General features: G+C 62.0%; 55 protein-coding genes and 1 tRNA gene (1 of these 56 only partly in view). 23 read left to right on the forward strand and 33 right to left on the reverse strand.

The window, feature by feature from the left end; genetic code table 11:
• Positions 1–247 precede the first annotated feature (247 nt).
• The gene (locus VFB05_RS03700; RefSeq protein WP_325008918.1) at positions 248–1,579 is read right to left on the reverse strand and encodes an MFS transporter; all 1,332 of its coding nucleotides are present in this window, start codon (positions 1,577–1,579) and stop codon (positions 248–250) included.
• A gap of 56 nt (positions 1,580–1,635) precedes the next feature.
• On the reverse strand, positions 1,636–2,358 hold the full coding sequence (locus VFB05_RS03705) for an ROK family protein (protein ID WP_325009158.1): 723 nt from the start codon (positions 2,356–2,358) through the stop codon (positions 1,636–1,638).
• Between the two features lie 196 nt (positions 2,359–2,554).
• On the opposite strand from VFB05_RS03705, the gene cutA reads away from it, so the two are divergent.
• Together cutA and VFB05_RS03715 are read left to right on the forward strand one after the other, a co-directional pair.
• Entirely contained in the window at positions 2,555–2,848 is a 294-nt protein-coding gene (gene cutA, locus VFB05_RS03710) for a divalent-cation tolerance protein CutA (RefSeq protein ID WP_325008920.1), read from the forward strand.
• 67 nt (positions 2,849–2,915) lie between these two features.
• Positions 2,916–3,851 (forward strand): 3-keto-5-aminohexanoate cleavage protein, encoded by a 936-nt coding sequence (locus tag VFB05_RS03715; RefSeq protein ID WP_325008922.1) that lies wholly within the window; start codon positions 2,916–2,918, stop codon positions 3,849–3,851.
• Between the two features lie 29 nt (positions 3,852–3,880).
• On the opposite strand, the gene VFB05_RS03720 is transcribed toward VFB05_RS03715, so the two are convergent.
• The 17 genes from VFB05_RS03720 to VFB05_RS03800 all read right to left on the reverse strand — a co-directional run bounded on the left by VFB05_RS03720 (position 3,881) and on the right by VFB05_RS03800 (position 22,432).
• On the reverse strand, positions 3,881–5,122 hold the full coding sequence (locus tag VFB05_RS03720; protein WP_325008924.1) for an aromatic ring-hydroxylating dioxygenase subunit alpha: 1,242 nt from the start codon (positions 5,120–5,122) through the stop codon (positions 3,881–3,883).
• A gap of 153 nt (positions 5,123–5,275) precedes the next feature.
• Positions 5,276–6,001, reverse strand: a complete 726-nt coding sequence (locus tag VFB05_RS03725) for a GntR family transcriptional regulator (RefSeq protein WP_325008926.1) — start codon at positions 5,999–6,001, stop codon at positions 5,276–5,278.
• Between the two features lie 262 nt (positions 6,002–6,263).
• Positions 6,264–7,532, reverse strand: coding sequence for a class I SAM-dependent methyltransferase (locus VFB05_RS03730; protein ID WP_325008928.1), 1,269 nt, complete (start codon positions 7,530–7,532; stop codon positions 6,264–6,266).
• A 22-nt stretch (positions 7,533–7,554) separates the two neighbouring features.
• Positions 7,555–8,532 (reverse strand): NAD-dependent epimerase/dehydratase family protein, encoded by a 978-nt coding sequence (locus VFB05_RS03735; protein WP_325008931.1) that lies wholly within the window; start codon positions 8,530–8,532, stop codon positions 7,555–7,557.
• Positions 8,529–9,614, reverse strand: a complete 1,086-nt coding sequence (locus VFB05_RS03740) for a Gfo/Idh/MocA family oxidoreductase (RefSeq protein WP_325008934.1) — start codon at positions 9,612–9,614, stop codon at positions 8,529–8,531. Before VFB05_RS03740 ends, VFB05_RS03735 begins: the two co-directional genes overlap by 4 nt.
• Positions 9,615–9,634: 20 nt before the next feature.
• Complete coding sequence (locus tag VFB05_RS03745; RefSeq protein ID WP_325008936.1) at positions 9,635–10,180, reverse strand: NUDIX hydrolase; 546 nt, start codon at positions 10,178–10,180, stop codon at positions 9,635–9,637.
• Between the two features lie 3 nt (positions 10,181–10,183).
• Positions 10,184–10,942 carry a glycosyltransferase gene (locus VFB05_RS03750; RefSeq protein WP_325008938.1) on the reverse strand — a complete coding sequence of 253 codons (759 nt, stop codon included), beginning with the start codon at positions 10,940–10,942 and terminating at the stop codon, positions 10,184–10,186.
• Positions 10,943–11,006: 64 nt separating this feature from the next.
• Positions 11,007–12,245 carry a nucleotide sugar dehydrogenase gene (locus tag VFB05_RS03755; RefSeq protein WP_325008940.1) on the reverse strand — a complete coding sequence of 413 codons (1,239 nt, stop codon included), beginning with the start codon at positions 12,243–12,245 and terminating at the stop codon, positions 11,007–11,009.
• Positions 12,242–12,976 (reverse strand): class I SAM-dependent methyltransferase, encoded by a 735-nt coding sequence (locus VFB05_RS03760; RefSeq protein WP_325008943.1) that lies wholly within the window; start codon positions 12,974–12,976, stop codon positions 12,242–12,244. Before VFB05_RS03760 ends, VFB05_RS03755 begins: the two co-directional genes overlap by 4 nt.
• Before the next feature lie 64 nt (positions 12,977–13,040).
• A complete protein-coding gene (locus tag VFB05_RS03765; protein ID WP_325008945.1) occupies positions 13,041–14,879 on the reverse strand; it encodes a hypothetical protein in 1,839 nt (612 codons plus the stop codon).
• Positions 14,880–15,256: 377 nt separating this feature from the next.
• Complete coding sequence (locus VFB05_RS03770; RefSeq protein ID WP_325008947.1) at positions 15,257–15,709, reverse strand: carbon monoxide dehydrogenase subunit G; 453 nt, start codon at positions 15,707–15,709, stop codon at positions 15,257–15,259.
• 4 nt (positions 15,710–15,713) lie between these two features.
• The gene (locus VFB05_RS03775; protein ID WP_325008949.1) at positions 15,714–16,553 is read right to left on the reverse strand and encodes an XdhC family protein; all 840 of its coding nucleotides are present in this window, start codon (positions 16,551–16,553) and stop codon (positions 15,714–15,716) included.
• A 1-nt stretch (position 16,554) separates the two neighbouring features.
• Positions 16,555–17,766, reverse strand: coding sequence for a VWA domain-containing protein (locus VFB05_RS03780; RefSeq protein ID WP_325008951.1), 1,212 nt, complete (start codon positions 17,764–17,766; stop codon positions 16,555–16,557).
• Positions 17,763–18,635: a MoxR family ATPase gene (locus VFB05_RS03785; protein ID WP_325008954.1), complete on the reverse strand. Its 873-nt coding sequence runs from the start codon at positions 18,633–18,635 to the stop codon at positions 17,763–17,765. Before VFB05_RS03785 ends, VFB05_RS03780 begins: the two co-directional genes overlap by 4 nt.
• Positions 18,635–21,058, reverse strand: coding sequence for an aerobic carbon-monoxide dehydrogenase large subunit (locus VFB05_RS03790; protein WP_325008957.1), 2,424 nt, complete (start codon positions 21,056–21,058; stop codon positions 18,635–18,637). The genes VFB05_RS03785 and VFB05_RS03790 overlap by 1 nt, the downstream gene beginning before the upstream one ends.
• Positions 21,055–21,555, reverse strand: a complete 501-nt coding sequence (locus VFB05_RS03795) for a (2Fe-2S)-binding protein (RefSeq protein ID WP_325008959.1) — start codon at positions 21,553–21,555, stop codon at positions 21,055–21,057. Before VFB05_RS03795 ends, VFB05_RS03790 begins: the two co-directional genes overlap by 4 nt.
• A 13-nt stretch (positions 21,556–21,568) precedes the next feature.
• Positions 21,569–22,432 carry a xanthine dehydrogenase family protein subunit M gene (locus VFB05_RS03800; RefSeq protein ID WP_325008961.1) on the reverse strand — a complete coding sequence of 288 codons (864 nt, stop codon included), beginning with the start codon at positions 22,430–22,432 and terminating at the stop codon, positions 21,569–21,571.
• Positions 22,433–22,713: 281 nt separating this feature from the next.
• Here VFB05_RS03800 and VFB05_RS03805 point away from each other — a divergent pair, with 281 nt between their 5' ends.
• Positions 22,714–23,826 carry a mandelate racemase/muconate lactonizing enzyme family protein gene (locus tag VFB05_RS03805; protein WP_325008963.1) on the forward strand — a complete coding sequence of 371 codons (1,113 nt, stop codon included), beginning with the start codon at positions 22,714–22,716 and terminating at the stop codon, positions 23,824–23,826.
• A gap of 173 nt (positions 23,827–23,999) precedes the next feature.
• Here the strand turns inward: VFB05_RS03805 and VFB05_RS03810 are convergent, their stop codons facing one another.
• Together VFB05_RS03810 and VFB05_RS03815 are read right to left on the reverse strand one after the other, a co-directional pair.
• Positions 24,000–25,184, reverse strand: a complete 1,185-nt coding sequence (locus tag VFB05_RS03810) for an MHYT domain-containing protein (protein WP_325009160.1) — start codon at positions 25,182–25,184, stop codon at positions 24,000–24,002.
• A gap of 307 nt (positions 25,185–25,491) precedes the next feature.
• Positions 25,492–25,566, reverse strand: a tRNA-Gln gene (locus VFB05_RS03815).
• A gap of 280 nt (positions 25,567–25,846) precedes the next feature.
• Between VFB05_RS03815 and VFB05_RS03820 the strand changes: the two genes are divergently transcribed.
• A complete protein-coding gene (locus VFB05_RS03820; RefSeq protein WP_325008965.1) occupies positions 25,847–27,625 on the forward strand; it encodes an acyl-CoA dehydrogenase in 1,779 nt (592 codons plus the stop codon).
• Here VFB05_RS03820 and VFB05_RS03825 read toward each other — a convergent pair.
• Positions 27,614–27,925 (reverse strand): copper-binding protein, encoded by a 312-nt coding sequence (locus VFB05_RS03825; protein ID WP_325008967.1) that lies wholly within the window; start codon positions 27,923–27,925, stop codon positions 27,614–27,616. The genes VFB05_RS03820 and VFB05_RS03825 overlap by 12 nt on opposite strands.
• 126 nt (positions 27,926–28,051) lie before the next feature.
• Positions 28,052–29,032: a hypothetical protein gene (locus VFB05_RS03830; RefSeq protein WP_325008969.1), complete on the reverse strand. Its 981-nt coding sequence runs from the start codon at positions 29,030–29,032 to the stop codon at positions 28,052–28,054.
• Between the two features lie 191 nt (positions 29,033–29,223).
• On the opposite strand from VFB05_RS03830, the gene VFB05_RS03835 reads away from it, so the two are divergent.
• From VFB05_RS03835 to VFB05_RS03870, 8 genes are all read left to right on the forward strand, one after another.
• A complete protein-coding gene (locus VFB05_RS03835) occupies positions 29,224–29,985 on the forward strand; it encodes a crotonase/enoyl-CoA hydratase family protein (RefSeq protein ID WP_325008971.1) in 762 nt (253 codons plus the stop codon).
• Positions 29,986–30,041: 56 nt separating this feature from the next.
• Positions 30,042–31,700: a bifunctional metallophosphatase/5'-nucleotidase gene (locus VFB05_RS03840; protein WP_414643143.1), complete on the forward strand. Its 1,659-nt coding sequence runs from the start codon at positions 30,042–30,044 to the stop codon at positions 31,698–31,700.
• An 84-nt stretch (positions 31,701–31,784) separates the two neighbouring features.
• A complete protein-coding gene (locus VFB05_RS03845) occupies positions 31,785–32,720 on the forward strand; it encodes a histone deacetylase family protein (RefSeq protein WP_325008973.1) in 936 nt (311 codons plus the stop codon).
• Between the two features lie 47 nt (positions 32,721–32,767).
• Positions 32,768–33,019, forward strand: coding sequence for an exodeoxyribonuclease VII small subunit (locus VFB05_RS03850; protein ID WP_325008975.1), 252 nt, complete (start codon positions 32,768–32,770; stop codon positions 33,017–33,019).
• A gap of 484 nt (positions 33,020–33,503) precedes the next feature.
• Positions 33,504–35,429, forward strand: a complete 1,926-nt coding sequence (gene dxs, locus VFB05_RS03855; RefSeq protein WP_325008977.1) for a 1-deoxy-D-xylulose-5-phosphate synthase — start codon at positions 33,504–33,506, stop codon at positions 35,427–35,429.
• A 74-nt stretch (positions 35,430–35,503) separates the two neighbouring features.
• Complete coding sequence (locus tag VFB05_RS03860; RefSeq protein ID WP_325009164.1) at positions 35,504–36,064, forward strand: nucleoside 2-deoxyribosyltransferase; 561 nt, start codon at positions 35,504–35,506, stop codon at positions 36,062–36,064.
• Positions 36,065–36,083: 19 nt separating this feature from the next.
• Positions 36,084–36,818 carry a TlyA family RNA methyltransferase gene (locus VFB05_RS03865; RefSeq protein WP_325008979.1) on the forward strand — a complete coding sequence of 245 codons (735 nt, stop codon included), beginning with the start codon at positions 36,084–36,086 and terminating at the stop codon, positions 36,816–36,818.
• Entirely contained in the window at positions 36,811–38,052 is a 1,242-nt protein-coding gene (locus VFB05_RS03870; protein ID WP_325008981.1) for a class I SAM-dependent RNA methyltransferase, read from the forward strand. The genes VFB05_RS03865 and VFB05_RS03870 overlap by 8 nt, the downstream gene beginning before the upstream one ends.
• Before the next feature lie 15 nt (positions 38,053–38,067).
• Here VFB05_RS03870 and VFB05_RS03875 read toward each other — a convergent pair whose 3' ends face one another.
• Positions 38,068–38,916: a DUF1194 domain-containing protein gene (locus VFB05_RS03875; protein WP_325008983.1), complete on the reverse strand. Its 849-nt coding sequence runs from the start codon at positions 38,914–38,916 to the stop codon at positions 38,068–38,070.
• A 576-nt stretch (positions 38,917–39,492) separates the two neighbouring features.
• Between VFB05_RS03875 and VFB05_RS03880 the strand changes: the two genes are divergently transcribed.
• From VFB05_RS03880 to VFB05_RS03890, 3 genes are all read left to right on the forward strand, one after another.
• Positions 39,493–39,993, forward strand: a complete 501-nt coding sequence (locus VFB05_RS03880; RefSeq protein WP_325008985.1) for a c-type cytochrome — start codon at positions 39,493–39,495, stop codon at positions 39,991–39,993.
• 55 nt (positions 39,994–40,048) lie between these two features.
• Positions 40,049–40,354, forward strand: coding sequence for an ATP-dependent Clp protease adapter ClpS (gene clpS / locus VFB05_RS03885; RefSeq protein ID WP_325008987.1), 306 nt, complete (start codon positions 40,049–40,051; stop codon positions 40,352–40,354).
• 220 nt (positions 40,355–40,574) lie between these two features.
• Positions 40,575–40,847, forward strand: coding sequence for a hypothetical protein (locus tag VFB05_RS03890; protein WP_325008989.1), 273 nt, complete (start codon positions 40,575–40,577; stop codon positions 40,845–40,847).
• 3 nt (positions 40,848–40,850) lie between these two features.
• Here the strand turns inward: VFB05_RS03890 and VFB05_RS03895 are convergent, their stop codons facing one another.
• Entirely contained in the window at positions 40,851–42,038 is a 1,188-nt protein-coding gene (locus tag VFB05_RS03895) for an adenylate/guanylate cyclase domain-containing protein (protein ID WP_325008992.1), read from the reverse strand.
• 146 nt (positions 42,039–42,184) lie between these two features.
• Here VFB05_RS03895 and VFB05_RS03900 point away from each other — a divergent pair, with 146 nt between their 5' ends.
• Positions 42,185–42,634: a nuclear transport factor 2 family protein gene (locus VFB05_RS03900; RefSeq protein WP_325008994.1), complete on the forward strand. Its 450-nt coding sequence runs from the start codon at positions 42,185–42,187 to the stop codon at positions 42,632–42,634.
• 61 nt (positions 42,635–42,695) lie between these two features.
• On the opposite strand, the gene aroC is transcribed toward VFB05_RS03900, so the two are convergent.
• Together aroC and VFB05_RS03910 are read right to left on the reverse strand one after the other, a co-directional pair.
• Positions 42,696–43,784 (reverse strand): chorismate synthase, encoded by a 1,089-nt coding sequence (gene aroC / locus VFB05_RS03905; protein WP_325008996.1) that lies wholly within the window; start codon positions 43,782–43,784, stop codon positions 42,696–42,698.
• A gap of 221 nt (positions 43,785–44,005) precedes the next feature.
• Positions 44,006–44,599, reverse strand: coding sequence for a histidine phosphatase family protein (locus VFB05_RS03910; protein WP_325008998.1), 594 nt, complete (start codon positions 44,597–44,599; stop codon positions 44,006–44,008).
• Positions 44,600–44,865: 266 nt separating this feature from the next.
• On the opposite strand from VFB05_RS03910, the gene VFB05_RS03915 reads away from it, so the two are divergent.
• Both VFB05_RS03915 and VFB05_RS03920 read left to right on the forward strand, forming a co-directional pair.
• Complete coding sequence (locus tag VFB05_RS03915; RefSeq protein ID WP_325009000.1) at positions 44,866–45,354, forward strand: sigma-70 family RNA polymerase sigma factor; 489 nt, start codon at positions 44,866–44,868, stop codon at positions 45,352–45,354.
• Positions 45,355–45,485: 131 nt separating this feature from the next.
• A complete protein-coding gene (locus VFB05_RS03920; protein ID WP_325009003.1) occupies positions 45,486–46,253 on the forward strand; it encodes an anti-sigma factor in 768 nt (255 codons plus the stop codon).
• A 209-nt stretch (positions 46,254–46,462) separates the two neighbouring features.
• Here the strand turns inward: VFB05_RS03920 and VFB05_RS03925 are convergent, their stop codons facing one another.
• Positions 46,463–47,428 carry a DnaJ C-terminal domain-containing protein gene (locus tag VFB05_RS03925; RefSeq protein ID WP_325009005.1) on the reverse strand — a complete coding sequence of 322 codons (966 nt, stop codon included), beginning with the start codon at positions 47,426–47,428 and terminating at the stop codon, positions 46,463–46,465.
• A gap of 205 nt (positions 47,429–47,633) precedes the next feature.
• Entirely contained in the window at positions 47,634–48,056 is a 423-nt protein-coding gene (locus tag VFB05_RS03930) for an RT0821/Lpp0805 family surface protein (RefSeq protein WP_414643144.1), read from the reverse strand.
• A gap of 99 nt (positions 48,057–48,155) precedes the next feature.
• Here VFB05_RS03930 and pdxH point away from each other — a divergent pair, with 99 nt between their 5' ends.
• Both pdxH and VFB05_RS03940 read left to right on the forward strand, forming a co-directional pair.
• Positions 48,156–48,797 (forward strand): pyridoxamine 5'-phosphate oxidase, encoded by a 642-nt coding sequence (gene pdxH / locus VFB05_RS03935; protein WP_325009007.1) that lies wholly within the window; start codon positions 48,156–48,158, stop codon positions 48,795–48,797.
• 20 nt (positions 48,798–48,817) lie between these two features.
• Positions 48,818–49,573: an SDR family oxidoreductase gene (locus VFB05_RS03940; protein WP_325009009.1), complete on the forward strand. Its 756-nt coding sequence runs from the start codon at positions 48,818–48,820 to the stop codon at positions 49,571–49,573.
• 69 nt (positions 49,574–49,642) lie between these two features.
• On the opposite strand, the gene VFB05_RS03945 is transcribed toward VFB05_RS03940, so the two are convergent.
• Complete coding sequence (locus tag VFB05_RS03945; RefSeq protein ID WP_325009011.1) at positions 49,643–49,867, reverse strand: hypothetical protein; 225 nt, start codon at positions 49,865–49,867, stop codon at positions 49,643–49,645.
• 154 nt (positions 49,868–50,021) lie between these two features.
• The gene (locus tag VFB05_RS03950; protein WP_325009013.1) at positions 50,022–50,999 is read right to left on the reverse strand and encodes a magnesium transporter CorA family protein; all 978 of its coding nucleotides are present in this window, start codon (positions 50,997–50,999) and stop codon (positions 50,022–50,024) included.
• A 362-nt stretch (positions 51,000–51,361) separates the two neighbouring features.
• Between VFB05_RS03950 and VFB05_RS03955 the strand changes: the two genes are divergently transcribed.
• Positions 51,362–52,072, forward strand: coding sequence for a L,D-transpeptidase (locus VFB05_RS03955; RefSeq protein WP_414643145.1), 711 nt, complete (start codon positions 51,362–51,364; stop codon positions 52,070–52,072).
• A gap of 39 nt (positions 52,073–52,111) precedes the next feature.
• Here VFB05_RS03955 and VFB05_RS03960 read toward each other — a convergent pair whose 3' ends face one another.
• A complete protein-coding gene (locus VFB05_RS03960; protein WP_325009015.1) occupies positions 52,112–53,017 on the reverse strand; it encodes an extensin family protein in 906 nt (301 codons plus the stop codon).
• A gap of 126 nt (positions 53,018–53,143) precedes the next feature.
• On the opposite strand from VFB05_RS03960, the gene VFB05_RS03965 reads away from it, so the two are divergent.
• Together VFB05_RS03965 and VFB05_RS03970 are read left to right on the forward strand one after the other, a co-directional pair.
• Positions 53,144–54,766 (forward strand): fatty-acid--CoA ligase, encoded by a 1,623-nt coding sequence (locus tag VFB05_RS03965; RefSeq protein WP_325009017.1) that lies wholly within the window; start codon positions 53,144–53,146, stop codon positions 54,764–54,766.
• Between the two features lie 153 nt (positions 54,767–54,919).
• Positions 54,920–55,774 (forward strand): DUF1499 domain-containing protein, encoded by an 855-nt coding sequence (locus VFB05_RS03970; protein WP_325009019.1) that lies wholly within the window; start codon positions 54,920–54,922, stop codon positions 55,772–55,774.
• Between the two features lie 4 nt (positions 55,775–55,778).
• Here VFB05_RS03970 and VFB05_RS03975 read toward each other — a convergent pair whose 3' ends face one another.
• Positions 55,779–56,436: the 3' portion of an MBL fold metallo-hydrolase gene (locus VFB05_RS03975; protein ID WP_325009021.1), read on the reverse strand. Its footprint extends 266 nt past the window's final position; 658 of the gene's 924 nt are visible here — the last part of the coding sequence; its start codon lies beyond the right edge, outside the window; its stop codon occupies positions 55,779–55,781.

Raw genomic sequence — 56,436 nt, forward strand, 5'->3', positions numbered from 1 at the left:
ACCATTGCGCAGGGAATGCCGGTTCGTTTGGCTGACCTGTGGTGACTAACTCGTGTGCTTAACTACTTTTGCGCACGAGGCTGCGGGTGAGCTGATCGCCCGGCATTCCCTGCGCCCTCGATCAGGAGGGTTTCGTCCAAACCTCGGGCGCCATTGCGTCGCGAGAGCGTGTTTTGCTGGCTATGGCTCTTTGACAAGTGAACAGGAAGTAAGGGCGAGCCTTGCCGGGTCGGCCGAAGCACGGCCGTCAATGCTTGCCGGCACGCGCGGCCTTCGAAGGCGCGGTCTCCGGCATCAATATCATGGCACCGAGACCGACCGCAGTCGCAAGCAGCAAGTACCACGCAGGCGCGAGCGCGTTCCCTGTCACTTCGGTCAGCCAGGCGACGACGAGCTGCGCCGTGCCGCCGAAGATCGCGATCGCAATCGCGTAGATCGTTGCAAAAGCGCCGCCGCGGATGTGCTTCGGCAGAGCTTCGACGAGACCGACGTAAAATGCGCTGTAGGGAATTGAACCGATCAGGGCCAACAGACCGAGGCCGCCAAGCAGCGCTGCGGAATTGCGGCTTTCCACCACCCACAGGAATATCGGATAGGTCAACAGCAGCGCGACGAGTTGCGGCCAGACCATGACCGGCCATCGGCCCGCACGATCGGCGAGCCAGCCGCCAAGAAAGGCTGCCGCAATTCCGATCCCGTTGCTGACGACCGTGGTCGCAAAGGCGAGCGGCGCATCGACGTGCAGGGTATGCTGCGCATACGTCGTCATGTATTCCGTCACATAGGTGATGATGGTGCCGCTTGCCAGAATGAGAAGCCCGAGGCCCAGGAGACGGGTGTTGCCGCCCAATGTCTTTCTGGCTTCGCTGTCCTGAACCGCAATCGCCGGCGTCTCGGCCCGATGAAGGGTTTCAGGCAAGGCGCGGCGCAGCCATAGCCCCACTGGCAGCGTGGCCGCGCCAAGCAGAAACGCGATCCGCCAGCCATAGGCATCTAGCGCCTCGCTGGTCATGGTCAACGACAGGATTTCGCCGACCAAGGCGCCCGCGGTCGCGGCAATCTGCTGGCTCGCCGGCTGAAACGAAACCGCAAAGCCGCGATGTTTGTCAGTTGCCGCTTCCATCAGGTAGGCGGTGGTCGGACCGACTTCGCCGCCCAGCGAGAAGCCCTGCGTCAGCCGCGCCAGAATGATCACGATCGGGGCCGCGATCCCGATCGTCTCGTATGAGGGCGTGAGCGCGAGCACGAGAATGGCGATACCCATCATCGCAAAGCTGAGGATCATCGCAGGCCGGCGCCCTGCCCGATCCGAATATGAGCCGATCACGACCGCGCCGATCGGCCGCGTGACGAAGCCGGCGCCGAAGGTCGCCAGCGACAGCAGGAGGCTGCCGAACTCGGTTCTGAACGGGAAAAACGTGTGACCTATCTGGGTGGCAAAGAAGCTGTATGTGACGAAATCGTAGAACTCGAGCATGTTGCCGACGGTCGCGCCGAGAACGGCGGCGAAGGTCAGGCCGTCTTCCGATGCTTCGCCGCCGGGCGCATTCGAGCTCGTCTGATCGGATGCCATTGCCATGATACGGTTGCCCCTCAAGCCATCGCGAGCGGACGGCGCTTGCAGTCGATATCAGTTCATCCGTGCTTTGCCGTCGCACGAGAGGTCTTGTTTGTGCGCGTGTCCCAAAGTTTGAAGCCGCCCTTGAACGCATTGGCATTGTCTCCCAACCGCGCCTTCGGGGGCAAGCGTCCGAGTTTTTCGGCATTCCCGCCTCCGAGCACGACATAGTCGGGCTCCAGCGCCGCGACGAAATGCTCGACGACATCGGCCACCTTCCGCCTCCACTTCTTCTTGCCCAAACGTTCAAGGCCCGCGGCTCCCAAGCAGTCCTCGAACGTCCTGCCCTTGCGATAAGGCAAATGACCGAGCTCCATCGGCTCCAACATGCTGTCGACGATCATGGCCGAGCCGAGGCCGGTGCCAAGCCCGAGGAACAGCATCCGGCCGCCCTCATAGCTGCCGAGAGCCTGCATCAGGGCGTCGTTGACCACCCGTGTCGGCTGGCCGAACGCCTTTTCAAAGTTGAATCCGACCCAGCCCTTGCCGAGATTATGAGGCTCGGCCAGAGGCCTGCCGTGCGCGACGGGTCCGGGATAACCAATCGAAATGACGGTGTAGGACCAATCCGCCGTCAGCTCCTTGACCTGTTTCACCATCGCTTTGGCTGTGAGATGCGGGCCGGAGGCGAATTCGCGCTTGGTGAGGTTCTTGCTGTCCATCGCCTTGACATGGGTGCCCCCGACGTCGAGCACCAAAACGATTTGCCGCGACCGTCGTTTTGTTGAAGGTTTTTTCATGAGCTGAATGGCTTGAGGTTCCAAAAGAACAAACACTGGCGCAGCCGTTGAGTTGCCGACGTTCAAGAAACTTTCGCCAAAAAATTCAGACCATTCCGACTTGAAACGCATCGAGCGAGCGGCCGAAATAGAGCGGTGCCGAAAGCCGGCCGAGGAAATGGAGGTAACGTTGAGCCACACACGCGCCTGCGTGGTCATGACGACCGTATCGAACAAGGAACAGGCGGAGAAGCTAGCGAGGACGGTTCTGGAGGCTCGCCTTGCGGCCTGCGTGCAGATTCAGGAAATTACCAGTTACTATTGGTGGGATCAGAAGATAAACCACGAGGCCGAGCAGTTGCTTTATCTCAAGACGACCTCCGACAAATACAAGGCACTGGAAGCGCTCTTGATCGCCAACCACAGCTACGACACGCCGGAGATCCTTCAACTGCCGGTCGAGGCGGGTTTTGAGAAGTACCTCGGCTGGATGCAAAAAGAGACAGGTTAGGACTTTCCAGCTAGAGGCCAGAGCGGTGATCTGAACATATGATGACCGAAAACCAGGGAGAAAAACAATGGCGAACAAGGATCGTGTGATCATCACCTGCGCGGTGACCGGATCGATCCACACGCCAACCATGTCGCCGCATCTGCCGATCACGCCGACCGAGATTGCGGACGCCGCGATCGGTGCAGCCGAAGCGGGCGCAGCGATCGTGCATTTGCATGCGCGCGATCCACGCGACGGCCGGCCCGACCAGTCGCCCGAAGCGTTCGCGCCGTTCCTGAAAGTCATCAAGCAGCGAACCAGCGTGGTGGTGAATATCACGACCGGCGGCGCGCCGACCATGTCGATCGAGGAGCGTGTGCGGCCCGCGGCGACATTCAAGCCGGAGGTTGCCTCGCTCAACATGGGTTCGATGAATTTCGGACTCTATCCGATGCTCGCACGCTACAAAGACTTCAAATACGACTGGGAAAAGCCGTATCTCGAGGGCTCGCGCGATCGCATCTTCAAGAACACCTTTGGCGATATCGAATATATTCTCACCACCTGCGCCGAGAACGGCACACGATTCGAGATCGAGTGCTACGACATCGGCCACCTCTACACGCTGGCCCATTTCGCCGACCGCGGCATCGTCAAGCCGCCATTCTTTGTGCAGTCGGTGTTTGGCATTCTCGGCGGGATCGGCGGGCATCCGGAAGACGTGATGCAGATGCGGCGTACGGCCGATCGCCTGTTCGGACGCGCCAATTATCACTGGTCGGTGCTGGGTGCCGGCCGCAACCAGATGCCGATCGCCGCGATGGCGGCTGCGATGGGCGGCAACGTCCGCGTCGGCCTCGAAGACTCGCTATGGCTCGGCCCCGGCAAGCTGGCCGAAAGCAATGCGGCCCAGGTGCGGCAAGTGCGGCAGCTGCTCGAAGGGCTTGGGCTGACCGTCGCGACGGCGGACGAGGCGCGCGAGATTCTCTCGCTCAAGGGCGCGGACCAGGTCGGTTTCTGAGCGGAGATCTCCACCATGACTCGACAAAATCAAAGCCGCTGGGCCGCGCGGGCGTAGGCCTCGATGAGCCAGGCGTTGAACTGAACGAGTGTCGTCTCGAGCGGCCCATAGATGCCTTCCGGCGCAAAGCGCGACTTCTTGCCGAACTGCATGCCGGTGTTTTCGGGCACGTCCTGGGCCCAGATCTTTGCCCCGCCCTCCATGACGTGCGCTGCGCGCTCGGCAAAGTCGGCAAGCTCGATCGTCGAGCGGGGAAGCAGCCAGCCGCCTGCGGTCTGGCGGTCGCTGGACGCGAAGGTCGCTTCCACGCCGGTCGCCGAGAGCAGCGTGAATGCGATCGCGTTCGGCGCAAAAACGAGTGTCATGCTCGGCGGGATCAAAACAAAGGTCAGTCGCTGGCGCTGCGCCCCAGATATGGTCTGGATCGGCGGGAACGCAGGGTCCTCACCCCAGCCGTCGCGGTTCATGCCGCCGTCCGGCTTCAGCATCGGCACCGTCCGGACGATCGCATTGTCACCGGGATTCATCTCGGTGAATACAACCCCGCCATCGGCAGTCACGCTGGGCGCGAAATCGTGGGTGCCGCGATGGACGAACTCCGGATGATAGGCGTCGGTGAAGTTCTCGACATGCACCTTCCAGTTCCAGGGCAGCGGCTTGTCGGCAAGCTTGGGCGGGATACCGACGAGGTCGGCGTCTTCATAGCCCGACCAGAACGGCTCGACCTTGGCGAGCGAGGGAGCAAGCGGCTCGGCCAACGGATCGAGGTTGACGAAGATGAAGCCATGCCAGATCTCGAGCTTGATCGGCGTCAGCCGCTCCGTCTTCCGCATTTCGCCGACGTCGTCCCGGCCCATATGGGGCGCGCCGATCAGCCTGCCCTCGAGATCGTAGGTCCAGTAGTGCAGCGGACAGCGCAACGTCCTTTGATTGCCGGCGCAGGAGAGAACCTGTCCGCGATGACGGCAGATCGCCGCCATCGCGCGGACCTCGCCGGCTGGCGTGCGCGTGACGAGGATCGGTTCTCCGGCAGGCCTGGCGGAGATGCAATCGCCGGGATTGGCAACCTGCTCGATGCGGCCGACGCATATCCACGCGTACGAAAACACTTGCCCGCGCTCGAATTCGAAGAACTCCGCGGACGTGTAGCATTTGGCGGGCAACATCCGCTTCGGCGAAGCGGCGCTGGATAGTTTGTCCAGAATGCCACGAACAATCGCTGATGTTTCGTCATTCGCTTTGGCAGGCCGTGTTTGCTGAAGATTGGTCACGCCGCAATCCCCGTTTGGTTCGATCTGCCGTCGAAATTATCGTCACACGCCACCGATTGGCGAGCGCCATAAAATCTAAATTCCGCAGGAATCCGGGCACTGCGACAAGCGCCGGCGGCGCCGTGGCGCTAGCCGGTCGCAATGACGCATCCATCACTCGACGTACTGCTGCAGCACGATGTCCGTGATGGCCTGGATATGATCGCTCATCAGACGAGAAGCGCGCCTGACGTCGCGGCTGATCACAGCTTCCATAATATCCCAGTGGTCGCTTGCCGTTCCCGCCATATAGGAGCCGGAAGGGAGCGTCAGGCGCCGATAGCGGTCGAACCGGTCATGAAGCTGGGACCAGAAATTCAGCAGCGCGGGAGAGCCGCATTCGGCAATCAGCGCGAAGTGAAATTCGCGATGGCAGGCTTCCCACACGTCGGATATCGGCTCGTCGTGGCCGGCCTTCAGCGAGATTTGCGAAAACATCTCGTAGATGCGCTGGATTTCACCCAGCCAGGAATCGCCGCCGCGGGCAATCGAAAGCTGCAGCGCCGAGATTTCAAGTTGTTTGCGCAGCGTTGCGATGTCGATGAAGTCGGCGCGCGACGCAGGCGCGACCCGAAAGCCGCGCTGGCTTTCCGAGAGCACGAGGCCCGCGCCGGACAGAACCGCGAGCGCTTCGCGAACCGGCGCTACGCTCGTTTCGTAGCGGGCGATGAGAACCTTGAGATAGAGTTTTGCGTTCGGCTTGAAATGGGCGGAAAGGATATCGCCTCGCAAGCGGGCCAGCACATAGGACGAAGCCGATGCCGCTGCGGTTCGATCCAGGCGGCGATACTTCCACTGAAGCGAAGTTGCTGCCCATGGCAGCGCATCGGCTGCTAACATATGCTCACTCCGCTGCGGCTGGTCGCTTCGACGTTGCGTCATGCATGGTGCCCGCTTCACCAGCATTGGGTGGTGCCTGCAAGGCTCGATGCATTATCTGTGCCACTAATTATGGCAGTGGCTGCCTACTTCGCGGCACGCCAGCGCCCAGTTTTCAGGCAATCCGGTCAAGACGCTGCTCTTCTCGTTGAAATTTCGAAATTTATGAACGGCGCAACCCGATCGCTGATCGTAGGCGACGACTGCGCGGTCGTCGGCCTGCCTACAAAAAGCGAGGTTCCGGCAACGGCGTGATGAGCTTTCCGCGAAAACCCTTCGCCCTCAGCTTGGGAGCGAGTTCGGAAGCGATGTGCCAGGAGAAGATGATCGCACAATCCGGCTGATCCTCGAACATCTGGCTCTCCTCGACCACGGGGATCAGCGTTCCCGGCATGCATTTGCCGATTTTCAGCGAACCCTCGATTTCGCAGACATAGTCGATGATCGCCGAATCGAGCCCCATGTAGTTGATCAGCGTCGACGCACGCGACGGAGCGCTGATGCCGCAAATTCTGCCGCCCTGCTCCTTGATCTCGCGGATCATCGAATGGAGCCGAAGCTTGGACAGCATCACGTCGTGACGGAAGGCGGCAAGGCGCTTGCGCATGGCCTCGCCGCGTGGCTCGGCATCGAGCATCTCTCTGACGCTGGACTGAATGGCGCGCGTTCCCTTGCGCGCCGCATAAACCCGGATCGAACCGCCATGCGTCGGAATCTTGCGGGCGTGAAATACCTCAAGTCCATGCATGGCCAACAGGTGAGCGAGGCTGCCGACCGAATAATACCGCAGATGCTCGTGATAGACCGTGTCGTATTGCAGCGTATCGAGCAGGCCGATCAGATAGTGCGACTCCGAGATGAAAACGCCGTCGGGGGCGAGCATCGCCATGATGCCCTCGACGATCGCGTGAACGTCCTCGATATGCGCAAAGCAATTGGCCGCAGTCACGACCTTCGCGGCCCCATGTTTCTCTACGACTTCGCGCGCGACCGCCGTCGAGAAATATCGCTGAATGGTCGCGATGCCGCGCTGATTGGCAATCGCCGCGACATCGGTCGGCTCAATTCCGAGAATGCGGTGACCGCCCTTCTGGAAATTCGAGATCAGCGTACCGTCGTTGGAGCCGATATCGACCACAAGGTCGTCTTTGCCGAGGCCGAGCATCTTCGAGGACTCCGCATACAGCTCCGCGAAGTTGTCGCGGAGAATGCGGGTCATGCCGCTGGTGTAGGGATATTCCGGCGGGAAGATGATGACGGGATCGACGGCCAGTCCGAGCTGGACCAGCTCGCACTTGGGACAATGCAGCAGGCTGGTCGGAAACCATGGCTGCTGGCGCTCGACCTCTCCGATTCCGACCATCTGGTTGACCGGCGGCATGTATCCCAGCGACAGCACTGTCTCCAGGTGCTCATGCCCGCAAACCTGGCAGGCCTCGACCGGGACGCTCGCTCCGGTGCCTGCAGCACGGGCAACTTTCACAGGAAACATCAGAACCTCCCCCAAAACCGGATCATATCTTTGCCTGCAGTTCCTCGTGCGCCCAATACCAGTCGACGGTCGAAGGCAAGCCGTTCGCAAGCGGGACCTGCGGCGAATAACCGAGCTTTTTAAGCTTCGCGATATCCGGACATCGGCGATCGGTGGCGCCCTCCGGCGCGGGGCCGGCGACAAGCTCGATTTCACGCCCTCGATGCGCCGCGATGCGTCGCGCGAGGTCGGCGATCGTGATCTCTTCGGTCGTGCCGACGTGATAGATGTTGAGATGTTCGCCCTTGGCGCGCATTGCCATGACGCCGCGCACGAGGTCGTCGACATGGCAGAAGCTGCGGGTCTGGCTGCCGTCGCTCTGCAACTTGAACGGAATCTTGCCGGAACGGTGCTCGGCCGCGGACTGCTTCAGGCGCAAGGAAAATTGCGGGATCACGTGTTCCCAGCCCATGTCCGGACCGTAGACATTGTGCGGACGAAAGATCAGAACGCGGTCGAAGTACTTGCGTCCATAATTGATCGCCATCAACTCACTGATGATCTTGCCGCCACCGTAGGAATAACGTGGATTGCCGGGATCCGGCACCACCAGCGGCGCGCTTTCGTCGGTCGGAATATGCGGCGGCGTCTGGTAGACCTCGGAGCTGGAAGCCAGAATCAGAGAGCGCACGCCTTCGCTTCGACAGGCATCGATCACATTGATCATACCCTTCACGCCGACGTCGAGCACAAGCTCGGGAGCGCTGTAGAAAAACTCGGTGCCGTTGACAAAGGCGAGGTGATGCACCTCGTCGACGCCGTGCACTGCGCGCGTCACCGCCGCCGGGTCGCGGATGTCGCCGGCGATGAACTCGATGTGATCGGCAACGTCCTGCAATCGGCGCATCGCGCCGCGCGAGTTGTCGTCCAGCACCCGTATCGAGTGGCCGTCGCGGACCAGCGCTTTGACCAACGCCGCTCCGATGAAACCACTGCCGCCCGTAACCAGTATAGAGCTCACGGCTGCCCTTCCTGACTTTCCGGCTCGGTGTCGAGCCAATGGCCAAGTTCATTTGCACGGCGCGCCATATCGAGCAAGGCTTGGACCCGCAAACCCTCGCGGAAGCCGTTTGTCGCGGGAACGCCACGCCCGATCCCGTCAAGAAAGCGCGCGGCCAGGCGCGAAACCGGTGCAATTCGTCCGTCCGACGGAAACTGCAGATCGATGTCATCGGTCACGCTGATGACGTCCATCGCCTTAGCAGGCCGCCGACCAAGCGACAGACGAAATCCGCGCATGTAATCCGTCGTCTCGTTGATGAGGGTCAAGGTTCCCTCCTCGCCGTAAAACTCGATGCGATGGCCGGATCCAAGGTAGGAAGCACAGCTCATGGCGAGGTTGCCGGCCGCGCCCGATCGAAAAATCATGCTGATGCCGACATTCGTTTCCATCGCCGGTTTGTCGGGCAGGCCTGAGATCGTGGCCGACATTCCCTTGATCGGACCGCAGAACCACTCCAGGTAATGGAAACAGTGGCTGACGAAATTGCCAAGTGCGCCCCCGCCTTCAGCGCCGCTCGTCTTCCAGTTTGAAAGCCGCATCCGCGTCGCGTAGTTCTCGACGTTCCAGTTCACGTCGACGTGGCGAAGGCGGCCGATGGCGCCTTCGTCCAGCAGGGACTTCGCCTTTGCCCAGCTCAATATTTCGCAGAAATTGAAATCGACCATCGTCGTGCAACCGCTCGCGTCCGCTGCCGCGGCCATGCGACGGGCGGTTGCGAGATCGGCCGCCATCGGCTTTTCCGCAAATACCGGCTTGCCCAATTCGAGCGAGCGAAGGGCGACTTGCGGCTGCAACGCGGGTTCGGTTGCGATGCAGACGACATGAACATCCGGATGCTCGATCAGTTGCTCCCAACTGCCGAATGCCAAGGGAATGTTTTCGGCCCTGGCAAGCTCGGCTGTGCGCTCGGCTTCGCGACCGGCAAGCGCCACAACCTTGCAACGCGGATCGAGACGGAAAGCCGGCAGCTGCACCAGGCGACCGTAGTTGCAGCCGACGATTCCGATTCCGACCGGGAGAGCTAGCGGTACAGTTGTCATGACCGGTGCGCGAAGCGCGCTCATCTCAACGTTATGAACGATCTCAATTCGGCAAGCAGAAGCGAGCCGAGATGCAATTGCGATACGAAGTCGCCCGATTTGACCATCGCGACAAGCTCGTCCGCCGTGACAAGTTTGACGCTGATGCCTCGTTCGGGCACGAAGTCGGCGACACGCTCGCCGGTCTCGACAAAGAAGGAATGAATGCGGTTGCTCAGCCGTCCGCTGCACGGCGCCGCGACACCGAGCGGATAGATCGCGCGCGTCGGATAGCCGGTCTCTTCGAGCAATTCACGCCGGCAGCCCTCGACAATGTCCTCTCCCGGCTCGGCAAGGCCTGCCGGAAGCTCCCAGGTGAAGCTTTCGAGCGCGGGCCGGTATTGGTGAACGATCGGAAAATGCCCGCTTGGGGTCAGCGCGACGATAGCGAGATAATCCTGTTGCCTGACCGCGTGATAGATCTCGGTCTCTCCCGGCGAGAATTCGACTGCTCGCGCAACGAGCTCCACCCATGGCGAGATGCGCTGGATATCCCTGGATCTGATTTTCGGCCACTCATCGGACATGCGCTAGGCCGCCCGAACTGATTTGGATTGCATCGTGACGGAGGCCGGCGAACGGCGAAGATAGGTCGTCGCAAATGCATATCTGAACCACCGCAGATAAGCGGGCAACCACTTGAGGACACGAAACCGGCTGGCGCCGTGCTGGCGTTCGAACCAGAGCGCTGGAACCTCGCCTATTCTCCAGCCCAGCCGGTGGACCTTCACCAGCAACTCGATGCTGTAGCAAAATCCCTGATCGGACTCGACCCTGATCTGATCGATGACCCGCCGCGAGAACATCCGGAACCCGCTGGTCGGGTCTCTGGTGGGCAGAGCGGCAAGATGGTGCAAGGTAAAGGCCGCCGTCCGCACCAGAACCGCCTTGAGCCAAGGACAGCCCTGCATCGTCCCGCCCGGAATAAAACGGCTCGCGCAAACCACATCGCAGCCACTGCGGATTTCCGTAATCATGCGGTCGAGGATCCCTGCGTTGAAGTCGTCGTCCGCCGGGTAAACCACGATGATGGGAGCGGTGCTTGCGGCAAAGCCGGACATGACCGCGGCATGGGCCCCGCGTCCCGGATTGCGGACGAAGGTAACGTCGAGGCTGGCATAGGCCTCAGGCTCGGCCCGAACCGCAGGCAACGTGTTGTCTTCCTCGAAATCATAGCAGATCAGTACCCGCGAGGTCGTCCTGACCTCAAGCGCAAGCGCTCGCAACGTCGCGAGAATATTGGGGCCCTCGTTGTAGACCGGGATGACGATATCGAGTTGATGGTCCATCACTTGAATGCCTGTCGGTCCAGAGAGGCCGCCTGTCGACCCGCGGCCCATCCGAATGAGCGCGTCACGAAATGACGTTGGCGTTCTCCAGCAGTCCCCAGACGTCAACGACCGGTTTGCCCTGAAAATCGGCGCTTCTGTAACTGACGTGCGGAGTGCAAAGGATCAAAATGTCGCTGCGTGTGATTACTTCATTCAACGGCAACAATTCAGGATCAATCGTGACGAAGGGATCGGTCGTCAGCACTTCGCGGGCAAAGCCGTTCAACACCTTCTTGAACTTGTAGCTCAACGACGCGCGTACGTCGTCAATCTCCGATTTGAACGCCATCCCGAGCAGGCCAACTGTCATCTTGCCAAGGTCGTAGCGCCGACGAAGATCGGCAATGACGTGCAGCGGCAGGCCCTCGTTGATGAGCATCGCGGCATTGCCAAGGCTGAACTCGTTGCGCGCGAACGCGCTGAGCTGCATCGTGTCCTTCATCAGGCAGGGACCGGCGGCATATCCAGGTTTGGGAATGTTTTTCGCACGCGGATAGTTGTGCTTCATTGCCGCCAAGATACGCTGATAGTCCACGCCGGCGGACTGGGCGATCAGATAGAACTGATTGGTCGCTGCAAATTCGATGTAGCGATAAGCGTTGCCGAACAGCTTGGCGAATTCCGCCTCGATCGGCGAGAGCTCGACGATCTCGGGCGAGATGATCCGGAACAGATCGGTTGCTTCCCTGACGGCATCCGGCGTAGTGCCGCTGACGATTTGCGGCATCCGGCTGAGTTCCTCGATGCCGTATCCCTGCACAATCCGCTCGGGACAAAACGCAACCTTAAGATCACGGTTCTTGCGCTTTAGATGCGCGTCAACCGCATCGGTGGTTCCCGGATAAAGCGTAGAACGCAGGACAAGAAGCTGGCCGTCGGAAACATAGGGCAGAAGGCTGTCGAGACAATTGAGAACCACGTGACGTTCGGGGTTCAGGAATTCGTCGACCGGCGTGCCGATCGTCACGATGATCGGGCCGGACTTCGATATCGCATCCGGCGTGTTCGTGAAGATCAGCTTGTGATCCCGGAGCGCCTTGGAAAGCAGATATTCCGCGCCGTACTCGATGAAAGGAAGGCGTCCTGCCTTCAGCGCAGCAACATTGTCCAGGTTCAGATCGTTGACGTTGACCGTCAGGCCCTGGCCCGCAAAGGATAGCACCAGAGGAATGCCGACATGCCCCGCACCGCCCACAACAGTGAGGTCTGCGGTCCCTGCGCGGTCGGCATCGCTTCGGGCGGCAAGATCGAGAATCGTCATGGCTTCTGACCAAAGGTTAGAACGAACGAACGCAGCGGCTTCATGAAATTCGGTGCGAACAGGGCGCGATCGAGCGCGTTATAGGCAGGCAGCAGTAAACGCATTTTAGATGATGCAAGATAGCGGTAGCTGAGGTCAGAAATGTAATCCGTGTCGACCTTGAATCCGGGATTGCTGAACACCGCGGCAACCTTATGCGCAAGCACGGGCCGCTCGTTCTCAGTCACGCCAACCGAACTGTAGAAAGGCGAGGAGCGATCGCGATAAAGATACATGAAGGGGTTCATGCGATTCGGGTCGAACGCAACAAACGAGCCACCGGACTTCAGGACCCGAAAGACCTCGCGGGCGCAACGGGTCGGGTCCGGAAGATGATGAACTAATCCGCTCAGCAGGACGCCATCGAGGCTGCCGTCTGGAAACGGCAGCTTCTCGACGTCACCCTCGAGAAATTCGACCTTCGGATATTTCTTGCGCGCCAGAGCGATCAGCTTCGGGCTGAGGTCGAGGCCGACCGCCTCATAACCCTGCCTGTTCAAGAGGTCGGTGAACACACCGGAGCCACAGCCGAGGTCGGCGACCTTCATCCCCGGCGCGAACCCGGCCAGCCGAGCGCATGTCGCAACCAGACGGACGTTGGTTTCCGGGGTGAATACGTCATAGGCATCCATCGCGGCATGGCCGTCGAAGAACGCGATTTCCTTCTGCTTGTCCTGCGACAGGCTCACCATTCGAAATCTCTAGCATGGCGATATCGGTCGAGCAATAAAGGCTTGGTTTTCCTCACAATTTTGGTCATCTCCCCAACCGCATGTCGGTGATCACGTAGCCTCCTGCCTGCGGAAAACGCAAGCTCAGTTTACCCACCCGCGGATTGAGGGAGTATGAATAGAGCTGCAACAGATCCACGGAAACGACGCCGCCGCCGTCAGGAACCGCAATCCGGTTGGGCCGATAAGGGATCGGCAGTTGCCCCTCAAACAGCACTTCAAATTGTGTCTTCTCTCCCGGCGGCAGTTTGTCCGGAATGGCACTGACATTCATCGACAGAACATGGGCCAGTTCGGGATCCCAATCGCCCGGCATTAACATCGCGAGAGCACCGCCCGCCGTCGTAAATGATACCGAGTTCGCCGTGCGGCTGACGACATTGGCATTCTCGATCGCCAGTCCGTCGAGCCGTAGCGGCTGCGCATCGGGCCTGATCGTCTTGCGGGGCTCCAGCTCGACACTGTCGAGATAAAGAGACTGCAGGTCTGAATTCGTTTGGAGAGCACGAACAAATGCGGGGTCGGTCGCATCGCGCAGGCTTGGGACCGTTCGCGTGCCTTCCTTTCCCCAATTGTCCATCGCCGTGTTGCGCAACAGCGTCAGTCGCTCATCGAAGCCCTGGAAGAAGGGCCGGTAATGCGCGAGGTTGTACCTGTAAAGCAGGACGGCGTGGGTCGGGTAAATAAAATTCCCGTCGAGCGTCGGAATGTGCATCGGCGCGGGCGCGGTGCTGTCAGCATAGCTCCTGAAGACACCGACAAGATGGTCCATCTGCTGCCCCCGCCGGATGGCTTCGGTGCGGAAAATATTGTCCTGGCGCTTGTATTGAACGAAGACCGCGGCGGCGATCAACACCGCAAGCACCGCACTCGCTTCTCTCCAGCACTTTGGAATTTTGCTGACGAGGCAGGACAGCAGATAAAAATTCGCGATCGAAAACCAGAGGTAAGCGTAAGTGTTGTACTTGCCGACCGAATTGACGACATCGTCAATGCCGGTCAGGCGTCGCCCAAGCGACACTACGATGATGACGATGACAGAGGGCAGCAGTAGCGCCAGATAAGTTCGGCGCTGCACCATCGTGACGTTCAGAGAGCCACCGATCGCGAACGCGAATGCGAATGCCACTGCGGCAATTCCCTGACTCGCAAGATCCGCCCGCCGCAACGGGAAAAGCAGCGACCTGTACAGTTCGAGCGCGACGCCTTGGGAGAACAGGAACCAGGCGCTCTTGATCACAGCTACGGCCGACAGCGGGCTATGCGCCATCGAAAGAAACGCATCGTTGTGCACGACAGCTGCAAAATAGGCGGCAAATACAAGCAGGCCCGCCCCAAGCCCGATCGTCAGCCAACGGAAATCAGCGTCAAACATCCGGAGCGGCGACCATTTCGCACCAGGGCGCGCGAGCTCGTTGACATAGGCAAAGCCGCCCACCGCCATGGGCACGTAAGCACCGGACGGATGTATGAAAGGCGCAACGACGCTGACCACGAGAGCGAGCCATTTGTAGACAAACGAGCCGCCCAAACGCCAGCGAATGATCGCAAGGATACCGACCAGACCAAGCAAGCCGATTTGCGAATACATGCTCATCGAATAGTAGCCGACCGTGGGATCGTAGTTCCATACGGAGGCCGATATCGTGGTCAGAAAGAACAAGGACGAAACGATCAGGTTCGTGTCAACGGCAATCAGGATTGCAAGTGCAGTCAGGCTGACCGCCAATACCAGCGAAAGGAAATATAGGTTCCACCAGGCCTCATTAACGCCGAACAGTGCGTACATGCCGGCAAAGAAAATCCGAAACAGGGGGATGGGCACATCGCCGTGGACCAGCCAGAGCGATTGTGCCAGCGGCATCGTGCGCACGACCGAGAGAATGTCGAGGTCGTCATACATGAAAGTCCCGTGGATCCCGCCAAACCATCTGGTCAGGAAGACGAAAGGCGTCATCGCGAGGGCTGCAACGAGGAAGCGCCTTTTCCTGGATTGGTCGACGAGCCGAACTGCGTCGAGAAAGCTTCGCCGGCCAGCCATGACCCAGCGAACCGATCGATTGATCATTGGAGAACGCCAATTCAATTCAAGAAAAAGGAAGCCGAGAAGCTCCCAGCATCTTCTTGCGCGGAAGTAAAGCGTTGGCGCCCTGCGGCCGGCCGCCCGGCTGGCTCAGCAAGCGTCTGGTCAGCGGTTTTCAGGGAAATTGACGAGATTCCGCCCCGGAAAGCGCCCGAGGTTCACTCCACTGAGCTGGCAACCAACTCGCTGAAGGAGACAAAGAACTGGCTCGCCAGTTTTTTTGCCGTGGAATCGATCAGCCTGCCGCCGAGTTGGGCGAGCTTTCCGCCAATCTGGGCATCGACTTCGTAGGTGAGCCGCGTGGCGTCCGCGCTTTCGGGTGTCAGCTTGACGGCGGCACCGCCTTTGGCGAAACCGGCAATACCGCCGGAACCTTCTCCGCAGATGCGGTAGCTGTTTGGCGGATCGAGATCGGACAGCGTGACCTTACCGCCGAACGTCGCCTTTACAGGACCGACCTTGAGCACGACGGTTGCAGTCATCTCGTTAGGAGAGGCCATATCCAGCGACTGACAGCCGGGAATACATTGCTTCAGCTTTTCGGGATCGTTGAGCGCGGCCCAAACCTTCTCCTGCGGTGCCGGGATAAGCTGGCTGTCATTCATCTGCATAAAGTCACTTGGCTCCTTGCATGGGGCCGGCGAGGCGTTGGCCGCGTCGGCGTTCGACCGTAATCTCCGCGAGGATCGACATCGCGATTTCCTCGGGCGTGATGCCCCCGAGATCGAGGCCTGCCGGCGCCTTGACGCGATCAATCGCGGCGGAATCGATCCCGGTTGCGACCAGCTTGTCGCGCAGCGCCGCCATCTTGCGCTTGCTGCCGACGAAGGCGTGATAGGGCGCGTCGATCGCAAGCGCTTGCTTGAGCGCAGCCTCATCGCCCTTGCCTTGCGTCGAGACGACCACGAAGCGGCGGGCATTGTTGAGATGGTGAGGTTCGAAGCCATCAACGACAAGGTCGGCATCCGGGACCGTTGCCAGATCGGCAGCGGGCGCGGCAAGCGTCACGTGATAACCGAGCTGACGCGCCTGGGCTGCCAGCGACAGCGCCACGGGGCTTGCGCCGAGAATGACGAGCGAGGGGTGCGGCAAGACCGGCTCCACGAAAATATCCATCGTGCCCTTGCTCGGGCACATGTTCGAGGCGAAGCGTACGCCCTCCTTCGTCTCTCCGGGCTTGACGCCAAGTTCGGCCAGAAGATTTTCCGGCTGCACCGAGACCATGCGCGGCTCGCCGTCGGCGAGCGCCTCCCGCGCCGCCTTCAGCACCGCGCCTTTGGCGCACCCTCCGCCGATCCATCCCGCAACGACGGTGCCGTCGGGCCGAATGATGGCTTTCGCGCCGGCCTTGGCGGCGGTCACCGACACAGTGCGGACTACCGTCGCCAGCACGAAGGCCTGCTCGGTGGCCTTCATCTGCGCGACCAGGTCCATCACCTCGGCATGCGCGCCCATCTCAAAGCCTCGCCAGATAAGGTTCGAGCGCGGTCAGGCTCGCCAGCGTGTTCGCGGGCGCGTAGAGATCGACGTATGGCAGCGCTGCCTTGATACCGCGCGCCTCCGGCGCATAACCCTGCCAGCCCATCATCGGATTGAGCCAGACGATGCGGCGACAGCGGCGGCCGAGCGCCGCCATCTCGCGATCAAGCAACGCAACGTCGCCGGTCTCATAGCCGTCGGAGACGATCATCACGCAGGTGCGCGAATGGATCACGCGTGCGGCATGCCAGCGATTGAACGTCTGCAGGCTCTCTCCGATCCGCGTCCCACCGCCCGCACCCTGCGCCATGATCGAGAGTCGATCGAGCGCGCGGCTGGCGTCTCGCTCTTTCATGGCGTCCGAAACGTGCGCCAACCTCGTGTGGAACAGAAACGCTTCGGCTTCGCGGAACTCGTCGAGCACACCGTGGATAAAGCGCAGAAAGAGGCCGGTATACATGCTCATCGAGCCGGACGCGTCGAGCAGCACCACAAGCCGCAAGGCCTTCTGCTTGCGCTGCCGATTGACAAGCCTGATCGCCACACCGCCGTGGCTGATATTGCCATGAATCGTGCGGCGCAGATCGATCCGATAACCGCGCCGCCGCGCCAGATTGCGCCGGGTCAACCGCGTGCGCATCGCGCGGGCCAATCGCGCTGCGGCGAGATGGGCCTGCGCGATCTGTTCGGGATCGGCCAGGTTGCGGAAATCAGTTTCCGCGAGATTCTCCGCAGCCGAGGCACCCTCCATGCGTCCCTTGCCCGAGCGATCATTGCCGGCGCCGTCGGCGGAGGGAACTTGATCGATCGCTGTGTTGCCGTCGGCGCGAGGTTGAGCAGAGTGACTTGGCAGGTTCTTCAGCGACGGGTTGTTCGCCGCCTTTGCGGCGCCCGATGTGACCGAACGAGATCGCACCCGCTTGCCGAGCCAGAACGCATCGAAAATGCCGTCGAACTTGTCCCAGTCGGTCTTTCGCGCAGAGAGCAGATGTTTGAACGCCGAGCGGAGCAGGCCCGGCCGCGCCGCATAGCCCTCAGTCATAATGACTGCAGCGTCGCGGCTCTCGGCAAGACCGACGGCAAAGCCGTTGTCACGCAAAGTCCGGAGGAACGCCGCGAGCTTGCTTGAAACCAGACGGGACAGCTCGTTGATGTCATCGATATCGGGAGACGCACCGCAGCAACTCATGCGACCCTCCCGAGCAGGCGCGCGCTGACCTCGCGCGTCATCCGCGCCCGGTCTTCCTGCGTCTTGAGCAGGCACATCAGGGTTTCATGCACGGTCTCGGGCGCATCGTGCAGATCCTTGACGTCGAGCCCGACCAATGCTGCCGCCCAATCCAGCGTCTCTGCAACGCCAGGGACCTTGCGCAGCTCCTCTTTTCGGATGCTCTCGACCATCCGCGCGATCTGGAGCGATAATGAAGCCTCTGCTCCATCGATGCGCGCCATGATGATCCGCGTCTCCCGTTCGACGTCGGGATAGTCGACATAATGGTAGAGACACCGCCGTCGCAATGCGTCCGACAGCTCCCGCGTCCCGTTCGACGTGAGCACGACGTGCGGGATTGACGTGGCCTTGATCGTACCGAACTCCGGTATCGAGACCTGAAAATCCGACAATAGCTCCAGCAGAAATGCCTCGAACTCGTCATCCGCGCGATCGATCTCGTCGATCAGAAGCACCGGCGGCTTGTCGCGACGGATCGCGGCAAGCAGCGGCCGCTCCAGCAGATATTTCTCCGAGAAGATCCGGTCCTCGATCGCATCGGCGTCAGTGCCATGATGCGCCTGGATCGAAAGCAGTTGGTGCTGATAGTTCCATTCATACAGTGCGGCGGACTGATCCAGCCCCTCGTAGCATTGCAGGCGGATCAGTTCGGTCGCGTACACCGCGGCAAGCGCCTTGGCCACCTCGGTCTTGCCGACGCCCGCCTCGCCTTCCAGCAGAAGCGGACGCCGCAACAGTTGCATCAGCGAGATCGCGGTCGCCAACTCGCTGTCGGCAACATAGCCGGCCTTGCCGAGCGCTTGTGCGATCTCGTCACGCGTCTTCATCAGGCAGCAAACACGCCGAGGTTCTTCGCGGCCGTCCAGTTGCGCCAGTAGTCATGCGGCATCTGGATGTGCGTACTCCCCAGGAACGAGAACGCGTCGTTGACCGCATTGGAGAAAGCGGGCACGCCGCCGACGTTCGGACTCTCGCCGACGCCTTTCGCGCCGATCGGATGATGCGGCGACGGGGTCACCGTGAAGTCGGTTTCCCAATGAGGCGTCTCCACCGCGGTCGGCATGAAGAAGTCCATGAACGAGCCAGTGACGACGTTGCCCTCAGGGTCGTAGCGGATTTCCTGGCCCATCGCGATCGCGAAGGCTTCCGTCAGTCCACCATGCACCTGGCCTTCGATGATCATCGGGTTGATGCGGGTGCCGCAATCGTCGAGCGCGTAGAATCGCTTGACCTTGTAGACGCCGGTATCGACGTCGATGGTCATCACGCAGATATAGGCGCCGAACGGATAGGTCATGTTGGGCGGGTCGTAATAGCTGACCGCTTCCAGCCCCGGCTCCATGCCGGGTGGCACGGAATTATAAGCGGCCCAGCAAATATCCTTCATCGACATGAATTTCTCCGGCAGACCTTTGACGCGGAAACCATCGATGTCGAATTCGAGATCGTCCTCGTGGACCTCGAGCTTGTAGGCCGCGATCATCTGCGCCTTGGCCTTGATCTTGCGCGCCGCCATGGCGATCGCGGCGCCCGCCACCGGCGTCGAACGCGAGCCATAAGTGCCGAGACCGTAAGGCGCGGTATCGGTGTTGCCCTCCTCGACCATGATGTTGTCGGCAGGAATACCGATCTCGGTGGCGATGATCTGCGCCCACGTGGTCTCGTGTCCCTGGCCCTGGCTCTTGGTGCCCATCCGCGCAATGCCTGCACCCGTCGGGTGCATGCGGATCTCGCAGGAATCGAACATCGCAATCCCGAGAATGTCGCAGTTCTTCGAGGGACCTGCGCCGACGATCTCGGTAAAGAAGGAGACGCCGACGCCCATGATCTCGCGCGTCTCGCCGCGCTTGAAGGCCTCGCGCATCGCCGCCTGCTCCTTGCGGAGCTCGGCATATTTCACCGTCTCCATCGCCTTGCGCATGGCGGTCGCGTAGTTACCGGAGTCATATTCCCAGCCCAGCGCCGAGTGATAGGGAAACTGCTCCGGCTTGATGAAGTTCTTCAACCTTAGCTCGGCCGGGTCCATGCCGAGTTTCTGGGCAAGGATGTCCATCGAACGCTCGATGCAATAGGCCGCCTCCGTGACGCGGAACGAACAGCGATAGGCGACGCCGCCCGGCGCCTTGTTGGTGTAGACGCCGTCGACGGCCAGATGCGCCGTCCGAAAATCATAAGACCCCGTGACGATGTTGAAAAAGCCGGCCGGCCACTTTGACGGATCGGCGCAGGCATCGAACGCGCCGTGATCGGCGAGCACATGAACGCGCAAGCCCGTGACCTTGCCGTCTTTGGTCGCGGCGATTTCGGTCGTCATGTGGTAGTCGCGCGCAAATGAGGTCGCGGTCAGGTTCTCGATCCGGTCCTCGACCCATTTGACCGGCTTGCCGGTGACGATGGATGCGACAGCGGCGCAGATGTAGCCGGGATAAGCGCCGACCTTGTTGCCGAATCCGCCGCCGATGTCGGGCGAGATCACGTGGATCTTCTGTTCCGGCAGTTTCGCAATCAGCGATACCACAGTGCGGATGACGTGCGGCGCCTGGAAGGTGCCCCAGATGGTCAACTCGCCCTTGATCTTGTCGAAGGAGCAGACGCACTGGCAGGTCTCCAGCGGCGACGGATGGGTGCGGTGATAGGAGATCATCTCCTTGATCGTCACCTCGGCCTTGTTGAAGGCCGCATTCGTCAGGTCCTTGTCGCCGACCGTCCACTCGAAGATATGGTTGTGATGCTTGCGCGGACCGTGCGCGCCGCTGGTCTTGCCCGCAAGGTCTTCGCGCAGCACCGGCGCGTCGGCGTCCATCGACTTGAAGGGGTCGATCAGCGGCGGCAGCGGCTCGTATTCCACCCTCACCTTGTTGATGCCGTCATCGGCGGCATAGCGGTCGGTGGCGACGACGAAGGCAACCTCCTGGTTCTGGAACAGAACCTTGCCGTCGGCGAGCACCATCTGCACGTCGCCGGCAAGCGTCGGCATCCAGGCGAGGTTGACGGTCTTCAGCGTCTCCGCGGTGATCACCGCGAGCACGCCGGGCACCTTCAGCGCCTCGGAATCATCGATCGACTTGACGCGCGCATGCGCATGCGGCGAGCGGACGAAATCGCCGTGCAGCATGCCCGGCAACTTGACGTCGTCGACGTAATTGCCCTTGCCTTGCGTGAAGCGGATGTCTTCGACGCGCTTGCGCTTGCAGCCCATGCCTTCGAGGGCGGCGCTGCGTTGTTCCCGCGTGGGAGTCATGTCGTTCATTCTGCGGCCTCCCGGAATTCCACGCCGTTGATCTTGGCGGCGGCGTATTGAATGGCTTTGACGATGTTCTGGTAACCGGTGCACCGGCAGATGTTGCCGGAGATGCCCATCCGGATTTCCTCTTCGGACGGCTGTGGATTTTCCTTCAGCAACCGATGGGCGCGCAGGATCATGCCGGGCGTGCAGAAGCCGCATTGCAGACCATGCATCATTCGGAAGCCTTCCTGCAGGGCCGACAGCGAGCCATCGGCATTGGCCATGCCTTCGATGGTCGTGACATCCGAGCCATTGGCCTGCACCGCGAACATCGTGCAGGATTTGACCGACATGCCGTCGATATCGACGGTGCAGGCGCCGCAATGCGTCGTCTCGCAACCGATATGAGTGCCGGTCATCTGCAGGTTTTCGCGGATGAAGTGCACCAGAAGCGTGCGTGGCTCGACGAGGCCTTCGACCTCAGCCCCGTTCACCTTCATTGTGGTGTGCGTTCTTGCCATGTGATCCCTCCCCTCATGCGGCTTTCGCGGCGGCGCGCTGCAGTGCGCGCGTCACCATGATTCCGCCGACATGCTTGCGGTATTCGACCGGGCCGCGCGCGTCCGCGGCCGGCGCCATGATCGCCTGCGCTGCCGCTGCGGCCTTCTTCAGGCTGGCGGCATCGAGGCTGGTGCCGATCACGGCCTTCGCAGCAGCATCGGCAAGGAGCGGGGTTTCCGACAGATTGGTGAGGCCGATCGCGCAGGTCGCGACCTTGCCGTTCGCCATCGTCAGCACCACCGCGGCTGCGGCGGTCGCATAGTCGCCGACTTTTCGTTTCAGTTTCTCGTAGGCGTAGCCGTGACCGGTTGGGGGATCCGGAATCGCAATCGAGGTCAGGAGCTCGCCGGGCTCGATCGCCGTGAAATAGGCCCCCTGATAATAATCGGCGGCCGCGATCTTGCGAACGCCATTCGGTCCTTCGAGGCGATAGCTCGCGCCCAGCGTCATCATCAGCGCCGGCATGTCGTTGCCGGGATCGCCATTGGCGACATTGCCGCCGATAGTGCCACGGTAACGCACCTGCGGATCGGCGATCAAAAGCGCCGCCTCATGCAGGATGGGAATCGATTTTGCGATTTCGCTGGAGGCGAGCAACTCGTGCTGGGTCGTCATCGCGCCGATGACGACCTTGTTGCCATCGCGGGTGATGCCCTTCAGTCCGGCAACATCATGCAGGTCGATCAGGTGCTCGGGCGTCGCCAGCCGAAGCTTCATCATCGGGACAAGGCTGTGGCCGCCGGCGAGCGGGCGCGCCTCATCGCCCAAGGTCGAAAGCAATTTCACCGCGTCGGCCACCGTGGCAGGCCGGTGGTAACTGAACGGACCAGGGATCATCATCTCCTCCATATCGTCCTGTGTGGCGCTTAACGGCGCGCGGACGTTGGAGGAATGGTCTCGCCGGGCGGACTGTCCGGCAACAGAGGGGGCACGGAAGCGAGAAATTCGCACGAAATGCGGCCGGACGCGCACGAAATGCGTCAGTGTTCGTGCCCAATCAAGTTCGTCGGGTCAGGCCACCCGCATAGGCGCTTGTCACGCCGGCTGGAAGGGGCCTACGTTCGTTGCACGCAAGTCGCTCCCCGCCCCAAAACCCCTCACGCCCAAAAAGAGGCAATATGAAAATAAAGAGGATCCAGGCGCACTATGTGCGCATTCCCTTCGACATGGGAGCGCCGCTGCAGGATATCGGCGGGCTCCGCTTTCCCTCCATGGATCACCTGCTGGTCGAGGTGACGACGGACACCGGCCTCACCGGATGGGGCGAGGGTTTTGGCCATAACATCATCCCTGCGACACAGGCCGCGCTCGCATGCTATGTCGCGCCGTGGTTCATCGGCAAGGATGCGACCGACATCGAGGGACTGCACCGGCAGGCCGCGCAGGCCTTCCACATCTTCGGCCGCAACGGGCCCGTGGTTTATGCCCACTCCGCGATCGACATCGCGCTCTGGGACATCGCGGGCAAGCGCGCCGGTCTGCCACTTTATCAGTTGCTTGGCGGCGCTTCGCGCACGCACGTTCGCGCCTATGCGAGCCTGCTCCGCTATAGCAAGGCGGAGACCGTGGGGCGCATCTGCGCCGAGCGCGTTCGTCAGGGTTTTGAGCACATCAAGCTGCACGAGCACGCGACGGCTGCCGTCATCGCCGCGCGCGACGGTGCGGGTCCCGACACGGCTCTCATGAATGACGTCAACTGCCCCTGGCCGGTGCATGACGCCATCGAAATGGAACGCGCCTATCGCAAGGCCAATCTGTATTGGCTGGAGGAACCCGTCTGGCCGCCGGAAGATCATTCCGGCCTTGCTCAGGTGCGAAGCCGCGCTCAAACGCTCATCGCCGCCGGCGAGAACGCCGCTGGACTCCATGACTTCAGGGATCTCTTCGAAAAAGGCGCCATCGACATCGCGCAGCCGAGTGTCACGAAGGTCGGCGGCGTCACCGTGATGCGCAAGATTGCCGCGTTAGCCGAGGCGCACGCCATCAAGTTTATTCCGCATTGCGCTTATTTCGGTCCGGGCAATCTGGCGTCGATCCATATTGTTGCGTCCCATGGGCCGGATACATTGCTGGAAAACATCTACGCTAACCTGGAGGCTAACCCGTTCGGCGACGCAATGCAGGCACGCAATGGCATGGTGGCCGTTCCGCAATCGGCTGGCCTCGGCGTCGAACCCGACATGGCCGTGGTCGCCAAATATCGCCAAGGACCGGTGTCAGACGTCAAGTGACCGGAAGGACTCCTAGTGTCCCGATTCCGAAGTTCGTCGCATTTTGCGGAGCCACGTTTCGAACTTCGGAATCGAAAGGACACTAGCAAACCTATTGATCTAGTGTGGCTTTGGTTCAGAAGTCCGCATGACGAACCCGCGGCACGAATGATGCGGACTTCTGAACCGCCACACTAGACCGTCCGGTGAGCGAGACCGAGCCGGGCCTTAACTTCGGCGATCTTGGCGCGGCTGACCGGAACCCGATGCGGCGCCGGGCCGTCGAGTTCGATGATCGCGCCATCGCCTTCCTTGCGAACCAGAGCCACGTGCGAAATCGCGATGATATGGCTGCGGTGAACCCGCAAGAACAGGCCGGGATCGAGATGCGCCTCGGCTTCCGAGATCGACCATGGGCACATCCGCTCGCGGGTCCCGTCGTGGATCTTGGTATAATGAGCGTCGGCGCGGACGCTGCGGACAGCGGTGGCCTCGATAAAGTGGGTGCCGTCTGCGCCCTCGACCGGCAGCCGTGGCGCAGGTGCGGCGCGCGGCGGCTGGCCGACGCCGCCGAGCGGGACCGGCCGCAGTTTTGGGGCGGTTGTAGCTGCACTGGCGTCGGCGATCGGCGCGTCGGTCGCCTTCTCGGCAACCGCCGACACCACCTTCCGCGCGTCCGGGACAAGCGACAACAGGAATCCAGCCGCGATCACGAAACAGAACAGTGTCACGACCAGTGACAGGGTCTGTGGCGAGGCAACCAGACTATCCATGTGGTGGTGGTCGCCCGCGGCAAGCGGAACAACCTCCACACCCGCCATTGCGGTGTAGTGCATGCCCGATACCGCAACACCAAAGGCGATGGCGCTGAGCAGCAACTGCACGCCGCCCTGTCGCGCGAGGAACGCTCGCAATCCGCCATAGGCCGCCGCGATCGCAATCACAACCGACAGCGCGACCATCCCCGTCTCATGGGTCATCGTAAAGTTGCCGGCAAGACCATGCATGCCGACATAGTGCATGCTGACAATGCCGAGCCCGAGCAATGTGGCCGACGAAACCACACGCAGCATCGAGGGCGCGCCAACGCTGACGAAGAACAGCGAAATTCCAACGACGAGGACGCAAATCAAAAATGAAATGATCGTTGGCAGAACCATGTAGACGGAGTCGGGTGGAACCGGCGCGGCCAGCATTCCGATGAAATGCATCGTCCAGATACCAATGGCGAGAAAGAATGCCGCACCGGCGAGCAGCAGACGATGACTGGCATCCGGCGTGCCGCGAATACGCGCAGCCAAGCCGAAACCCGTGTAACCTCCCAGGATCGCGATCACCACCGAGAGCGCGACGAGATAGGGATCGTGTCCTTCGAACATGATCTTCTCGGCCATTCGTCGCCACGAATGGCCTCCTCCCGGTGCGAGCTTATACGTTCGCTCGTAAAAATGGCAATCTACCGCGGCGCCAAAATGGCCGCCGAACTGCGCAAGTGAAACTAACTGTGCCAGCGCTGACGAAGCGCCGACATCGTTCTGCAGGCGTGCTCTTCAAGTGAGCCGAAAAGCCATCAGAGCTTTAAAGCAAGCGAACCGCGAGATGCGCAGCGCCGCCGGACAGGCGAGACGAATTCCAGGACATCCAGAAGCGGCTTGGCGAACAGAATTCGTGCTGCTTTGCGCGCGTTGGCTGGGGCGGGAGGATTCGAACCTCCGTATGGTGGAATCAAAATCCACTGCCTTACCACTTGGCGACGCCCCAACGGCCGGAAGACGGGATGGCAGGCGCCCTCCCCGAAGCTTTCGTTCGGCCACGTCGGTCTATAGAGACGGTTGAGCGATTTCAACAGGGTAGAGGCGGAAAATCCGGTTGAATATTACGTCCGGCCGTTGGCCGGCCGGCGTCCTTCAGCGGGAGATTCCGCGCCCCGTTCGCGCCACGAGGAGCCCCTGCCGGCCGCCGCGGAGGGTAAGAGTTGAGAGGCGGATCGTTTCGTGGGAAGACGGCGTCACGCACCCACGCCTAGCGAGGCCCTTAACCCATGACCTATCGCGCGCCGATCACCGACATGCTGCTCGCCCTCAACCATGGCGCCGGGCTCGAGGCCGCCGTGAAGGCCGGCCATTACGGCGATTTCGACGGCGATATTGCCACCGCCGTCCTCGAGGAGGCCGGCAAATTCGCCTCCGATGTGCTGGCCCCGCTGAATCGTGTGGGCGACGAGCACGGCATCAAGCTCAAGGGCTCCGATGTCATCACCGCACCCGGCTGGCCCGACGCCTACAAGCGCTGGACGGCTGCCGGCTGGAACGCGGTTTCGGGGGCGGAAGCGTTCGGCGGCCAGGGCTTGCCGCTTGCCATCAATGCGGTCTGCACCGAAATCTGGAGCGCCTCCAACATCGCCTTCGGCCTCTGCCCGCTGCTGACGCTCAGCGCCATCGAAGCGCTCGATGCCCATGGCAGCGAAGAACTGAAAAAGATCTACCTGGAAAAACTCATCTCGGGCGACTGGCCCGGAACCATGCAGCTCACCGAGCCGCAGGCCGGCTCCGATGTCGGCGCGCTGCGCAGTCGCGCCGAGCGCGCTTCCGACGGCACCTACCGCATCAAGGGCACGAAAATCTTCATCACCTATGGCGATCACGACATGAGCGACAACATCGTTCATTTCGTGCTTGCCCGGCTGCCCGATGCGCCTCCCGGCACCAAGGGCATCTCGCTGTTTCTGATTCCGAAATTCCTGGTCAATGCCGACGGCTCGCTCGGCGCGCGCAACGACATTTATGTCAGCGGCATCGAGCACAAGCTCGGCATGCATGCCGCTCCGACCTGCACCATGACCATGGGCGACAAAGGCGGCGCGATCGGCTACCTGGTCGGCGAGGAAAATCGCGGCATGCAATGCATGTTCACGATGATGAATCAGGCGCGGCTCGGCGTCGGCCTCGAGGGCGTCGGCATCGCCGACCGCGCCTATCAGCAGGCATTGGCCTTTGCACAGGAGCGCCGCCAGGGCCGCGCCGTCGGCAAGCCGGGCACCGAATCCGATCCGATCATCGTGCATCCCGACGTCAAACGCATGCTGATGCAAATGCGCAGCCTGACAGCGGCCGCCCGCACCATCTGCTATGCGACCGCGGTCGCGCTCGATATTTCCGTGCGCGCCAAGGACGCCAAGGTGCGCGCCACCGCCGCCGCGCGTGGCGCGCTGCTGACGCCGATCGCGAAAGCCTTCTCGACCGATATCGGCAATGAAGTCACATCGATCGGCGTGCAGATCCACGGCGGCATGGGCTTCATCGAGGAGACCGGCGCCGCGCAGCACTATCGCGACGCCCGTATCACCCCGATCTACGAGGGCACCAACGGGATCCAGTCGATCGACCTCGTGACGCGCAAGCTCGCAGCCAACGGTGGAGAATCGGCCTGGGCCCTGCTCGACGAACTCAAAGGCATCGTCAAACAGGTTGAAGTCTCCAACGATCCGGCTTTCGGGACCACGGGCGCCAAACTCCGCGATGCGCTGGCCTCGCTGGAGCGCACCAGCCACTGGCTGCTGGAACGGGTAACCTCCTCTCCCAACGAAGCGCTCGCCGGCGCCACACCTTATTTACGGCTGTTCGGCGCAACGCTCGGCGGGTGCATGCTGGCGAACGAGGCGCTGGCCGCACGAAACCTCGGCGAAGCCGACCCGCAGCGTTACGTCACGCTGGCGCGGTTCTTTGCCGAAAACGTCTCGGTGCAGGCGCCGGCGCTCGAGAAGACCGTCACCGATAGCGCTGACGCCGTGAACGGCGCGGACGCAGTCCTATTGGGCTGACGGCGGCTTTCGTTCCAGCTTGGTGATCGTCTTGGCGCCGCCGCTGTCGTTGACAGAATAGCTGACGATATCACCGGCATGCAGCGTCTCCAGCGAGATGCCGTTGCCAACCTTGAATTCCTCGGCCGCGCCGCCGGTATTGGCGCCGACCGTACCGTTTTGCGTCTGCCGGATCGCGACCGTGTTGTTGAGCCGGTTGAGTTGGGTGATGGTTCCGGTGTGCGCCTGCTGGGCCAGAGCCGCCGAACCGAGAACGGCAAACGCGGCTGCGCCGCCCAAAACGACTTTCGCGATCTTCATGGCATTCTCCCTGTTTGGGAAGACGTGCGCCTTAAACCTCGCAACGCGCGAAATGGTTCCGGCCCACGCCGGTTCCCGAAAGCATTGCCGCGGCCCGTTAGGTAATCGCGCTTCAACAGGCCAATTTTATTGCACCGGCATCGGCGGGCGCGGCACCGACGTCACCCCGGGATCAGCCTGCGGCTGTAACGGAATTGGCGGCGGAACATTCGACTGCGCGGCGGCGGGCGGCGGAGGCGCCGAAGCCTGCGCCGCATAGGACGACGGCGCTGGCCGATAGGCCGGCGGTGGCGCGGCCGCAGGCGACGGCGAATAGCTTGCTGTCGGTGAATAGACCGGTGCCGGCTTGTGCGGGGCCACCGCCGGACGCGGCGGCGCGACAGCCGCGGTCTTGGGCCTGGCGTTCTGCTCAGCAAGTTTGTCGGATGCCTTGGCGAAATCGCGCGCCATCTGCTGCTGGCTCGCCTTCAACTCCGCGATCGAGGCTTTCAGCGTCTCGATCTGCTGGTTGGCGCTGGCGAGGTCGCGCGCCATCGACTGCAGCTGCTGCGCGCTATCGGACGACGGTGCCGCGGCGCTCGCCGCCGCATTATCGGGCGTGCCGCTATCGGCCGTGTTTTGCGCGGGCGCGGGCGCGTCAGCTGCGGGCGCCGCAGTCGCGTCGGCCGGTTGATCAGATGGGCTTGATTCCTTGCCAAGACCTATCTTGTCCAGCGGCAGCGAGGCGACGATCGCCCATTTCGGCAACGACGTTATGAGCGTCTTCTTGGCGGCGTAGCCGAACGTCTGCCAGGTCAGCGCAACGCCGGTAATACCTGCCGCCACCAGAAGGGCGGCGATCGCGCGCATCAACCTCCGGCCAAAGCTCGAACCGCGTGCCGGCAGATCGTCATTGACGGCGGTCGCGCGAAACGTCGCATCGACCGCCGGCACCGACGCGGCGTCTGCTTCGAGAGCAGCGCGAACTTCGGTCTCCGAATGCTGTCGCGCGGCTGCGCGCAGGAGGTCGGTGATTTCTGCGTCTGATGGCGCAACCCGCACCTGATCGGATGGAATCTCAACGAAATCACGACGATCGGTCGTGTTAGGCTTCGCGCTGGCTTGCATTGGCCCTCCGTCACCGGTCCCCGCCGGCGAGTCGCATGCGGTCTGTCCGAGCATAGGACAGCCCCAGCCTTCACCCCGGTTTGACCAAACCAAGGCAATCCCGTGGTGAGGTTGAGGCTAGTTGTGGACGACGTGACCGTAAATATAGGATATTTCGGCACCTCCCGCCATTGCCTGAAGGCTCAAGAAATATGACCGGACATGTCACCGTTACCGACGAAGACGCCGTGCGCGTGATCCGGCTCTCCCGGCCGGACAAGAAAAACGCGATCACGCAAGACATGTATCGCGACATGAGCGCGGCGATCGATAGCGCGCAAGGCGACGCCTCAGTCCGCTGCCTGATCATTTCGGGCGAACCGGGCGTCTTCACTGCCGGCAACGATCTGGAAGACTTTTTGAAGGCCGGTACGTCCAATACCGGCACACCGCGAGCCTCTGAGGCGATCAAATTCCTGCATTCTTTGGCCCACAATGCCAAGCCGATCGTGGCGGCCGTCGACGGCATCGCGATCGGCATCGGCACGACGATGCTGTTTCACTGCGATCAGGTGATCGCCTCGACTCGCGCGACCTTCGCAACGCCCTTTATTCATCTCGGTCTCGTGCCGGAAGGCGCCTCCAGCCTGCTCGCGCCCTGGATGATGGGACATCAGCGCGCGTTCTCCATGCTGGTGATGGGCCGCAAGCTCGATGCCGAGGAGGCGCGCGAGGCCGGCTTCGTCAACGCGGTGGTCGCGCCGGAGTCACTCGAAGCCGAAGCACAAAAAGTGGCACGCGAAATCGCTTCCCTGCCCGCCGAGGCAGTCGCCGCCTCACGCAAGCTGCTCAAGCATACGCCGGAAGATCTGATCCGCCGGATCGACCACGAAAGCCACCTGTTCGGCGAACGGATGCGCTCGGCTGAGGCGGTCGCGGCGTTCAAGGCGTTTTTTGCGCGGAAGAAGTCCTGAGCTTCTTGGGCACAAAGCTTCGTGAAATCGTCGTCCCCGCTCCCTATTGTCGCGCCATGAGACATTCGCTCGCGCTGGCTTTCACCGCCTTGATGCTGGTCACCTCACCTCCAGCGGCGGCGCAACCGGTAACGATTGATTTGCGCATTCTCGCGATCAATGATTTCCACGGCTACCTACGCGCCTCACCCGGCGGAATCAGGACCGCCGATCCCAATGACAAAACCAGGAAGATCACGGTGCCCGCCGGCGGCGCCGAGTACATGGCGACCCTCGTCAGGGAGCTTGAGCACGGTCACAAGAATACGATCTTCGTTGCGGCCGGCGATTTGATCGGCGAGAGCCCGCTGCTATCGGCCATGTTCCACGACGAGCCGACGATCGAGTCGCTTTCGATGATGGGGCTTGCGATTGCCGCCGTCGGCAATCACGAGTTCGACGAGGGCAAGGACGAGTTGAAGCGGATGCAGAATGGCGGCTGCCACCCGGTCGACAACTGTCAGGGACCGCACCCGTTCACGGGCGCGAAGTTTCACTACCTGGCTGCTTCCACGATCGAGACCGCGACCGGCAAGACGGTTTTTCCTCCTTACGAAATCAGGGAGTTCGACGGTATTCCCGTTGCCTTCATCGGCCTGACGCTCAAGGGCACCTCCGGCATCATTTCGCCAGCAAGCGCGGCGGGCCTGGAATTTCGCGATGAAGCCGACACCGTGAATGCGCAGGTCGCGGAACTGAAGGCGCGCGGCGTCGAAGCCATCGTCGTCCTGATTCACGAAGGCGGCTATCCGACCGGCGACTACAACGAATGCCCCGCTATCGCGGGCGCGATCGTCGAGATCGTCAAGAAATTCGACCGTGCGGTCGATCTCGTGATCAGCGGCCACACCCATCAAGCCTATGTCTGCAACATCGACGGACGGCTGGTCACCTCGGCCGACAAATACGGCACGCTGGTCACAGCAATCGACGTGACACTCGACACCAGGACGCGCGACGTCGTCAGCGCCAAGGCGGATAACGTCATCGTTCGCAGCAATACGCTAGCCAAGGACCCCGACCAGACGGCGTTGATCGCCACTTACGACAAACTCGCAGCGCCCATCGCAAATCGGCGCGCCGGATCGGTCACAGCTGCGCTGTCGCGCGTGCCGAACGAGGCCGGCGAGAGCGCGCTTGGCGATGTCGTCGCCGACGCGCAGCTGGCGGCGACCGCAAGCGCAGCCGATGGTGGCGCGGTGGCCGCCTTCACCAATCCCGGCGGCTTGCGCGCCGACGTTGCAGGCAAGGAGGACGGCTCAGTGACCTATGCCGACCTCTTTGCAAGCCAGCCGTTCCGCAATCAGCTCGTCACGCTCACGATCTCAGGCAGCCAGATCAAGGCCATGCTGGAACAGCAATGGCTGGATCCGAAGCGGCCACGGATCCTGCAAGTGTCGAGAGGATTCAGCTACGCGTGGGACGATACAAAGCCGTTCGGCGAGCGCGTCATCGCGGATTCGATGTCGCTGAACGGCGAGCGTGTGGATCCCGCCAAAAGCTATCGCATCACCGTGAACAACTATCTCTCCACCGGCGGCGACGGTTTTGCGGCGCTCAAGGACGGCACCGCGCAGCAATTCGGCGTCTATGATGCCGATGCGCTCTACGCCTACTTCCAGGCCAACAGCCCGATCAGCCCAGCACCTGCCGCGCGCATCAAACGGGCGAACTAGTGGCGGCGGCCTTTCCCCGGCCGCGATCAGCCCTTACATTGCGAGTTCCTCGAACGGCGCGCCGGGCGCGTGCAAAGGGTGTTTATGACGACGCTTCTCGTATCCCATCCGTCGACCCTCAACCATCTGACCCCGCCAGGCCATCCCGAGCGGCCGGACCGGATTCGCGCCGTTGACGAGACTCTCGCTGAAAAACGGTTCGATCCGCTGGTGCGCGAACTGGCGCCGGAAGGTTCGCTCGATCTGGTCACGCTGTGCCACGACGAGCACTATGTCAGCGAGTTGCGCCGCATCGCGCCGACGAACGGCATCGTCTATCTCGACGGCGACACCTCGATGTCATCCGGAACCTGGGAAGCGGTGATGCGCGGCGTCGGCGGCGCGGTTGCCGCGACGGATGCGATCATGTCGGGAAAGCACTCCAACGCCTTCGTGGCAATGCGCCCTCCCGGCCATCACGCCGAAACCAATCGGCCGATGGGCTTTTGCCTGTTCGATCATGCCGCCATTGCGGCGCGTCACGCCCAGAAGAAATATGGCATCAGCCGCGCCGCCGTGGTCGATTTCGACGTCCACCACGGCAACGGCACCCAGGATATTTTCTGGGCCGACAAGACCGTGATGTATTGCTCGACGCATCAGATGCCGCTGTTCCCCGGCACCGGCGCAACCGGCGAACGCGGCGAACATGACAACATCGTCAATGCACCGCTTGCGCCGGAAGACGGCAGCACCAGGTTCCGCGCGGCCTTCGAGAACATGATCCTGCCGAACTTGAGCAAGTTCAGCCCCGAACTGATCATCATCTCGGCCGGATTCGATGCGCATCATCGCGATCCCCTCGCCTCGATCAATCTCAAGGCGGACGACTTCGGGTGGGTGACGCGAAAGCTGATGGAAGTCGCCGACCGCAGCGCGGGGGGACGAATTGTCTCGGTCCTGGAGGGCGGTTATGATCTTCAGGGCCTGAAGGAATCGGTCGCGGCCCATGTCAGCGCCCTGATGGGATCGGCATCCTGAGCCGACCAAATTGAAGCGCCGACAAACAACACATCCAGGAAACCAAGATGGCTGAAAGCGCGCAAGGCGACGTCAAGAAACTGAGCTTCGAGCGCGCGATGGAGGAACTCGAATCCATCGTCAAGCGGCTCGAAGACGGCAAGGTGCCGCTGGAGGAGTCGGTTGCGATCTACGAACGTGGCGAAACCTTGAAGCGCCGCTGCGAGGAATTGCTGCGCCAGGCAGAAGCACGCGTCGACAAGATCACGACCGACTCGAGCGGTCAGCCCACCGGCACGGAACCTCTCGACGTTCAGTGACGTTTCGGCGCATCGCCCCGGCTGCTCACGCCGCATTGCATTGGGGCTTTGCTGAAATGGTTAAGCGAGACGGGCCGTCTTTCGGGATTGGCCCGTAATTTGGCCCAATTCAGCCCCGAAAGCCGCCCCCAACGAAAGAAATTTGGGTTCCACACAAACCCTTGGGTTCCCGGCTGTTCCCCGGGCGGTTGGCTTTGGGCGGCACTTTGGTGTAAAGCTCCTGACGCTATGGGCTGACGAAGGCACTCGTCCGGGGTGTTCTTGTGATGTCAAGTGCTTCAAATAGCTCAATAAAATGATGGACAGGGTGGAACCGTCTGGGGTGATGCAAATCACATTGAACAATCCGGAGCGCGCCTAAGACTACCGATCGGGCCTTCAGCCGGTCACCTGGCATCCGGGTCCGGGTCGCTTGCGCATAGTTTTTGCGCAACCCATTTCACGTCGGGCCGTTGATCCCGACTTTACAAATTGGAATATCGCTGTGACCGAATACAGTAAGACGCCGCTTCTCGACACGATCCGCACCCCGGACGATCTGCGCCGGCTCAAGGTAGAACAACTCCGGCAGGTCGCCGACGAGCTCCGTCAGGAAACCATCGATGCGGTTTCGGTGACGGGCGGTCACTTCGGCGCCGGCCTCGGCGTGGTCGAGTTGACCACCGCCATTCATTATACCTTCGACACTCCGCGCGACCGCCTGATCTGGGACGTCGGCCACCAGGCATATCCGCACAAGATCCTCACCGGCCGCCGCGACCGGATCCGTACCTTGCGCACCGGCGGCGGGCTCTCCGGTTTCACTAAACGCACCGAAAGCGATTACGATCCCTTCGGCGCCGCGCATTCCTCGACCTCGATTTCCGCAGGCCTCGGCATGGCCGTGGCGCGCGACCTTGCCGGTGGCACGAACAACGTGATCGCGGTGATCGGCGACGGCGCGATGTCGGCGGGCATGGCCTATGAGGCCATGAACAATGCCGGCGCGATCAACTCCCGCCTGATCGTCATCCTCAACGACAACGACATGTCGATTGCGCCGCCGGTCGGCGCGATGTCGGCCTATCTGTCGCGGCTCTATTCCGGCAAGACCTATCGCACGCTGCGCGAAGTCGCCAAGCAGATCAACAAGCGGCTGCCGAAGATCCTCGCCAACCGCGCCAACCGCGTCGAGGAATATTCCCGCGGCTTCATGATGGACGGCGGCACGCTGTTCGAAGAACTCGGCTTCTACTATGTCGGTCCGATCGACGGCCATAACCTCGATCACCTGCTGCCGGTCTTGCGCAACGTCCGCGACATGGAGGACGGACCGATCCTCGTCCACGTCGTGACGCAGAAGGGCAAGGGCTACGCGCCGGCGGAAGCCTCCGCCGACAAGTATCACGCCGTCGTCAAGTTCGACGTCGCGACCGGCGCCCAGGCCAAGGCCAAACCGAATGCGCCCGCCTACCAGAACGTGTTCGGCCAGAGCCTCGTCAAGGAAGCGCAGAAGGACGAGAAGATCGTCGCGATCACGGCGGCGATGCCTTCGGGCACCGGGGTCGACATCTTCAACAAGGCATTTCCGAAGCGCACCTTCGACGTTGGCATTGCCGAGCAACATGCGGTGACTTTCGCCGCGGGTCTCGCCACCGAAGGCTACAAGCCGTTCTGCGCGATCTACTCCACCTTCCTGCAACGCGGCTACGACCAGGTCGTCCATGACGTGGCGATCCAGAGCCTGCCGGTGCGTTTTGCGATCGATCGTGCGGGTCTCGTCGGCGCTGACGGCGCCACTCACGCGGGCTCGTTCGACAACGCCTATCTCGGCTGCTTGCCGAATTTCGTGATCATGGCAGCCTCCGACGAAGCCGAGCTCGTCCACATGGTGGCGACGCAAGTGGCGATCGACGATCGCCCGAGCGCGGTGCGCTATCCGCGCGGCGAAGGCCGCGGCGTCGAGATGCCTGAAGCCGGCATCCCGCTCGAGATCGGCAAGGGCCGCATCATCCGCCAGGGCAGCAAGATTGCGCTGTTGTCGTTCGGCACGCGCCTTGGCGAATGCGAGAAGGCAGCCGACGAGCTTGCTGCACATGGCCTGTCGACCACGATTGCCGACGCGCGCTTCATGAAGCCGCTCGACGAGGAATTGATCCTGAAACTTGCGCGTGAGCACGAGATCCTGATCACGATCGAGGAAGGCTCGGTCGGTGGCTTCGGCTCGCACGTGATGCAGTTCATGTCCGACAGCGGTGCGCTCGATGGCGGCGTGAGGGTGCGCACGATGGTGCTGCCCGACGTGTTCCTCGACCACGATTCGCCGAGCGCGATGTACGGCCGCGCCGGCCTCGACGCCAAGGGCATCGTCGCCAAGGTGTTCGAGGCGCTCGGCAAGGACGTCAAGACCGAGACGGTCAAGCTCGCCTGACCGCGAGCTTTGGTTTTGACGCGTTTTCTTCACGCGAACCGGTTCCCACTTCGCTCGAAAACGCTATGGCTATGATGAAGATCTATCTGGCAGGACCCGATGTGTTCCTGCCAGATGGGTTGGAGATTGGCCGGCAGAAAGTCGATATCTGCAGCCGCTACGACCTGATCGGCCTCTACCCTCTCGACAACGTCGTGGATCGCGTGGCTATCGATGCGTCGCTCCGGATATTCAAGGCCAACGAGGCCATGATGGATGAGGCGGACGCCATCATTGCCAACCTGACGCCGTTCCGGGGGCCTGGTGCCGACGCGGGAACCGTGTACGAACTCGGTTACATGGCGGCGCGCGGAAAACTTTGTCTCGGCTATTCGAACGATCCCGCGACTTACGCCGAGCGCGTGCGGCGTTTCACAAAAGTGACGACCAACGCCGGCCATCTCACCGATGCCGACGGATTGACCGTTGAAGATTTCGGCCACAACGACAATCTGATGATGATTCATGCGCTCGATCTCAACGGCAGGCCGCTGGTGCTGCCACGTCAAAGGCCGGTTGATATCTGGCGCGAGCTGGGCGCGTTCGAGACGTGCGTCCGGTTCGCCGCCGAACGGCTCAGCGCCAAACGACCGTAGACCCGACAGGTTTTGAACAATGCCCTCTTCCCGCAAACGCATCGATCTTTTGCTGGTCGAGCGCGGGCTGTTCGAAAGCCGCGCGCGAGCGCAGGCGGCGATCGAGGCCGGGCTTGTTTCGGCAAACGACAAACAGGTGCTGAAGGCTTCGGAGACGATCGCCGCGGACGCGGCACTCAAGGCCGAACCGGCCCACCCCTTCGTCTCGCGGGGCGGCGTCAAGCTTGCGGGTGCGCTCGAGCGATACCCGATCGATATTGAAAATCACGTCTGCCTCGACGTCGGCGCCTCGACCGGCGGTTTCACGGAAGTCCTGCTCGCGAACGGCGCCAGCGTGGTGTTTGCGGTCGACGTCGGACATGGGCAATTGCACCCTTCGTTGCGTGACCACCCCAAGGTCGTTTCCATGGAAGAGACGGACATCCGCGCATTCGAAGGCAAGCGGCTCCCTGCCCGGCCCGACATGGTGGTGATCGACGTCAGCTTCATCTCGCTCAAGGCAGTGTTGCCGGTCGCCCTGTCGCTGGCAGCGGCGCCGATGCATCTTTTGGCACTGATCAAGCCGCAATTCGAAGCCGGCCGCAAACATTCCAAGCGCGGCATCATTCGCAACGCCGCCGTACACCAGGAAATCTGCGACGACATCTCGGCATTCGCATCGTCGCTCGGATGCACCGACATCCGCGTATTCCCCTCCCCGATCACGGGCGGAGACGGCAACGTCGAATTCTTCATCGGCGCGCGTCGTGGTTGAACGCCTCCTCATCGATCATGTCGGCCATTTCGGCGACGGCGTCGCGCTTGTCGAGGGACAAAGCCTGTTCGTTCCGTATACGCTCGGCGGCGAGACGGTCGACGTCGCGCCCGCACCCGGTCATCACCCGGACCGGCGGCAGTTGCTCCGGGTCGAACACGCAAGCGCGGAACGCATCGAGCCGTTCTGCCCGCATTTCGGCATCTGTGGCGGCTGCGCGATCCAGCACTGGGAGCCCGCGCGCTATCACGCCTGGAAACGCGACCTCGTCGTCGCGACGCTTAAGCAAGCGAAGATCGACTGCGAGGTTGCAGAGCTTATCGATGGCCACGGCAGCGGCCGCCGCCGCATGACCCTGCACGCGCGCAAAGGCACCCATGACGTGCTCAAGGTCGGCTTTGCCACCGCGCAGTCACACGATATCGTTCCGATCGACCGTTGCCCGATCCTCGATCCCGGCCTCAATGGCGCGCTGGACGCAGCCTGGGCGCTCGCAGAGCCTCTGACCGCGATCGGCAAACCACTCGATATCCAGATCACCGCGACCGATGCCGGCCTCGATGTCGACGTCAGAGGCTCCGGCCCGCTGCCAGCCGCGCTCGTCGCGTCGCTGTCCAACATCGCGGCGAAGCATCGTCTAGCGAGGCTGACGCGGCACGGCGAACTGGTGCTCATGCGCGAGCCGCCCGGCGTGACGATGGGCAAGGCACGCGTGATCCTGCCGCCGGGCTCGTTTCTCCAGGCCACCGTCGCGGGCGAAGAGGCGCTGGCCGCGCTGGTCGCAAAGCATTGCGGACGCGCCAAACGGATCGCCGACCTCTTTTGCGGCGTAGGTCCGTTTGCGCTCCGGCTCGCCGAAAAATCGCGCATCACTGCCTTCGACAGCGATGCGGGCGCAATTGCGAGCCTGCAAAAGGCAGCTAGCTCGACGCAAGGGCTAAAGCCAGTCAAGGCAGAGGCCCGCGACCTGTTTCGCCGGCCGCTCGTCGCCGAAGAATTGCGCGATTTCGACGCCGTCGTGTTCGACCCGCCGCGGCAGGGCGCACAGGCGCAAGCCGAGCGGTTAGCTGCGAGCAAGATGCCGGTGGTGATCGCGGTTTCGTGCAACGCGGCGACTTTTGCCCGCGACGCCCGCATCCTGATCGACGGCGGCTACAAGATCGAGGGCGTTACGCCCGTCGACCAGTTCCGCCACACGCCGCATGTCGAACTCGTGGCGCGTTTTGTGCGATGACGGCCCTGGCAGGGCTCAGCGCCCCCAGCGGTCCTGCCACATCCGTTCACCGATCTGGCAGTTGATCCGCGGCTCCTTCTCGGCGACGGGAACTATGCGGCGTTCTGGCGTGCGGCCGGCAACTTCGAGCAGAAGCTTGGTGCGGATGGCTTCCTTGAACTTCTCGCGATCCTTGATCGGAACCACGAAAGAACCGGGACCGCCGACCACGCAGTCTTCGTAGTACCAATCGAGATTTTCGATATCCATCGTCGAGTAGGACGGATCCTTCACCATGATCGGCAAGCCGTTGATGATGATACCCTTGGAGACCGCCTCGTCGCGCGCCGGCACAACCGGCGCGCCGTTGTTGTTGGCGCCGTCGCCGGAGATGTCGATGACGCGCCGCAATCCGGGATATGGGTTGTTCTCGAACAGCGGCATCGCAAAATAGATCGCGCCGGAGATGGACGTGCGCGAGGCGCGGCGGATCGGCGCTTTCAGGATTTCGTCGGCAACGGCATCGGCAGTTTCGGGACCGTCGATGACACGCCAGGGAATGATGATCTTCTGATCGTTCGACGCCGCCCACTCAAAATACGTGACCGCGATTTTGCCGTTCGGCAACGCCTTCAGCGCCTGCAAAAACTCCTTCGAGACGATCGCCTGCGCATAGCCTTCGCGCTGCACGGCAAGTTCGTCCATGTCCATCGAATAAGAGACGTCGACCGCCAGCACGAGTTCGACATCGACCTGGGCGGCAGCCTTGTCCGCCGCCTGCATCGTCGGCCGATGACGTGCATCCGGCGCGGCCACTCCCGCGCCGTCGCTTGCGGTGAGCACACTCGCCACCAACACCGCTCCGATCGAGACATACCAGCGCATCTTGCGGACCTCCCGTCGTGTGATGATGTTGACACGCAATGTGGCCGACGGAAAGGCGGAACATGATGCGGCGTTCACATTCAGGTTAGCTGAAAATAACTGCTGCTTTTTGCGCCGGGCGGCCTGGTCATATGCCCGGATCTTTTGCGCCGACGTCTTTTCTTCCAGGGATTTTGCAGGATGCGCGCGGCCGTGCCATACAGCGCACTTTGATAATCGATGTTTCGGGGGCAAAATGATTGTGTGGCTGGGCTTGCTGTGTCTGTTGCTGTCCGTGTGTTTCGATGCAGCAATGGCGGAAACGGCGATCGAGCGAGGCGATTATCTCGTCAATACGATTCTCGCCTGCGGCAACTGCCACACGCCGCGTGAGGCCAATGGCGCGCCGATCAAGGACGGGGCGTTGTCGGGCGGACGCCTGTTCAATACGCCGGCCTTTGTCGTCACCACGTCGAATATCACGCCGGATGTCGAAACCGGGATCGGAAGCTGGAGCGATAAGGACGTCAAGCGGGCGCTGATCGAGGCATTCGCCCCGACCACCACCGCATCGCAGGCGCGCCGCTCGCGGCGATCATGCCCGCCAACTTCTACAAGGCGCTGCTACCTGAGGATCTCGACGCCATCGTCGCGTATTTGCGTTCGCTCAAGCCGATCCGCAACGAGATCGCCAATCCCGAATACAAGATGCCGGTTCACCGCGATCCCTATCCCGACGCGGAGAACGGATTCGACAAGGCCCTGTTCACCGATCCGGTGAAACGCGGCGCCTATCTCGTCACCATCGGTCATTGCATGGAGTGTCATTCCGAACGCACCAAGGGCACCTCGGACTACAAGGCCGGGCTTGGCCGCGGCGGCAGGGTCTTTCCGGAGGGCGGCATCGCCGCCAACATCACCGCGGCAGGCCTCAAGGGCTGGAGCGATCAGGAAATTGTGCGCGCCATCACCCATGGCATCAGCCGCGACGGCCATACGCTCAAGCCGCCGATGGGATTTTCCTATTATGCCGGTTTGAAGGAGAGCGATCTCGCCGACATCGTGGCCTATTTGCGGACAGTTCCGCCCCTGCAATGATGCCATCCCCTCTTGGCCGGTACCAAGACGGGCCGGAAGGCATTATTATTGAGGGATGAGCGACACCGTCACCAAGCCGAAAACCAGGGTCAAGACCAAGGTCGAACGGCCGCGGCTGCACAAAGTCATTCTGCTCAATGACGACTACACGCCGCGCGAATTCGTCGTCACGATTCTCAAGGCGGAGTTCCGCATGACCGAGGACCAGGCGCACAAGGTCATGATCACGGCGCACCAGCGCGGCGTCTGCGTCGTTGCCGTCTTCACCAAGGACGTCGCCGAGACCAAGGCGACCCGCGCGACTGATGCTGGCCGCGCCAAAGGCTATCCGTTGCTGTTCACGACAGAGCCGGAAGAGTAGCGGGCGCCCGGCTTGACGTATCACAACTCAGACGTTATCGAATTAATCGTGCAACTATAAGCTATCCGCACATCGCTGAACATCGCCGCGCTCCTTGGTTGCCAACGCGGATCGACGAAAGCGACGCCTTAACATCCGAAATCGACACAACGCGGCTCGTGCAGCCACGTCGGCCGCAAGCCGTTGCCTAGCGTCATCGAACCGGAAGAGTAACGACATCATGAGACGTGCAATTATTGGTGCAGTGCTTTTGTTCTCGACGCCGGCGATGGCTGCCACCGTCTATGTCCCCCCGCCCGTTCACGTCGCCCCGATTCACGTGGCCCCGACGGTCCGCGTCCATCCCGGCGTGCATGGCCAGTCGGGGGTCAAGCCGGGAACGAAGGGCGGCACGCATTCACGCACCGTTACGGTCGTCACCGAGACATCAACACCAAAAAAATGCGATCAGAAATCGGCAAAGGGCTGCCAGAAAAAGCCGACGGACCACTGACCATCAGGCGGGTGCAAGCGCCTCATCCGACAGGCCGTAAACGCGCGCCGCCTTTGAAAATCCGGCAACCGGAAATTCGCCGAGATCTTCCCATCGATCCGGAGAGGCCGACGCAAAGGCCGCCGACGCCAATACCGTGCGGTGCAGACGGCTCGCCATCTTTTCAAGTCTTGCCGCGAGATTGACCGCAGGGCCAATGCAGGTGAAGTCGAGGCGGTTGCCGCCCCCGATATTGCCGTAGAGAATCCGCCCCACATGGAGCGCGACACCGAAGCGAAAGCGCTCGACGGTGTCGCCGATCGGAAATTGCATGGCATCGACATTGGCGCGGGCCTCGCAAGCCGCCTCCAGAACCTGAGCGCAGGCCTGGCCGACATCGCCGACATATTCGTCGATCGGAAACACCGCGAGCAGTCCGTCGCCCATGAACTTCAGAACTTCGCCGCCGTGTTTTGCGATCGCAGAGACCTGGCAGTCGAAATAGCGGTTGAGGATGTCGACCACGGTCTCCGGCGGCAGCCGGTCCGACAGCGCGGTGAAGCCGCGCAAATCCGACAACCAGATCGCAGCATCCATCGTCTCGGCGTGGCCACGCCTGATCTGCCCGCCGAGGATGCGCGCGCCGGCGCGGTTTCCAACATAGGTATCGAGCAGGATCGAGGACATGAAGCGCAGCCGCGTCACTTCGATCAACCGGGCGAGCGGCGGAATCAGCGCGCGAATGGCATTGACCTGCGCGGCCGTAAAGCCGCCCGGCTGGCGGGTGGTCCAGCTCGAGGCATGAACCGAGCCGTCGACGTGCAGAAGCGGCAGCGCAAGATAGTCGGTAATCCCCTCTTCACGCAAATCGTCGAACAACGGGAAGCGCTTGGCGTCCGGCCCATCCATCCGTGCCCTGATCTCGCACCCCTCGCCGAACACGATCTTGAGCGGACTGCGGCCATATTCCGGCGAATCCAGCACGTCATAATTCGCGGTGCCGACAACGATCTCGGCGCCCGGCCGCCAGAGGAAATTGCGTCCGATGACATCGGGATGCAGCGTCCTGACGAAAATGCCGACCCGCCAGAGCGGCAGCCCGGCCGCGACCATCCGCTCGCAGGTCTCCGTCATCATCCGTGGCGGGTTGGGAGCGGACCGCGCGCCGTCGATCAGCCATTCCGTCAAATTCCGCAGGGCCAGCGCATCCATGGGATCCACCTTCATGTGGAGGCCGAGTGCGCGTCAAGGCGACGCCTCGGCCATCCCTACCGGTACGATAACATAGCTAGGTAAAAGCTCGACAAAAGCGGGGGCGGCTGCAAGACTTGATCGATAATAAAACGAGGGAGGAAACAATGAATATCAGCCGCCGTCAGCTGGCGTTGCCGGTACTTGCCGTTGGAATCCTGGGCGTCGTTCCTGCTACCCACGCGGGAGCAGATGAGGATGACGTCAAGAAAAATGTGGAGGCGTTTCGCGCCGCTCAATTCGCCTCAGACGCCAAGACACTGGAACGCCTCTGTGCGCCCGAACTCAGTTACAGCCACTCCGACGGCAGAATCGAAGACAAGGCGACCTTTGTCGCCAACGCCACCAACGGAAAATCAAAATTCATCTCGCTCGCTTACGACGATTTGAGCATTCGCGTCGTCGGTCCTGCCGCCATCGTGCGGTTTCATTGGCGCGGCGAGAGCGAGAGCGCGGCTGACGGCAAGAAGAGCTCTACCAATCTCCACATCCTGATGAATTGGCAAAAGCAGGGCGCGGACTGGAAGCTATTGTCCCGCGCATCGACCAAGCTTTGATTCAGTCGGGCCGAGTTAAGGGACGGGCGGCCGGTCCGCCCGAAAGCTTTTGCCGGAGACCTTAGTTGCCGACCTGGCCGCGATGGCGCAGGAAATGATCCGCGAGCACGCACGCCATCATGGCCTCGCCGACCGGAACCGCGCGAATGCCGACGCAGGGGTCGTGGCGGCCCTTGGTCAGAATTTCGGTCTCGCCGCCCTTGCGATCGACGGTGCGGCGCGGCGACAAGATCGACGACGTCGGCTTCACCGCAAAGCGCACCACCACCGGCTGGCCGGTCGAAATGCCGCCCAGTATGCCGCCGGCCCGATTGGACAGGAAGGTGACGCCCTGATTGCCCATCCGCATCTCGTCGGCATTTTCCTCGCCGCTTAGTTCAGCCGCGGCAAAGCCGGCGCCGATCTCGACACCCTTCACCGCGTTGATGCTCATCATCGCCGCCGCGAGGTCCGCATCGAGCTTCGCATAGATCGGCGCGCCCCATCCGGCCGGCACGCCTTCCGCGACCACTTCGATCACCGCGCCGATCGATGAGCCGCTCTTGCGGATGCCGTCGAGATAGTCCTCGAAGAAAGCGGCCTTGTCCTTGTCGGGACAGAAGAACGGATTCTTCGCAACCACATCCCAGTCCCATTTGTCGCGATCGATCTTGTGCGGCCCCATTTGCACCAGCGCGCCGCGCACGGTGATACCGGGCAAAATCTTGCGCGCGATCGCGCCGGCGGCCACCCGCACCGCGGTCTCGCGCGCCGAGGAACGCCCGCCACCGCGATAATCGCGCAGGCCATATTTGGCGTCGTAGGTGTAGTCGGCGTGGCCGGGACGAAACTTGTCCTTGATGTCGGAATAATCTTTCGAGCGCTGATCGGTGTTCTCGATCAAAAGCCCGATCGGCGTGCCGGTCGTGACCTGCGCGCCGGTTTCCGGATGCGCCATCACGCCGGACAAAATCTTCACCGCATCCGGCTCCTGGCGCTGCGTGGTGAAGCGCGATTGCCCGGGGCGGCGGCGATCGAGGTCGCGCTGGATGTCGTCTGCGGTCAGCGGGATCTGCGGCGGGCAGCCATCGACCACGCAGCCGATCGCAACCCCGTGGCTCTCGCCAAAGGTCGTGACCCGGAACAGATGGCCGAAGGTATTGTGGGACATGGTCTGTCGTAACGCGGGAGGCCCTGTGGGGTCAAATCGGCAGTGTCCCGGTTCTGACATTCGCATCGTGTCGCGGCGGGTTCGTTTACGAATGTCAGAACCAAAGGACACTGCAAATATATGGGTTCTAGTGAAGCTTTGACTCTGACGTTCCTTTGGCGGGGTCGCCGCGAAACTGAAAGGAACGTCCGAGTCGCTTCGCTGGATGCTTCGATTCGCCCTTAACTATACTTCGCTAAGGTGCTGTCGCTGAACACGTAAACCGCGCCCTGCTCAGTCGCCAGGTCAGCGGCGCTTTCGGGGGTTTCAAGACCAAGCACGACCATCAGCGCCCGAGCGGTGCCGCCGTGGGCAACCGCGACCGTGTCGGCGGCAAGCCCGCGGTACCATTCGCCCACCCTCGCCTGCAACGAGACGTAGCTCTCGCCGCCCGGCGGGGTCATCGTCCACTTTTCGGCCTCGCGGCGCGCGAACAGTTCAGGGTCTCTCGCCTGCGCTTCAGCCAGCGTCGATCCCTCCCACTCGCCATAACCAAGTTCGCGCAGGCGATCGTCGATCGCGTAAGCAGAACGCGGAAGCTTCAATGTGCCGCGCACGAGCTCCATGGTCTGACGCGCGCGGCCGAGCGGGCTCGCGACAAAGGAAAGCGACGACGCGCTCCGGCTATCGCGCCTGAGCAGCTCGGCAAGGATACGGCCCGCATGCACCGATTGCTCGCGGCCGAGTTTGTTGAGCGGAACGTCCTGCGCGCCCTGCAAGCGGCCCAACGCATTCCACTCCGTCTCGCCATGGCGGATGTAATAGATGGTCGGCACTTAGTGTTTCGCGAGCGAAATGCCCGGGGCGTCCAGTCGTTCGTTCATCGAATCCGAGTTTTTCACGATGTGACAATTCCGATGCGCAGTTGCTGGTTTGGAGGTACACCAGCTCCGATGGCCGGTACAGGCCCTCCATGATGCAAGGCGAGCACCCGTGAGATTACGGGTGGAATAGCCATTTCGATCTGGGGTTTAGTGTTTGTATCAGGTTTTGACGCTCGCGATCGCCGGGCACCATACGGGATGATTTGGAATCGGACGCGATGACGGCGTTTCGCGAGAGTGTCGAAGCCATGATACCGGCGCTACGCCGGTATGCGCGCGCGCTCACGCGCGATGCCGACATTGCTGACGATCTTGTGCAAGATACGCTGGTTCGCGCTTTGCGCTCGGAACGGCTTTTTCTCGGTGGTGACGTGCGGAGCTGGCTCTACACCATCCTGACCAATCTCAACAAGAACAGGCGGCGATCACTGGCCCGGCGGCCGCAATTCATGCCGCTCCTGGAGAACAATCCGGATGCCAGCGGGACCGAAGCCGAAGGCCGCGATATCGCCAAGGCCCTGGCGACGCTGGTGGACGATCAGCGCGCTGTGCTGCTGCTCGTGATGCTGGAAGGATTGAGCTATCGCGAAGTCGCCGACATCCAGGGCGTGCCGATCGGCACGGTGATGTCGCGACTGGCGCGTGCCCGCGCCCACGTGAAGGCGGTGCTCGAAGGCGAGCGCCCGGCACTGCGACGGGTGAAGTAAATGATGAGCTTTATGAGCGAGCGTGTAGTGGCTGATTTTTTTGGGGAAACCGCATTGCAAACGCGGTCGTATTTCCGTCGGGGAGTGCGGGAGTCGGCCGGAATCATTTCGACCCAGAAGAGACGACGACCATGACCGACCCAAAGATTCCCGTCACCGAAGACGAGCTGCACGCTTACGTCGACAACGAGCTGCCGGCGGAACGCCGCGGCGATGTCGAAGCGTGGCTCGCCACCTACCCAGATGATGCCGAACGGGTACGGGCATGGCGCGAAATGGCGGATGCGCTGCACGCCCGCTACGACCATGTGGCCGATGAGGCAGTGCCGAAGCGGCTGGAGCTCGAGCGGCTGGTGCAGCGGCCACGCAAATGGCTGTACGGCGCGGTCGCGGCGGCGCTGGCGGCTTTCATGTGCGGCGGCAGCATCGGCTGGGTAGCGCGGGGCGTCACCGCGACACCGTCGGCAATGGAGAGCCTGACGACGGACGCGCTCGATGCGCACCGGCTTTATGTGGTCGAGGTCCGCCATCCGGTCGAGGTGCCGGGCAGCGAGCGCGATCACTTGCAGACGTGGCTGACCAAGCGCTGCGGTTGGGAGGTTCGCGCGCCGAAACTGGACGCCAGCGGGCTGAAGCTGGTCGGCGGCCGGCTATTGCCGGGCCCTGCCGGACCGGCCTCCTTCTTCATGTATGAGAGCGCGTCGGGCGAGCGCTACACGCTTTACGCCTCGCGCTCGAAATCCGGATCGGCTCAGATGCGCTACACCGCCGCCGAGAATTCCGGCGCGATGTACTGGTCGGAAGACGCCGTCAGCTATGTGCTTTCAGGACCAATGGACAAGGAGAAGCTGCACAAGGTGGCGCGCCAGGTCTACGACCAGAACGACAAAGGCGGCTGACGCAGCGTGACGCGTGGCGAAATGGCCACGTCCAAATTCGGACATTAAGAATCTGGAATTGGAACATGGACGCGTCTCAATATCGCACCATGTGCTCACGAAAAGTTGTGACGCGTTCGATCCGCCGATCGACGCAAGCGGCCTCGGCTGGGGTTTGTACCGCGCTGGTCCCCCAGTTCGAGGCCGCACCCCTTATGTTGCCGCAGCGTTTACGAAAAATCGCTGCGAGGGTTGTAGGGATGCGCTTCACGCCACTTCTGCATTAACGCCTCCAGCTCGGCGTTGTTCCCATCCGGCAACATGATGCGAGTCGTGACGAGCAGATCGCCGTTTCCACCGGTTTTCGGCAGACCCTTGCCTTTGAGGCGGAAGGTGCGGCCGCTCGACGTATTTTTCGGAATCGAGAGCTCGACCGCACTGCCGAGCGTCGGCACGCGAACCTTCCCGCCCAGCACCGCCTCGTAGAGCGTGATCGGCAAATCGAGACGCAGGTCGCTGCCGTCGATCTTGAAGAACGCGTGCGGCGCAATACTGACCGTGATCAGGAGGTCGCCGGGCGGATGGCCCGGCGCGGTCTCGCCCTGCCCCTTCAGCCGAATCTGCTGGCCGGCAACGACGCCCGGCGGAATCTTGACGTTGAGCTCCTTTCCGGTCGGCAGCCGGACTCGTTTCTCCGCCCCCTTGACCGCCTCCTCGAGCGAGACGGTCATGGCAACGGACAGATCGAGGTCCATCGCCATGGTGCCGGGGTCGAACTCGAAGCGAGCGCCACCGCCGCCCGCTCCTGCCCGGCCGCCGCGCGCCGCGGCGCCGAACATGCTGTTGAGGATGTCCTCGAAGCCGCCGCCGCCAAAGCCCGCGCCGGCACCACCGCCGCCAGTCCGGAACGTATGAGTCTCAAAGCCGCCGGCGCGCCCGCGCGCACCGCCGCCAGGAAAGCCCTGGAAGCGCGGCTTGCCATCGGCATCGATCTCGCCGCTATCGAACTGCTTGCGCTTGTCCTCATCACCAATGATCTCGTTGGCCGAATTCAGCTCGGCAAACCGAGCGGCAGCCTTCGGATCGTTCTTGTTGGTGTCGGGGTGGTACTTCTTGGCAAGCTTGCGATAGGCGCTCTTGATCGCCGCGGCATTAGCACTCCGCGGCACCCCCAAGACCTCATAGGGGTCGCGCATCCGTCAGTTCTCCTTCAAGGGAAGTCATTGAGCTTAGTCTATGGGCGCGAAGCCCGCTCCTGTTTTCATCTGGGGATTTCGTGGCATTTTTGCAACGGGCTTCCCGACCGCGGTGGCCGTCGGACGGGAACAGGATTGCGCGCATTTTCAGCCATTTGCAAAGACAAGCCGAAGCAAAAGCAGATTCTGAACTGGCGGCCCGGCTCTAACTCTGCCGCCAAGGCTTGAGCGTATGGATTTCCCACTGTCCACGGCCGGTCTGGCAGGCCGCGCCCTGCAGCCAGCTTTCCGAATCACCTTTGACGTAACTGGCGAGGAAATCCCGGCAGGTTCGCCCCTCCGAAGAATAGGCCTGCGCCAGCGGCGTCACCGAACCGCGTGCACCGGTCTCGGGGTTTTCCCACGGCTGGCTCGCATCCTTGTCGCCCTTGGTCAGGACGTCTGAGGCGGCATTGCGGGCAAAAGCGAGATCGGTCTCGGTCGGCGTCGCCGAAACAGTTTTCGGACCGATCGACCCGGTCGGCTCATCGTTCCTGGCAAACATGCTGTCCAGCCGCGAAACGCTGCAGCCGCCCGCGCTGACGCCGATCAGGATCAGCGCCGCCATCCCCGCCGGACGGATCGGCAATAGGCCAAAGCGTCCCCATGCCCTATATAAGGCTGGCCTCACATGGGGTGTTAACGCGCATCTGGCCGCGGGCGGGCGCAACCTTGGACTCCACGTACAATGACGGACACGACCTCCATCAAACACCCGACACCCTTAACAACAGGTGATTTCACCGCCGCGGAGGAACCCTTGGCCCTGTTCGGGGCGTGGCTTGCTGAAGCTACCAAGGCCGAGCCCAACGATCCCAACGCCATGGCGCTTGCGACCGTCGACACCGACGGCCTGCCGGATGTGCGGATGGTGCTGATGAAGGGCTACGACGGCAGCGGCTTCGTGTTCTACAGCCATATCGCCAGCCAAAAAGGCCGCGAATTGGCCGCAAATCCTAAGGCGGCGTTACTTTTTCACTGGAAGTCGCTGCGCCGACAGGTGCGCATCCGGGGGACGGTATCACCGGTCACCGATGCCGAAGCCGATGCCTATTTCGCCACCCGTCCCAAACAGGCCCAGATCGGCGCCTGGGCGTCGAAGCAATCGCAGCCGCTGGAAAGCCGCTTCGCCTTTGAACAAGCGATCGCCAAGGTTGCCGCGCAATACATCATCGGCGAGGTGCCACGCCCGCCCGGGTGGAGCGGCTGGCGCATTACGCCGCTACAGTTCGAGTTCTGGCATGACCGCCCGTTCCGTCTGCACGACCGCATCGAATTTCGCCGCGACGCGCCCGGCCAAACCTGGTCGAAGACGCGGCTGTATCCCTGATCGGGAGATTAAAGGACCCCATGGCCACTTCAGCCCACAACGGACCAAGGCGGACGCTGCTGCTCACCGGAGCCAGCCGCGGCATCGGCCATGCCACCGTGATCCGCTTTTCCTCGGCCGGCTGGCGCGTCATCACCTGCTCGCGGCATCCGTTTCCGGAAGACTGTCCGTGGGACGCCGGGCCTGAAGACCACATCCAGGTCGATCTTGCCGATCACGACGACACCGCGCGCGGCATTTCCGAAATTCGCGAACGGCTGGAAGGCGGCGTGCTGCACGCGCTCGTCAACAATGCCGCGATCTCGCCGAAGGCCGAAGGCGGCAAACGGCTCGGTTCGATCAACACCGATCTCGAGACCTGGACCCACGTTTTCCGGGTCAATTTCTTTGCGCCGATCATGATGGCGCGCGGCCTGATCGAGGAATTGAAGGCGGCCAAAGGATCCGTCGTCAACGTCACCTCGATCGCAGGTTCCCGGGTGCATCCGTTCGCGGGCGCAGCCTATGCGACCTCGAAGGCGGCGCTGGCAGCGCTGACGCGCGAGATGGCGGCCGATTTCGGCCCGCTCGGCGTACGGGTGAATTCAATTGCGCCGGGCGAGATCGACACCTCGATCCTGTCGCCGGGCACCGAAAAGATCGTCGAACAGCAAATCCCGATGCACCGGCTCGGCACGCCGGACGAGGTCGCAAAGATTATCTATGTGCTGTGCACGGAGACCAGCTCTTACGTGAACGGCGCCGAAATCCACATCAACGGCGGCCAGCACGTCTAGTCTCTGTGGTGGCACGCGCCTTAAGGCGCGCGAAGGCCTGAAACGCCTGAGCGCCAAAACGACAAGACCTCAGATCAGCCCGCGCAAGATCTGGGCCGCCTGCCAGCGCAGCGCTTCCTGGGTGTTGGCAATGCTGGAACACTCGTCCTCGAATTCGCCCTCGCCGAGCGCTGCTCCGCAATGCCGGCAGGTGCGCGCCGACATTGCCTGCGCCCTGACCACGATATTGCGGCCCTGCTGGTAGCGTGCGAAGTCGATGACGTTCTGCATTGGCCTTATGACTTTCTCAACCATTGGAGTTCTCGCGGATCGTTCGCGAGTGTTATGGCAGAAAGCCGTCGCGCAAACGTTCAGTCCACCGCTCAAATTTTAGCGGAGCGAGTGGCCTGAGGAGTCGGGGAATCCCGCGTACTTTTTTAACCTCGATCGCGTGCCGAGGAGGCCTGATTTAGAGCCACTTCTTCCAGCGGAAGTACATGTAGGGCGCGACCGCCGCAACCACCATCATCAGGACGGCAAGCGGATAGCCGTGGTGCCATTCCAGTTCGGGCATATCCTTGAAATTCATGCCGTAGATCGAGGCGATCAGGGTCGGCGGCATCAGAACCACCGCCATCACCGAAAACAGCTTGATGATGTTGTTCTGCTCGAGGTTGACGACGCCGAGCATTGCATCGAGCACGAAGGTGATCTTGTTGGAGAGATAGGAGGCGTGATCGGTCAGCGAGGCGACGTCGCGCTGCTGGGTCTTGAGCTGCTCACGCATGTCCTTGCTCCATTTCACGCCTTCGATGACGGCGGAAAGGAACGTCACGAGGCGGCCGATCGAAACCAGGCTTTCGCGGACTTTTGAGGTCAGATCGCCTTTGCGGCCGATGGCGATCAGGATCTGCGAGTAGCGCTTGGCATTGCCGTGGCGTTCGCTCTCGGGCTCGAAGATATCGTGAGAGACCTGGTCGACGTCGGCGCCGATGCGCTCCAGGATGTCGGCGCAGCGGTCGATCACTGCATCCAGAAGCTCCATCAGCACCATTTCGCCGGTAATGCTGGCGGAGCAACTGCGGGCGAGCTTGTTTTCCACGAGCACGAACGGCTTCGGGTCGTCGTAGCGCACGGTGACCAGGCGATGCCCGGCAAGAATGAAGGTCACCGCCGTGGTCTTCGGGGCCTCGGTGTCGGACTGACACATCAGCGTCGCCGTCATGTAGCGCGCGCTGTTCTCAATATAGAGGCGGCTCGAAATTTCGATTTCCTGCATGTCCTCGCGGGTCGGCACCGCGATTCCGGCGAGCCGCTCCACCGCCTTGTCCTCGGCCATGGTCGGCTTCACGAGGTCAATCCAGACGGCATTTTCGGGCAGCTTGTCGAGGTCTGTGACTATGGCCTTCCTCAGGGAGGACTCGTTAGGGACGAACACCGAGAACATGCAGAACTCCGCAACGGGTGAAGGCCGATTAACCAAGACAACGTGTAACCAAGAGCCTTGTAGTCGGGGCTTGGCCCGATTGGGCAAACCTTTCGTGGTGGCCGGCCGGCCCACAGCCATTGCGGCCTTGCGGTGGCGAAAGGGTGACGGAATCCGCCCGATTGCCTCGCTAATTGCCGGAGAATCATGGATTGCTCAAGTACTTGCGGCAAAAAAGACACAGACACCCCGCCGCAGTGCCGAAGTGCCATCTAGGCGCTGGAATTATTGCCAATTTCGGCGATAATGTGGGAGTGCAGATGGAATCGTGGCGAGCGGACGTTTTTCGCCTCGAACGCATCACTTTCGATTGGAAATCCAAGATGCCGTTGAAACTGACGTCGCTGAAATTGGCAATGGCTGTGACAGCCGCCGGGTTCCTGCTCTCGGGGTGCATGGAAACGGCAAACTATGAGGCGACCAATACCGCCGCGTTCAAGCAGCGCGACAAGGAACTGCTCGCGAAGGTTCGCTACGAGAACGTGCAGCCGCCGGAGAACTTCCGCCGCGCGATTGTCGACTATCAGCGCAAGGAAGCGCCTGGCTCGATCGTGGTGGATTCCGACAACCATTATCTCTACTACGTGATGAACGACGGCAAGGCGATCCGCTACGGCATCACCGTGGGCGAAGAAGCGATGGCGTGGTCGGGCATCGCCAAGATCGGCGCGATGACTGAGTGGCCGGCCTGGCATCCGACCAAGGGCGAGATCGAGCGCCTCGGCGTTCCCACTTTCGTGCCGCCCGGTCCGGACAATCCGATGGGCTCGCGCGCGATGTATCTGTATTCCGGCGGCAAGGATACGCTGTTCCGGATTCACGGCACCAACCAGCCGGAATATATCGGCCAGTCGATCTCCTCTGGTTGCATCCGGATGACGAACGAAGACGTGATCGATCTCTATAACCGCGCCAAGATGGGCACCATCGTGGTCGTGCTCGCGCCCCACCACGGCAGTGACTCGCCGTTCGGCGGTTCGTCGCAGATGGCACAGAGCGGCGGCGGCAACACCAGCTTTGGTTCGTGGCAGTAAGCCACCGCTTCTGATTTGACGGAAACAAGAGCGCCGGTTTTACCGGCGCTTTTTTGCTGGCGGATGATCGGCTGGCGGTTTTTGCGCCGTTTGATCGGGCGCAGGTTTGTCGCCGGCGGGCTCGTCAGTGACCTCGCGCGGTGGCGCGCCCTCCGGCCTTGGCTCGGGGAGCATCGGCGCAACGGCCGGCAGCGGATCCCAGACATACCACTGGCAAATCCGGTAGTTGTTGTGGCGCTCCATCAGATCGAGATGGATGTGGTCCTCGTGGTAGCCGTCCGAGCCCGGCCCCAGCACAGTCGTGAATCGCGTGCACACTGAATGCAGCACGCTCTCGCGCACGTCCCTCGCCACGTTGCGGTCGGTCAGCGAGATGGTCCGGCCATCGGCGAATTTGAAGGAACGAACGTCGAGTGCGTTGGCGCGGCCGTGTTCCGACAACATGGCGCCGGCGATGCGATTGCGGCTGCGGCATTCGAAGGAATCGAAATTGTCGAGGTCGGTAACGACGCTGCCCATACTTTTGGCGAGCGCCGCGACGTCGGTGCGAACCCAGTCGGCGACCGCGGACGCCATCTTGCAGCGCAGGATTGCCGCCGGCTTGAGCGCGACGTGATGTTGGTCCGGCAGCACCACGGCCTCCAGCCGCACCAGATCCTCGCCGCCGCAGCCGCCGGGGCCGTGGATATCGGGAATGCTCGGCGCAATCGCGACCTGATCGGTCAAAGCGAGCCGGCAGGCGGATGGCGGGGGCGGCTCAGCCTTTTCGGTATTCTTTTCGTCCGGAGCGGTTGACGGCTCTGCCTTGGCCGACGGAGCCTCCGCCGGACGCGGCCTAGGCAGCGGCACCCTGGCCGTGACGCGCGCCTTGGCCGAGAGAGCCCTGGCGGCCGCAGTATGTGTGGGGCCGTAACCGGCGAACAGCAGCGCCGCGGCGGTAACCATGGCGGCCCGGCAGACGCATTTGCCACGAGAAGCCCACTTGCGGCATCCCTTCTCCGCGCTAGACTTTGCGTCAATTCGCGCAAAAGAACCGCGAAACGCGACAGCACATTCTGGAGGGACGTAAGTATGCTTGGTTTGATGCAAGACTGGCCTTTGCTGTGTCACCGAATTCTGGAGCACGCAGCGACAATCCATGGCAAGCAGGAAGTTGTCACGCGGTCGGTCGAAGGTCCCATCCATCGCACCAATTATGCCGAAATCCACAAGCGCGCGCTGAAGATCTCGCAGCGGCTGGATCGCGACGGCATCAAGCTCGGCGACCGTGTCGCCACCATCGCCTGGAACACCTGGCGTCACCTCGAGGCCTGGTACGGCATCATGGGGATCGGCGCGATTTGCCATACCGTCAACCCGCGGCTGTTCCCCGAACAGATCGCCTGGATCATCAATCACGCCCAGGACCGCGTGGTGATGACCGACATCACCTTCGTGCCCATTCTGGAAAAAATCGCCGACAAGCTTTCCAGTGTCGAGCGCTATGTCGTGCTCACCGACAAAGCCCATATGCCGGAGACCACGTTGAAGAACGCGGTCGCCTATGAGGACTGGATCGGCGAAGTCGACGGCGACTTCAAATGGAAAACCTTCGACGAAAATACCGCAGCCGCGATGTGCTACACGTCCGGCACCACGGGCGATCCCAAGGGCGTCTTGTATTCGCATCGCTCCAACGTGCTGCACGCGCTGATGGCCAATACCGGCGATTCGCTTGGCGCCTGCGCCAGCGACACAATGCTGCCGGTGGTCCCGCTGTTCCACGCCAACAGCTGGGGCATCGCATTCTCGGCACCGTCGATGGGGACCAAGCTGGTGATGCCCGGGCCCAAGCTCGACGGCGCTTCCGTCTTCGAGCTTCTGGACACCGAAAAGGTCACCCATACCGCGGGCGTGCCGACGGTGTGGCTGATGCTGCTCAATCACATGGCCACCAACAAGCTGAAGCTGCCGCATTTGCGCTTTGTCGTGTGCGGCGGCTCGGCGATGCCGCGCTCGATGATCAAGGCCTTCAACGATATGGGCGTCGTGGCGCGACATGCCTGGGGCATGACCGAGATGAGCCCGATCGGCACGCTCGCCGCTCTCAAGCCGCCCTACAACGAGCTGACCGGCGAGAAAGCGCTCGACATCCTGCAGACCCAGGGGTATCCGCCGTTCGGCGTGCAGATGAAAATTACCGATGATGCCGGCAAGGAAATCGCATGGGACGGCACGACTTTCGGCCGCCTGAAGGTTTCGGGACCAGCGGTCGCCAAAGCCTATTTCCGCGTCGACACAAACATTCTCGACGACAATGGATTTTTCGACACCGGCGACGTCGCCACCATCGATTCTGACGGCTATATGCGGATCACCGACCGCTCCAAGGATGTGATCAAGTCCGGCGGCGAGTGGATCTCATCGATCGACCTGGAAAATCTTGCGGTCGCGCATCCGGCGGTGGCGGAAGCTGCCGTGATCGGCCTGCATCATCCCAAATGGGACGAGCGTCCCCTGCTCATCGTCCAGCTCAAGCAGGGCCAGAACGCGAGCCGCGAGGACATTCTGAAATTCATGGACGGCAAGATCGCCAAATGGTGGATGCCCGACGACGTCGTGTTCGTCGATGGTATTCCGCATACCGCGACCGGCAAGATCCTGAAGACCGCGCTGCGCGAGCAATTCAAGGCCTACAGTTTTCCGGGGACATAAGGATTTGGCCCCAAATGGTCTGATAACGTTGCGGCCCATTTGTACACCTCCCTTGAATTCGGCCGGGCTTCGTGGTCTCAAGCGGGCTCATCGAGCCCGGCCGGTTCCGCCCGGCTGTTACTAACCCGGTCAATAAGGCCAAGAGCAGCGCCCATGGCCCGCAGGTTTTCTGCGCCCTATCTATCGGAGCCCGTGTCAGGCCTGGCGTCATGGTCACGCAACCTGGCGGTATTCGCCGTGGTTGCGGTCCTGGTCTCGATCCTCATCGTCCGCTTTGGCTTTCTTGAAATCAAACCGGCGCTCGCGACTTTCTTTGGCGCGCTCGCCATTGCGGGCGTCTCCATTCTGCTCGGCCTGATCGGTGCGGCCGCAATCTGGCAAAGCGGCGCACGCGGCATGAGCCGCATCCTGCTGGCATTCCTGATCAACGCTGTCTTGCTCGCCTATCCGGCCTATTTGGCCGTGCAATACCGCAGGCTGCCGCCGATCCACGACATCACGACCGACCCGATCGATCCGCCGCGATTTGAGGCCCTGGCGCGCTTGCGTAGCGGCGACGGCGCTAATCCTGCGGTCTATGCCGGCCTCTACTCGGCCGAGCAACAGCGAACCTCCTATCCCGACATCGAAACGGTGGAGCTCGAACTCCCGGTGCAGCGCGCCTATGAGATCACCTTGCAGCTCGTCACCAAGCGCAAATGGCTGATCATCGACGAGCGTCCTCCGCAGCCGCCGCGCCGGGTCGGCCGGATCGAGGCGGTGGCGCGCACGCCGATCATGGGATTCCGCGAGGACGTGTCGATCCGCGTCACGCCCGACGATGAGGATTCGCGCGTCGATATCCGTTCGGCCTCGCGCTATTTCGAGAGCGACCTCGGCAGCAACGCGGCGCGCGTGCGCAAGCTGATCGACGATCTCAACACCGCGGCCGACGCCGACGCGTTGAAACCGGCAAAGAAGACGGCGCCTGCGCCTCAGAAGACGCCGGCGAAGACCGTGAAGAAGTAACCGTTCAGGACGCGGCCAGCCTGTAGGTGCCGCCGATCACCGGATCGCCGTCGGTTGCGGCAATGCCGCGTCCGACCAGATCCTCCAGATGCGCAAGCACGGAATAGCCGGCCGCATTCATCAGCCGCGGATCAATGCCGATATAGATCGCGCGCACGATGGTCGGGATATCCGCCTCGCCTTTCGCAAGCCGATGCAGGATCGAGGCTTCGCGCGCCTGACGGTGACGGATCAGGAAGCGCACGTAACGCGCCGCATCGGGAATTTCCGGACCATGGCCCGAGAAGTAAAGGTCCTCAGGCCGCTGGCTAAGCTTTTCCAGCGAGGCCATGTAGTCGACCATCGACCCATCCGGCGGCGCGACGATCGAGGTCGACCACCCCATCACGTGATCGCCGACGAACAGAAACTTTTGTTCGGGCCAGGCGAAGGCCAGATGGTTGGCGGTGTGGCCCGGCGTCGCAACCGTCTCGAGCCTCCAGCCGTCGCCTTCGATGACGTCGCCATCGCTGATCTGGATGTCGGGCCGAAAGTCGCGGTCGGCGCCGGACTCTGGATTGTGCTTCTCGCTTTCGAAGCGCGGCCGCGAGGCGCGATGCGGGCCCTCGGCATAGACAGGCGCGCCGGTGGCCTGTTTGATCCGCGGCGTATTGACCGAATGG

It is taken from the genome of Bradyrhizobium sp. (genome assembly GCF_035652035.1).
GTDB lineage: Bacteria > Pseudomonadota > Alphaproteobacteria > Rhizobiales > Xanthobacteraceae > Bradyrhizobium.

Coding starts and splice junctions, on each gene's coding strand:
- VFB05_RS03700 (WP_325008918.1), bottom strand. CDS start 1,579: ATGGCAATGGCATCCGATCAGACGAGCTCGAATGCGCCCGGCGGCGAA.
- VFB05_RS03705 (WP_325009158.1), bottom strand. CDS start 2,358: ATGAAAAAACCTTCAACAAAACGACGGTCGCGGCAAATCGTTTTGGTG.
- cutA (WP_325008920.1), top strand. CDS start 2,555: ATGACGACCGTATCGAACAAGGAACAGGCGGAGAAGCTAGCGAGGACG.
- VFB05_RS03715 (WP_325008922.1), top strand. CDS start 2,916: ATGGCGAACAAGGATCGTGTGATCATCACCTGCGCGGTGACCGGATCG.
- VFB05_RS03725 (WP_325008926.1), bottom strand. CDS start 6,001: ATGTTAGCAGCCGATGCGCTGCCATGGGCAGCAACTTCGCTTCAGTGG.
- VFB05_RS03730 (WP_325008928.1), bottom strand. CDS start 7,532: ATGTTTCCTGTGAAAGTTGCCCGTGCTGCAGGCACCGGAGCGAGCGTC.
- VFB05_RS03740 (WP_325008934.1), bottom strand. CDS start 9,614: ATGACAACTGTACCGCTAGCTCTCCCGGTCGGAATCGGAATCGTCGGC.
- VFB05_RS03745 (WP_325008936.1), bottom strand. CDS start 10,180: ATGTCCGATGAGTGGCCGAAAATCAGATCCAGGGATATCCAGCGCATC.
- VFB05_RS03750 (WP_325008938.1), bottom strand. CDS start 10,942: ATGGACCATCAACTCGATATCGTCATCCCGGTCTACAACGAGGGCCCC.
- VFB05_RS03755 (WP_325008940.1), bottom strand. CDS start 12,245: ATGACGATTCTCGATCTTGCCGCCCGAAGCGATGCCGACCGCGCAGGG.
- VFB05_RS03760 (WP_325008943.1), bottom strand. CDS start 12,976: ATGGTGAGCCTGTCGCAGGACAAGCAGAAGGAAATCGCGTTCTTCGAC.
- VFB05_RS03765 (WP_325008945.1), bottom strand. CDS start 14,879: ATGCCGCTGGCACAATCGCTCTGGCTGGTCCACGGCGATGTGCCCATC.
- VFB05_RS03770 (WP_325008947.1), bottom strand. CDS start 15,709: ATGCAGATGAATGACAGCCAGCTTATCCCGGCACCGCAGGAGAAGGTT.
- VFB05_RS03775 (WP_325008949.1), bottom strand. CDS start 16,553: ATGGGCGCGCATGCCGAGGTGATGGACCTGGTCGCGCAGATGAAGGCC.
- VFB05_RS03780 (WP_325008951.1), bottom strand. CDS start 17,766: ATGAGTTGCTGCGGTGCGTCTCCCGATATCGATGACATCAACGAGCTG.
- VFB05_RS03785 (WP_325008954.1), bottom strand. CDS start 18,635: ATGAAGACGCGTGACGAGATCGCACAAGCGCTCGGCAAGGCCGGCTAT.
- VFB05_RS03790 (WP_325008957.1), bottom strand. CDS start 21,058: ATGAACGACATGACTCCCACGCGGGAACAACGCAGCGCCGCCCTCGAA.
- VFB05_RS03795 (WP_325008959.1), bottom strand. CDS start 21,555: ATGGCAAGAACGCACACCACAATGAAGGTGAACGGGGCTGAGGTCGAA.
- VFB05_RS03800 (WP_325008961.1), bottom strand. CDS start 22,432: ATGATCCCTGGTCCGTTCAGTTACCACCGGCCTGCCACGGTGGCCGAC.
- VFB05_RS03805 (WP_325008963.1), top strand. CDS start 22,714: ATGAAAATAAAGAGGATCCAGGCGCACTATGTGCGCATTCCCTTCGAC.
- VFB05_RS03810 (WP_325009160.1), bottom strand. CDS start 25,184: ATGTTCGAAGGACACGATCCCTATCTCGTCGCGCTCTCGGTGGTGATC.
- VFB05_RS03820 (WP_325008965.1), top strand. CDS start 25,847: ATGACCTATCGCGCGCCGATCACCGACATGCTGCTCGCCCTCAACCAT.
- VFB05_RS03825 (WP_325008967.1), bottom strand. CDS start 27,925: ATGAAGATCGCGAAAGTCGTTTTGGGCGGCGCAGCCGCGTTTGCCGTT.
- VFB05_RS03830 (WP_325008969.1), bottom strand. CDS start 29,032: ATGCAAGCCAGCGCGAAGCCTAACACGACCGATCGTCGTGATTTCGTT.
- VFB05_RS03835 (WP_325008971.1), top strand. CDS start 29,224: ATGACCGGACATGTCACCGTTACCGACGAAGACGCCGTGCGCGTGATC.
- VFB05_RS03840 (WP_414643143.1), top strand. CDS start 30,042: ATGAGACATTCGCTCGCGCTGGCTTTCACCGCCTTGATGCTGGTCACC.
- VFB05_RS03845 (WP_325008973.1), top strand. CDS start 31,785: ATGACGACGCTTCTCGTATCCCATCCGTCGACCCTCAACCATCTGACC.
- VFB05_RS03850 (WP_325008975.1), top strand. CDS start 32,768: ATGGCTGAAAGCGCGCAAGGCGACGTCAAGAAACTGAGCTTCGAGCGC.
- VFB05_RS03860 (WP_325009164.1), top strand. CDS start 35,504: ATGAAGATCTATCTGGCAGGACCCGATGTGTTCCTGCCAGATGGGTTG.
- VFB05_RS03865 (WP_325008979.1), top strand. CDS start 36,084: ATGCCCTCTTCCCGCAAACGCATCGATCTTTTGCTGGTCGAGCGCGGG.
- VFB05_RS03875 (WP_325008983.1), bottom strand. CDS start 38,916: ATGCGCTGGTATGTCTCGATCGGAGCGGTGTTGGTGGCGAGTGTGCTC.
- VFB05_RS03880 (WP_325008985.1), top strand. CDS start 39,493: ATGCCCGCCAACTTCTACAAGGCGCTGCTACCTGAGGATCTCGACGCC.
- clpS (WP_325008987.1), top strand. CDS start 40,049: ATGAGCGACACCGTCACCAAGCCGAAAACCAGGGTCAAGACCAAGGTC.
- VFB05_RS03890 (WP_325008989.1), top strand. CDS start 40,575: ATGAGACGTGCAATTATTGGTGCAGTGCTTTTGTTCTCGACGCCGGCG.
- VFB05_RS03895 (WP_325008992.1), bottom strand. CDS start 42,038: ATGGATGCGCTGGCCCTGCGGAATTTGACGGAATGGCTGATCGACGGC.
- VFB05_RS03900 (WP_325008994.1), top strand. CDS start 42,185: ATGAATATCAGCCGCCGTCAGCTGGCGTTGCCGGTACTTGCCGTTGGA.
- aroC (WP_325008996.1), bottom strand. CDS start 43,784: ATGTCCCACAATACCTTCGGCCATCTGTTCCGGGTCACGACCTTTGGC.
- VFB05_RS03915 (WP_325009000.1), top strand. CDS start 44,866: ATGACGGCGTTTCGCGAGAGTGTCGAAGCCATGATACCGGCGCTACGC.
- VFB05_RS03920 (WP_325009003.1), top strand. CDS start 45,486: ATGACCGACCCAAAGATTCCCGTCACCGAAGACGAGCTGCACGCTTAC.
- VFB05_RS03925 (WP_325009005.1), bottom strand. CDS start 47,428: ATGCGCGACCCCTATGAGGTCTTGGGGGTGCCGCGGAGTGCTAATGCC.
- pdxH (WP_325009007.1), top strand. CDS start 48,156: ATGACGGACACGACCTCCATCAAACACCCGACACCCTTAACAACAGGT.
- VFB05_RS03940 (WP_325009009.1), top strand. CDS start 48,818: ATGGCCACTTCAGCCCACAACGGACCAAGGCGGACGCTGCTGCTCACC.
- VFB05_RS03945 (WP_325009011.1), bottom strand. CDS start 49,867: ATGGTTGAGAAAGTCATAAGGCCAATGCAGAACGTCATCGACTTCGCA.
- VFB05_RS03950 (WP_325009013.1), bottom strand. CDS start 50,999: ATGTTCTCGGTGTTCGTCCCTAACGAGTCCTCCCTGAGGAAGGCCATA.
- VFB05_RS03955 (WP_414643145.1), top strand. CDS start 51,362: ATGCCGTTGAAACTGACGTCGCTGAAATTGGCAATGGCTGTGACAGCC.
- VFB05_RS03960 (WP_325009015.1), bottom strand. CDS start 53,017: ATGGTTACCGCCGCGGCGCTGCTGTTCGCCGGTTACGGCCCCACACAT.
- VFB05_RS03965 (WP_325009017.1), top strand. CDS start 53,144: ATGCTTGGTTTGATGCAAGACTGGCCTTTGCTGTGTCACCGAATTCTG.
- VFB05_RS03970 (WP_325009019.1), top strand. CDS start 54,920: ATGGCCCGCAGGTTTTCTGCGCCCTATCTATCGGAGCCCGTGTCAGGC.